The following is a 55831-nucleotide window of genomic DNA, read 5'->3' on the forward strand; positions in this document are numbered from 1 at the left end:
CGCACCCGCTACGACCGCGAACTCGCCGCGCAGGGCGTGGGCAACATGCTGTGCGGCTTCCTCGGCGCCTTGCCGATGACCGGGGTGATCGTGCGCAGCGCGGCCAACGTGCAGGCCGGCGCCGCCACCCGCGCCTCGACCATCCTGCACGGCGGCTGGCTGCTGGTGTTCGCGCTGCTGCTGCCGTGGCTGCTGCGGATGACCCCGGTGGCGTGCCTGGCCGGCATCCTGGTCCATACCGGGTTGAAGATGGTCAAGCTGGGGCAGGTGCGCGACCTGGCCGCCTACGGCCGCGGCACCGCGGCGATCTACCTGGCCACCACCTTCGCCATTGTCGCCACCGACCTGCTGACCGGCGTGCTGATCGGCTTTGCGCTGTCGCTGCTGCGGCTGGCGCTGCAGCAGTCGCGGCTGAAAGTGGGTGTGCATGCGCACGAGGACGCGGCCGGCGCCGCCGCGGCAGGGGCGGGCAAGCTGCGCCTGTCGCTGGAGGGGTCGGCCACCTTCCTGCGCGTGCCGACCATGGCGCGGACCCTGGAACGCTTGCCGCCCAACACCGAACTGCACCTGGACGTGGCGCGGCTGCATCATCTCGACCATGCCTGCCTGGAACTGCTGCGCGACTGGAGCCGCAACGCCGCCGCCCGCGGTTGCGCGCTGGTGGTGGATTGGAAGGAACTGGACCGGCGCGTGGAGGGGCAGCGCGCGGCGTAGGCTGGTCGCGTTGTCTGCAAGCGGCCACCCGGGCGTGTCCGCAGTCGCTGTGGGAGCGACTTCAGTCGCGACGAACGCAGCGGTGGGAATCCAGGCTTCGGAAGCTGTCGGGGCTGAAGTCCCTCCCACAGTGCAACCGGCCGGCGACCCGAATTTTTGTAGGAGTCAACTGTCATGCAGCAGCGATGGCGGGAGGCGTGTAAGGGCCCTGATCGCGGGCAATGGCGTTGAGCCAGCGCAGGTACTTGTGCATGCAGGCGACGATGGCGACCTTGGCCGGTTTGCCGGCCGCTTGCAGGCGCGCATAGGTTTGGGCCAAGGGGGATTTGGCGCGGATGCTGGCCCAGGTGGCCATGTACAGCGCGCGGCGCACGTCGCTGCGCCCGCCTTTGATGCGGCGCTGGCCTTGCCAGCGGCCGCTGTCGTGATTGAACGGTGCCAGCCTGACCAGGGCAGCCAGCTTGCGCGGCGGCAGCGTTCCCAGTTCCGGCAGACGTGCGGCCAGGGTGGCGCGCAGGATGGGCCCCAGCCCCGGCACTTTGGGCAGGGTCGAACATGCGTCGGCCCGCTGCTGGAGGTCTCGCTTCAGCGCATCGCTCTGCCGCTTCAGCAGGTCGATCGCTTCCTGGCAGTGGCGCCGCACCTCCGGGCTGGTGATGTGCTCCAAACGCCGCCGGAGGGCGTCGTGCTGGCCGACCAGGGCGTTGCGCAGATCCAGCAGTTCGCGCAGGTGCTGCAGGTGCTCGGGCAACACGTCCGTCGGGGTGGCCGCAATGGCTTGGGCGGCAACAGCCAACAGGCGCGCGTCCAGGGCATCGGTCTTGGCCTTGATGCCCAGCGCCTTGGCCAGCGCACGCGGGCGCTGCGCGCACATCCGCACCGCCGGCAAGTCGGCCTGGCGCAACGTCCGCAGCACCTCATGTTCGTAGCCACCGCTGGCTTCCAGCACGATCCGTTCGCACTCCAGCCTCGCCAGACGCTGGACCAGTTCACTCCGCCCTTGTGCCGTGTTGGGCTGGGTCCAGGCCAGTCCGTCCGGCAGCACATGAATGACCAGTTCGGCCTTGGCAACATCGATCCCGACAAAGCGCCGCATAGACGTTCTCCGCAGTAGACTTAGGGTCGAGAGCGCTCCTGCCAATGCCCAGGCTTGTGATGTTCGAGCTCCCGGCTCAGGCAACTGTTCGGGCTTGTCAGGCAGGAGAACCGGGGTGCGGCGGCGCTGACTCCTACTCGTGCTCGCTTGGCACTGCGGCTTAACGGCCTGCCGCACCCCGCTCTCACCTTCAACGATAGACCCTCTTTTGACACAAGCGGTTTCAACCGCGACGAGCGCAGCGGTGCAGTTTCCGACTTCGGACAGCGTCGCGGCTGAAGCCGCTCCTACAGTGCACCCGGCAGTCATCGCAGTGCCGTTGTGGGAGCGACTTCAGTCGCGACGAGCATCCAGGCTTCGGAAGCTGTCGAGGCTGAAGCCCATTCCACCGTGCATCCGGCCGCCAACCCGAATTTTTTGTAGGAGCGGTTTCAACCGCGACGAGCGCAGCTGTGGAGTTCCCGGCTTCGGACAGCGTCGCGGCTGAAGCCGCTCCTACAGTGCACCCGGCAGTCATCGCAGTGCCGTTGTGGGAGCGACTTCAGTCGCGACGAGCATCCAGGCTTCGGAAGCTGTCGAGGCTGAAGCCCATCCCACCGTGCATCCGGCTGGCGACCCGAATTTTTTGTAGGAGCGGTTTCAACCGCGACGAGCGCAGCGGTGTAGTTTCCGGCTTCGGACAGCGTCGCGGCTGAAGCCGCTCCTACAGTGCATTCGGTCGGCGATCCGATGACGCGCTTGGAGCGGTTTCAGCCTGGTGTCTTGTCCTTGTACCGGCACAGGTCGCGGATCGCGCACTGCGGGCAGTCGGGCTTGCGTGCCTTGCACACGTAGCGGCCGTGCAGGATCAGCCAGTGGTGCGCGTCGTGCAGGAACTGCGCGGGCACGCGCCTGAGCAAGGCGTCCTCGACCGCGCGCACGTCCTTGCCAGGCGCCAGCCCGGTCCGGTTGGCGACACGGAAGATGTGCGTGTCCACCGCCATGGTCGGCTCGCCGAAGGCGGTGTTGAGCACCACGTTGGCGGTCTTGCGGCCGACCCCGGGCAGCGCCTCCAGCGCTTCGCGCGCACGCGGCACCTCGCTGCCGTGCTGTTCGACCAGGATGCGGCAGGTGGCGATGACGTTCTTGGCCTTGGCGTTGAACAGGCCGATGGTGGAGATGTAGCGCTTCAGCCGGTCCTCGCCCAGCGCCAGGATCGCCGCCGGCGTGTTCGCCACCGGGTACAGACGGCGGGTCGCCTTGTTGACCCCGACGTCGGTGGCCTGCGCCGACAGGATCACCGCGATCAGCAGTTCGAACGGGGTGCTGTATTCGAGCTCGGTGGTCGGATGCGGATTGAGTTCGGACAGGCGCGCGAACAGTTCGTGGATCTCGGCCTTGCTCAGCGTGGGGCCGCGTCGCGGCGCCGTGGCGCGCGCGCTCATGGCGCGCCCCGCGCGGCGGCCTTGGCCTTGGCTCGCGCCAGGATCGCCGCCGCCGCGGGCGGCAACGCCGGTGTCGCGGTGGGCGCGTGCGCGGGCGGCGCGCGGCGCGCGCGCGCGGCGGCCCGGCGCGCCAGGCGCGCGGCGCGCGCGCGGTAGCGTTCGCGCGCGGCCCAGGCCGCGCGCAAGCGCTGCTGCGTGGCCAGCAACTGCGCGCGCAGGTGCGGATACACCGGATCCAGACGGTCGTCGTCGGCGCTGCCGACGTAGTCCATCAGGCCGCCGTCGATCGCCGCATCGAGGTCGTCGTCGAGTACCCAGCGCAGCAACTGCAACGGCGAGGCAGGGAGGGGCGGAACAGGCATCGGCGGCGGCGGCTCAGCGGTTGCGGAACTGCGGCGCGCGCCGCTCCAGGAAGGCGCGGGTGCCTTCGCGCATGTCCTCGCTGGAGAACAGCAGGCCGAACTGCGCGGTCTCGTACTCCAGGCCCTGTTCGATCGCCGATTCGCCGCCGACCTGGATTGCGTCCAGGATCCCGCGCAGCGCCAGGGGCGCGGCGCCGGCCAGTTGCCGCGCCAGTTGCAGCGTGGCCTCGCGCAGGTCGGCGGCCGCCACCACGCGCGTGACCAGGCCCAGTTGCAGCGCGCGCGCCGCGTCGATCGGTGCGCCGAGCAGGCACAGTTCCAGCGCCGCGGCGCGGCCGACCAGCCGTGGCAGGCGCTGCGTGCCGCCGAAACCGGGGAGCAGCCCCAGGTTGATTTCCGGCTGGCCGAAGCGGGCGCTGTCGGCGGCCACGCGCAGGTGGCAGGCCATCGCCAGTTCCAGCCCGCCGCCGAGGGCGAAGCCGTTGACCATCGCCAGCACCGGCTTGGGCATGCGCTCGATCCGGCGCATCAGCCGCTGCCCGAGCTGGGAGAAGTCGCGGCCCTGGACCGGTGCGAGTTCGTTCATCTCGGCGATGTCGGCCCCGGCCACGAAGGCTTTCTCGCCGGCGCCGGTCAGCACCACCACGCGGATCGCCGGGTCCGCCTCGGCCTCGGCGAAGGCCGCGTCCAGGTCCTGCAATACCTGCCGATTCAAGGCGTTGAGCTTGTCGGGGCGGTTCACGGTGACGATGCGGATCGCATCCTGGGTAGCGGTGACGACCTGCGCGGCGGACATGACCATTCCTGATTGTAAAAAAAGAGTGAAGGGAACTCCGGGCGCGCCGGCCGGTCAGACCTGCGTCCCGTCGGTAGCGGTCGGGCGCCGCGGCGGCTATCCTAACGCGTCATCTCAGGCGGCACAGGCCGTCCTGTGCCACCACCCTGGAGAATTGTTTGATGAAGTTGCGTTCTATTGCGGTCGCCGTCGCGGCCCTCGCCCTGAGCGGCAATGCGTTCGCCCAGGACACCACGTCCGAGAAGGGCAAGCTGAGCTATTACTTCGGTTACGACTACGGCAACAACCTCGCCGAACTGTCCGCCCGCGGCGAGCAGCTCGACATCAATGCGGTGGTGAAGGGCTTGCAGGACGCCTACGCCAAGAAGCAGCCGGCGGTCGCCGCCGACCAGCTGAAGCCGGCCGTCGAAGCGTTCCAGAAGCGCGAGCAGGGCCGTGCCCAGCAGGCCAAGGCCGAGTACGAGAAGGCCGCCGCCGAGAACAAGACCAAGAGCGACCAGTTCATCGCCCAGAACAAGGCCAAGGCCGGCGTGCAGACGCTGCCCAGCGGCGTGCAGTACCGCGTGATCGAAGCCGGCAAGGGCGCCAAGCCGACCCAGGCCAGCACCGTGCAGCTGGAAGTGGCCGGTCCGTATCCGTTCGGCCAGCGCCCGGCGCAGGCGCGTCCGGCGCAGCAGATTCCGGCGATCAAGGTCAGCGAAGTCGAGATGCAGGCCATGCGCGACACGCTGCTGCAGATGCCGGCCGGCTCCAAGTGGGAAGTGACCCTGCCGCCGGACAAGGCCTACGGCGCCGACCCGCGCACGCCGTTCCCGCCGAACGTGGCGGTGCAGTTCGAGATCAAGCTGGTCAGCGTCAAGTAGGCGCGCCGTCCAGTGCATGACGAATGCGCCGGTGGCAACGCCGGCGCATTTTTTTGTGGCGAAAAAAGTGCCGCCGCCGGCGATTCGCGCTAGGCTGGCGAGGTGTCGAATCCGATGGATCCCGTCCCCCATGCGTTGCTCACGCCCTGCATCGGCATCTGCGCGCTCGACGCGCGCGGCTACTGCGCGGGCTGCCTGCGCAGCGGCGACGAGATCGCGCGCTGGCGCGGCATGAGCGACGCCGAGCGCCAGCACTACATGCACGACGTGCTGCCGGCGCGCGGTTGGTCGCCGTCGCCGGGCCAGCGCCTGGTCGAGCGTGCACGGCTGTTGCGCGCGCTGCATCCGCTGCAGCGGCCGCCCGCCGGTCCGAGCTGGAACCATCACGAATTGCACGACCTGCTGCCCGACGGCGCGCTGGCCGAAGCGGCGGTGCTGGTCGGGCTGCTGCCGCGCGCCGACGGCACCGCCGTGCTGCTGACCCGGCGCACCGACGGCCTGCGCCACCACGGCGGCCAGGTCAGTTTTCCCGGTGGCCGCGTCGAGGCCGACGATGCCGACGCGGTGGCCGCCGCGCTGCGCGAGAGCGAAGAGGAAATCGCGCTGGCGGCGTCGCAGGCCGAGCCGCTGGGGTATCTGGATCCGTTCGTGACCATCAGCGGGTTCCGGGTGATGCCGGTGGTGGCGGCGATCGATCCGCGCTTCGTGCCGCAGCCGCATCCGGGCGAGGTGGCGGACGTATTCGAAGTGCCGCTGGCCTATCTGATGGCGCCGGACAACATGCGCAGCATCGAGACCGACTACCGCGGGCGGCGCCGCACGGTGCTGGAATACGGCTGGCCGGGGCAGCGGATCTGGGGCGCGACGGCGGCGATCCTGCTCAACCTGCGGCAACGATTGGAGCAAACGGCATGAGCGACAGCAGCGTTCTTCCCGATTGGCCGTGCCTGGTCGATGCGCCGACCCTGGCGGCCGCGTTGGACCACCCGGACCTGCGCCTCGTGGATGCGCGGTTCGCCGCCGCCGCGCTCGCCGATCCGCAGGCGGCGCAGGCCGCGCGCCAGGCCTATGCGCAATCGCACCTGCCCGGCGCGGTGTACGCCGACCTCAATGAGGATCTTTCCGACCTGAGCCGCCCCGGCCTGGGCCGGCATCCCTTGCCCGACGCCGACGCCTTCGCGCGCACGCTGGGGCGTTGGGGCATCGCGCCGCACACCCAGGTGGTGGTCTACGACGCCGGCGACGGCAGCATGGCCGCGGCGCGGCTGTGGTGGATGCTGGGCCTGCTGGGGCATCGCCGCGTCGCCGTGCTCGACGGTGGCCTGGCCGAGTGGCGCCGGCTCGGCTTGCCGGAAACCGATGCCGCGGCCACGCCGTCGCCGCAACCGCCGTACCCGGGCCGGTTCGACGCCGGCCGCATCGCCGCTGCCGAGGACGTCGCCGCGCGCCTGCACGAGGCGCCAGGCTGGCTGCTGGATGCGCGCGCCGGCGAGCGCTTCCGCGGCGAGGTCGAGCCGATCGATGCGGTGGCCGGGCACGTGCCCGGCGCGCTCAACCGGCCGCTGGGCCAGAACCTGCGCGATGGCCGCCTGCGTCCGCCGCAGGAACTGCGCGCGGAGCTGGAGCCGCTGCTGCACGGGCGCGATCCGCGCGAGGTGGTGCTGATGTGCGGGTCGGGCGTCACCGCCTGCCACCTGCTGTTGGCGATGGAGCACGCCGGGCTGCATGGCGCGCGGGTCTATGCCGGATCGTGGAGCGGCTGGATCGCCGATCCGTCGCGGCCGCGCGCCCGCGGCTAGGCCCATGCGGGGGACAGCAGGCGTGCCGGCGTGGCGCGCGCTTCCACGCAGCGTGGCGGGCATGGCGGTGGCGCCGCTGCGTCGGCGCGGGCTATGGGCGCTGGCGCTGGCGCTGGGCGTGGGGGGCTGCGGCGGGCGCCCGTCCGCGGCGGGCGCCGACGCCTCGCCGGCGTCGCAATCCGGCGCGCAGTACCGCGCGGCGGTGGAACAGCGGCGCGCGGAACGCGTGGCGCTGTTACGCGCCCCGACCGGCTGGCTCAGCTACACCGGCTCCGGCCGCTTGCGCAGCGGCGAGCACCGGGTCGGCAGCGCCGCTGACAACGATGTGCAACTGCCGGCCGGGCCGGCGCACCTGGGCAGCCTGCGCGTGGACCCGGCGGGCAACGTGTTCTTCGAGGCCGCCGCGGGCGTGGCGCTGCGCGCGCACGGACGGCCGTTCGGCGCCGGCCGCCTCGATACCGATACGGCGCATGGCGGCGAAACGCGGCTGGCGTTGGGCGAGCAGGAGTTCTACGTGGTGCGCACCGGCAACCTGTTCGGCTGGCGCTTCCGCGACCCGCACGCGCCGGCGCGCGGCGACTTCCGCGGCATCGATTACTTCCCGATCGACCCGCGCTGGCGCGTGGTGGCGCAGTGGCATCCGACGCCGATGCCGCGCAAGGTGGTGCTGCTCACCTCGATCGGCACGCCGCAACCGCTGGCACTGGCGGGCACCGCGGAGTTCACCCTGGATGGCCGCCGCTACCGCTTGCAGGCGATGTACGACGACGGCGGCAAGCGCCTGTTCTTCCCCTTCACCGATCGCACCAGCGGGCGCGAGAGCTATGGCGGCGCGCGCTACCTGTTCGTCGCGCCGACGCAGGGCGAGCGCATCGTGCTGGACTTCAATCTTGCGCAGAACCCGCCGTGCGCGTTCACCGCGCATGTGGTGTGCCCGTTGGCGCCGGTCGGCAACCGGCTGGAACTGGCGGTGACCGCGGGCGAGAAGAATTACATCGGTCCGCACTGAGCGCCGCACCGTCTCGCGCCGCGATCCGCGATGGCGTGGCGCAGGCATCCTGTAGGAGCGGCTTCAGCCGCGACCGGTCGACGAAACCACAGAATGGCTTGATGCCAGCAAAATGTCGCGGCTGAAGCCGCTCCTACAGGCGCGTACGTGCGATCGCCCTGGCGAGCGGACCGTCGTAGCGCCGGCGTCAGCCGTCAGCGCGTGCATCCGCCGGTGGCACATACGGCGCCAGCGGCACCGCCGCCAGCACCTGCGGCCACGGAAAGCGCGGGCCGGGATCGCGCTTGCGCTGCACCCGCAGCGCCGGATCGTCGCTGGCCGGTTCGTCACTGCGGTCCAGCGCGTCGTGGCCGGCGATGTGGCGCAACTGCGGCAACTGCGTCTGCAACTCCCGCAGCAGGCCGATCAGCGCCTGGATCTGCGCCGGTGGATAGGGTTCGTCCATCGCCTGGTGGCGCGAATCCAGCCAGTGCGGATAGCGCCCGCGGTTGACCAGCTCGATGCCCAGCGACTGCGGGTTGTAGCCGCGCACGTGGTGCGCCACCCGCTGCAGCGGCACGTAGCGGTGCACGCTGCCGTCGCGGTCGATGTAGAAGTGGCCGCTGTTGCCGGTGCCCGACGGATACAGCACGCGTTCGCCGTAGGCGCGCGCGCTGGCCAGGTCGGGCAGTTCGGTGCAGTGGATCACCGCCAGCGTGATCGCGTCCAGGGAACGCGGCTGCAGCCGTTCGACATAGGGCAGGGGTGCATCGTGGATCGGCAACGGCGGGGTCGGCGGCATGCGCGGATGCTAGCATTCACCGATGACGCTGAATCCCGAGAGTCCCCTGGCGACGCTGCTCGCCACCTTGCCGCGCGCCGGTCGCGTGGACTGGATCGGCCTGCGCCCGGCGCGCGACGTGGCGATGCTCGAGGTGGAGCAGGCCGTCGCGCATGCCGGCGGCGGCCTGTTCGGCGATCGCTATGCCGGCGGCAACGGCAAGCGCGGCGTGACCCTGATCCAGGCCGAACACCTGCCCGCGATCGCGGCGCTGGCCGGGCACGCGACGCTGGCGCCGGCGCTCCTGCGGCGCAACGTGGTCGTCTCCGGGATCCCGTTGGTCGCGCTGAAGGGGCGCCGCTTCCGCGTCGGCGAGGTCGAACTGGAAGGCCTCGCGCCCTGCGATCCATGCTCGCGCATGGAGGACGCGCTCGGCCCCGGCGGCTACAACGCGATGCGTGGCCATGGCGGCCTGTGCGCGCGCATCGTGCATGGCGGCACGCTGCGCCGCGGCGACGCGGTGGTGGCGCTGTGAGCCGCGGCCACTGCATCCTCGCCCACGGCTTCGAGAGCGGCCCGGACGCGATCAAGGTCGCGGCGCTGGCCGAGGTCGCCCAGCGCCTGGGCTGGAGCCACGAACGCCCGGATTTCACCGACCTGGACGCGCGCCGCGAGGTCAGCCAGCTCGGCGACGTGCCGGCGCGCCTGCAGCGTCTGCTGGCGTTGGCGCAGGACGCCGCGCAACGCGGGCCGGTGGTGCTGGCCGGTTCCAGCCTGGGCGCCTACATCGCCGCGCAGGTGTCGCTGCACGTGCCGGTGCGCGGCCTGTTCCTGATGGTGCCGCCGACGCGGATGGGCTGGATGCCGGCGCTGGACGCCGCGCCCGTGCCGATCTCGGTCGTGCACGCCTGGCACGACGAATTGATTCCCGCCGCGGAGGTCATCGCCTGGGCGCAGGCGCGTGCGGCGCGCTTGCTGCTGGTCGACGACACGCACCGGCTCGGCGCCCACGTCGAGACCTCGGCGCGGGCCTTCGCCGACTTGCTGGAGACGCTGTGAGGTGCACGCGCCGCGCGGCGGGGACACGCCGATGGCAATGAATCTGCGGGCCGAAACCGTGGCCGACCACGCCGCGATCGAAGCGCTGACCCTGGTCGCGTTCTTCCGCGTCGCGCACAGTCGCCACGACGAACAGCAGATCATCGAACGGCTGCGCGCGGACGGGGCGCTGACCCTGTCGCTGGTGATCGAGCACGACGGCTACGTGGTCGGCCACGTCGCGGTGTCGCCGGTGCGCCTGTCCGACGGCAGCCGCGGCTGGTATGGCCTGGGGCCGCTGTCGGTGGGCCCGGGCCACCAGCGCCAGGGCCTGGGCGCGCAACTGGTGCGCGAGGCGTTGGCGCAATTGCAGGCGCTGGGCGCGGCCGGCTGCGTGGTGCTGGGCGAACCGGCGTACTACGCGCGCTTCGGTTTCCGCCAGGAGCCGGGGCTGACCCTGCCGGGCGCGCCGACGGAAGCCTTCCAGGCGCTGACCTTCGGCGATCGCCTGCCGCCGATGGCCGAGGTGGAGTACCACCCGGCTTTCCTGTCCGCTCCCTGAGCCGCCGCCATGCGGCGCTGCGCGCCATGGGCTTGATGCGCTAGCATCCTTCCGCGTTCCCCTTCGAGGATTCCGCCGATGCGCCATTGATGCCGCCGTCTTCGCGACGGCCTTCGTCCTCCTGCCGAGCGATCGGCGGGCACGACCGGCATCCATGGAGGTTGTATGACGCATCCGCTGCTTGCACTGGAAGGCGCGTCCCTTGTCCTGCCCGATGGCAGGGTGTTGTGTTCCGAACTGCAGTTCGCGCTCGACGCGCGGCGCACCGGCCTGGTCGGCCGCAACGGCGTCGGCAAGAGCGTGCTCGCGCGCGTGCTCGCCGGCGAACTGGCGCCCAGCGCCGGTCGCTGCGTGCGCCACGGCCGCCTGCACTACGTGCCGCAGCAGATCGCGCCGGCGCCGCACGCGACGGTGGCCGACCTGGCCGGCGTGGGCGCGGCGCTGGCCGCACTGGCGCGGATCGAGGCGGGTAGCGTCGATCCGGCGGATTTCGATGCGCTCGGCGAGCGCTGGGACATCGCCCAGCGTCTGCAGGCGCAGTTGCACGCGCACGCTCTCGGCGCGCTGCAGCCGCAGCGGCTGGCGTCCACGCTGAGCGGTGGCGAGGCCATGCGGGTCGCGCTGATCGGCGCCTGGCTGGCCGAGGCCGATGCGCTGATCCTCGACGAGCCGACCCTGCATCTGGACGCGGCGCAGCGCCGGCATCTGCGCGAGATGCTGCGGTGCTGGTCGCGCGGCCTGCTGGTGATCAGCCACGATCCGGATCTGTTGCAGGAGATGCAGCGCATCGTGGAACTGTCGGCGAGCGGCCTGCGCGATTACGGCGGCGACTACGCGTTCTACACCGAGTGCCGCGCCCGCGAACGCGCCGCCGCGCAGGCCGAACTGGCGCAGCAGAAGCTGCAGCACGCGCGCGACGACACCGCCTGGCAGGCGCAGCAGGAGCGCCAGCAGCGGCGCAGTGCGCGCGGCCGGCAGCAGGCAGCGGTGGCCAACCAGGCGCCGATCCTGCTCGGCCGGCAGCGGCAGCGCAGCCAGGACAGCGCCGGCAAGCGCGTGCGCGAGCATCAGGCCGCGCAGGCGCGCAGCCTGGCGCGGATCGCCGAGGCCGCGCGTCAGGTGCAGCCGGAGGCGTCGGTGGCGCTGTTCGCGCCGCCGCGAACCGATGCGGCGACGCGGCGCCTGGCCGAGCTGCACGCGGTGCGGTTGCCGTTCGCGCCGGCGGCCAGGCGGCCGCTGGATCTGGTGGTGCGGGGCGATGCGCGAATCGGCGTGGTCGGCGCCAACGGCAGCGGCAAGTCGACCCTGCTGCGCCTGCTCGCCGGGCAGGTGGCCGCGGTGTCCGGCAACTGCCGCGTGCATGCCGCCAGCGCCTACCTGGACCAGTCGCTGGCGCTGCTGGATCCGGCGGCCACGGCGCTGGCGCAGGTGCAGGCGGCGGCGCCCGGCATCGCGCTCGCCGCATTGCGCACCAGGCTGGCCTTGCTCGGCCTGGACGCGCAACGCATCGGCGTGCCCTGCGCCCGGCTCAGCGGCGGCGAACGGCTGAAGACGGCGCTGGCCTGCGCGTTCTACCGCACGCCGCCGGCCGAACTGCTGTTGCTGGACGAGCCGGACAACCATCTGGACCTGGATGCGCGCGAGGCGCTGCGCGCGGTGCTGCTGCAGTATCCGGGCGCCCTGCTGGTGGTGTCGCACGACGCCGACTTCCTGGGCGCGCTGGACCTGCAGCAGCGGTTGCAGGCCGACGCCGATGCGTGGCGGCTGACGCCGTGGTGAGTGCCGCGAGTGTGGCGCTCGGCGGCGTGCGCAGCATCGTGGCGACCGTCGGCGCTCGGCGCGCCCCTTCTCGTGATCCATGGCATGCGAAGATAGAATCCCGGCGTGTGATGTTAGGCGGCGACCACTATGCGACGCGTTCCCCAGCGAGACTACGACAACGGCGACTGTGGCATCGCCTGTGTGGCCATGATTTCAGGCCAGCCCTACGAACGTGTGCATTCGGAAGCTTTGATGCTCGGACTTCGAAATGAAGACGGCGAATATTTCATGCGCCACGGTCAGATTCGAAACCTACTTTCTGTCTTCGGAATAGAAACCAATTTGCGAAAATTTGTTTCTATGCGTCAAGTTGAACCTATGAGCATCGTAGCCGTGAACCCAAAAGAGGGGGGCTATTATTGGCATTGGGTAGTGTTGTCACCTTCGCGCAGCAGTACGGTGTTGCTTGATCCAAAGCCTGGAAAACCTGCCCGGATCGAACGTTTCAGCGGCTACAGGGGTGTTGGCATGTACGTGCACGCCGTCTAACAATTTTTCCAAACCGACGTTGCGTCGCGGCGCCGCTTAACTCGAGTGTTCGACCGCGTCGCTGCGCAGGGAGTGAGCTGAATCCGATGCGCCCAAATCTCGAGGATCTCCAGGAGGAGATGCGCCAGGCTATCGCGCTCTGGGATGCGGCGCGCTTCTCCATCGCGCACTCGTACTTCGAAGACGAGTTCGCAAGGCGCTATCCGCTTCCCTCGATGGTGGATGCGGACGCTTCCTGGCTGCAGTCGGTGACCTACTCCCTGTGGACGCCGGTTTCCGGCCATTTCTCATTCCATCTGCCATTCTGCGGGACGCCGGTGTCCCTGCTGTCGCAGTTCGAGGAAACGCTGGTCTTTTTCCGGGCGTTCTGCGCGCATGCCGAACGTGTGCTCGCCTTGGCCGGAGCGCCGCCCGATCCGTTGCGGGCGTTCCCGTTCCTGATGCTGGTGCGCAAATGGAGCGGGGTGCTGCTGCTCAACGCCGGCGTGCTGAAGAAGATGGGGGCGCGCTACATGCTGGAGCCGGCAGGCGCCGCTGCCGATGCGCCAGCCGATGCCGCAGTGCGCGAGCGTGGCGTCATCGACAACGCATTCGTGCGCGCGCACCTGCCGGCGATTCCCATGCGCGGTTGCGAGGAGCCGCGCGAGGTACTCCGTGCCTTGCCCTCCAGCGCGCCATGGGTCTTCGTGTTGCCGCGACCGACCTGGTTGATGCGCGAGATGCTGGCCACCTACGACGCGTTCATACGCCATCTGGCGCAGGAGCCGCAGCTGCAGCGGCTCGCGTTCGAGAACCATCTGCAGCAGCGCTGGGTCGGCCGGGACGGCGCGTTGCTAAAGGAACGCGGGCGCGCGGCAACGGCTGGATGAGCGCCGCCGCGCGTCGCCTGGACGCGCGAGGGCGCCGCCGCGCGGGCAGGGGACGCCATGGCCCTGTGCTATTCTGCGCGCCGTTGCGGTGCCGCGCGTTCGCGTGCCGAGACGCGATCCGCTGCCGCGAGCGCGGCAATGCCGGACCCGGCGTTGTCGCCAGCCACGCGCGACGCGTGCGGCGTCCGCCGCGCCTCCCTTCCGTCCGTCCTGGTCCGCCTTCCGTGAAATTCTTCGTCTCCTGCGCCAAGGGCCTGGAATACCTGCTCGTCGACGAGCTGCTCGCGCTCGGCGCGGCCAAGGCGACGGCCACCGTGTCCGGGGTCAACGCCGAAGGCGAGTTGCGCGATGCGCAGCGCGCGGTGCTGTGGTCGCGCCTGGCCAGCCGCGTGCTGTGGCCGCTGGACGAATTCGATTGCCCCGACGAGACCGCGCTGTACGCCGGCGTCGCCGCGCTGCCGTGGCGCGAGCACCTGGCCCCGCAGCACACCTTGGCGGTGGACGCGCACGTGTCCGGGACCGCGATCACCCACGCGCGCTACGCCGCGCAGCGGGTCAAGGACGCGGTGGTGGACACGCTGCGCGGCGAGGGCCTGGAGCGGCCGTCGGTGGACGTGGAGGATCCGGACCTGCGCCTGAACCTGTCGCTGCGCAAGGGCCGCGTCACGCTGTCGGTGGACTTGGGCGGCGGCTCGCTGCACCGGCGCGGCTGGCGGCAGGCGCAGAACGAGGCGCCGCTGAAGGAAAATCTGGCCGCGGCGGTGCTGCTGCGCGGGCAGTGGCCGCAGCTGTATGCGCAGGGCGGCGGTCTGCTCGATCCGATGTGCGGCAGCGGCACGTTGCTGATCGAAGGCGCGCTGATGGCCGCCGATGTCGCCCCGGGCCTGTTGCGCGGCGATCTCGCCGCCGCGCGCCGCGGCGATGCCGGGGCGGTGGACGCCAGCGCGGCGCCGAGCCGCTGGCTGGGCTTCGACCAGGCGGCCTGGCGCGACCTGCTGGCCGAGGCGCGGCAGCGCGAAGCGGCCGGCCGCGCCGCGTTGCGGCCGGTGATCCACGGCGGCGACATCGATCCGCATGCGATCCGCGCCGCGCGCGAGAACGCGCAGGCGGCCGGGGTCGCCGCGGCGATCGGGTTCGAGGTGCGCGACGTCGCCGACCTGCGCGCGCCGGCGCCGGCGCCGGCGCTCGGCACGGTGGTGTGCAATCCGCCCTACGACGCGCGCCTGGCCGCCGATGCGGCGCTGTACCGGCGCCTGGGCGATGCGCTCAAGCGCGCGGTGCCGCAGTGGCGCGCCAGCCTGCTGTGCGGCAGCGACGAACTGGCCTATGCCACCGGCCTGCGCGCGGCCAAGAAGTACCAGATGTTCAACGGCGCGCTGGAGTGCCCGTTGATCGTCTGCGACCCGATCGCGGTCGCGCCGCGGGCCGGCGCCACCGAGGAACCGCGCGCGCTCAGCGACGGGGCGCAGATGGTGGCCAACCGCCTGCGCAAGAACCTGCGCAAGTTCAAGAACTGGCGCGCGCGCGAGCAGGTCACCTGCTTCCGCGCCTACGACGCCGACCTGCCCGAGTACGCCGCGGCGATCGACGTGTACCAGGAGGATGGCGGCCGCGCGCGCACCTGCCTGCACGTGCAGGAGTACGCCGCGCCGGAGGAGATTCCCGATGCCGACGTGCGCCGGCGCCGCAACGAGTTGCTGGCGGCCGCGCGCGAGGTGTTCGAGGTGCCGGCCGAGCAGCTGGCGCTGAAGTCGCGCGAGCGCGGCAAGGGCGGCAGCAAGTACGGCCGCTTCGAGCAGCGCGGCGAGTTCCTGGTGGTGCGCGAGCATGGTGCGCTGCTGCGGGTGAACCTGTTCGACTATCTGGACACCGGCCTGTTCCTGGACCACCGCCCGCTGCGCGGCGCGATGGCGCAGCAGGCGCGCGGCAAGCGCTTCCTCAACCTGTTCTGCTACACCGGCGTGGCCAGCGTGCAGGCCGCGGTGGCCGGCGCCGACTCGACCACCAGCGTGGACCTGTCCGGCACCTACCTGCAGTGGTGCGCCGACAACCTGGCGTTCAACGGCAAGGGCGGCGCCCAGCACCGATTGGTGCAGGCGGATGCGCTGAGCTGGCTGGAGGCGGAGAAGAACCGCTACGACGTGATCTTCTGCGACCCGCCGACCTTCTCCAACTCCGCGCGCGCCGAGGATTTCGACATCCAGCGCGAGCACGTGCGGCTGCTGCGCGCGGCGGTGGCGCGGCTGATGCCCGAGGGCGTGCTGTACTTCTCCAACAACTTCCGCCGCTTCCGGCTGGAGGAGAACGCGCTGGCCGAGTTCGCGCTGTGCGAGGAGATCACGCCGCAGACCATCGCGCCGGATTTCGAGCGCAATCCGCGGATTCACCGCGCCTGGCGTCTGCAGCGGCGCTGAACGCAACCGTCCGGGCCTCTGTAGGAGCGGCTTCAGCCGCGACAGGGACCTTCGGTGAGGTTCGGTCGCGGCTGAAGCCGCTCCTACAGGGTTGCTACCGAGCATGGCGCGCAATGCGCACGCATCCGCTCAAGGATCCCTGTGCCGCACCGTGTCGTGCGCGGCCGGGCGCGGTTGCAGGCCCTCGTCCGGCTCGCGTTCGCTCCAGTAGTCCTGGATCTGCAGGATCTGCGGCAGGATCGCGGTGAACAGCGAGACCAGGCGCGGTTCGAACTGCCGCCCGGCCTGCTGCTGGAACAGGTCGAGCACCTTCGCCAGCGGCCAGGCGTCCTTGTACGGGCGCTGCGTGGTCAGCGCGTCGAACACGTCGGCCAGGGCCACGATCCGCGCCGATTCGGGAATGCGCTCGCCGGCCAGGCCGGCCGGGTAGCCGCTGCTGTCCCAGTGCTCGTGGTGGTACAGCGCGATCTCGGCGGCGAGCCGGAACAGCGGCGCGCCGCTGCGGCTGAGGATGTCGTAGCCGATCTGCGGATGCCGCTTCATCACCTGCCACTCGTCCGTATCCAGCGGCCCGGGCTTCTTCAGGATCGCGTCGGGAATGCCGATCTTGCCGGTGTCGTGCATCGGCGCGGCCTGTTCGAGCAGGTTGGCGTCCTCGCTCGACCAGCCGGCCGCCAGCGCCAGTGCGCGCGCATAGGCGGCCATGCGCCAGATGTGGGTGCCGGTGTCCGAGTCGCTGTAGTGGCCGGCCATGCCCAGCATCTGGATCGCGTCGCGATGGCTGCTGGCCAGGCTGGCGGCGCTGACCAGCGACAGGTGGGTGCGCACGCGCGCGCGCAGGATGCTCGGCGAGTAGGGCTTGGTGATGTAGTCCACGCCGCCGGCCTCGAAGCCGATGCTCTCGTCGGCGTCCTTGTCCTTGCCGGTGACGAAGATGATCGGAATCCCCGCGGTGCGCGGATCCTGCTTCAGGGTGCGGGCGATGCTGTAGCCATCCAGGTCGGGCAGGTCGACGTCGAGCAGGATCAGCGCCGGGCGATGCTTGACCACCGCGCGCAAGGCCTCGGTGCCGTTCTTGGCGAAGGTCAGCGCGTAGTCCTCGCGCAGGATCTGCCGGATCAGCGCCAGGTTGCTGGCCTCGTCGTCTACGCACAGGATGGGAGGCTGGACCATCGTGGTTCCTTGTCGGGTGCGTGCGGCCACCGCCCGAGCGCTCGGGGGCGGCCACCGCTACGGTGTGGCATCGGCCTGCCAGCGCCTGACTTTAGCTTCGGCTTCGCGGAAGGAGAAGTTTTCGATCAGTTGCCGCAGTTCGGCCGCCAACGCCTCGGGAAGCGAGGGCAGCAGGGGGTGCATGGCCTGCTCCACGCGGTCCGGATCGTCGCTGTCCAGGGCGTCCAGCACCTGCTGCAACTGATGCTGCAATGCGGCGGGAGACGTGTCGCCGGAGGCGGGGGCCCGCGCCGCGCGCATGGCATCGGGCGCCGTCTCGTCTTCCGCCACGAAGCGCTTGATCGCGGCCGCGGTCGCGTGCATGGCGGCGGCCAGCGCCGCGATCGCCGCTTCGGCCTGCGCCGGCGTCTCGCCCAGCCGTTCCTCCAGCGCGGCGCTGGCCGCGGTCAGTGCCGGCAGTGCCAGCGATCCGGCCGAGCCGCGCAGCTTGTGCACGTAGGAGATCGCCGCCGCCGGCCCGTCCGTGTCCCATAGTGCCTGTACCGCCGCCGCCGGGTCCGGATGCTCCTGCAACAGCTTCAGCAGATAGCGTTGGTAGGGCACGCGCTCATTCCACAGCCGTTGTGCCTGCGCCGCATCGAGCAGGTCCGGGTCGACGTTGGGCCAGATCATCGATGCCGGCGTCGGCAACGGCTCCAGCGGCGGAGTGATCCGTAGCGGCAGGAACTGGCGAATCGCGGCGATCAGTTCCTCGACCTGGAAGGGCTTGGCGATGAAACCGTTCATGCCGCTGGACAGCGCCAGTTCCTGCTGCTGGCGGTACGCGCCGGCGGTCAGCGCGATCACCGGCACCGCGGCCAGGCGCGGATCCTCGCGCAGTTGCCGGGTCGCCTCGTAGCCGTCCATGGTCGGCATCTGCACGTCCATCAGCACCAGATGGAAGCGGCCCGGATCGCGGCGCAGCCGCTCCAGCGCCTGCTCGCCGTCGTTGGCCAGCTCCACCAGGGCGCCTTCGCCTTCGAGGATGCGTTGCGCGACCTCGCGGTTGATGTCGCTGTCGTCGACCACCAGCAGGTGGGCGCCGGCCAGGCGCGGCGTGCCATCGCCGCTGAGCAGCGGCGTGGGGCCGTCGCCGCGCGGGCGCGCCAGCAGCGTGGCGATGGTGCGGTAGAGCGCCGACGCGGTGATCGGCTTGGTCAGGACCGCGTCCACGTCGCCGGGCGCCTGCTGCTGCTCTTCCAGCAGGCGGCGTTCGTAGGCGGTGACCATGACGATGATCGGTTGCCGGCCCGGATTGCTCTGCGCGCGAATGCGGTGCGCCACGCTCAGCCCGTCCAGGTCGGGCATGCGCCAGTCGAGCAGGATCACGTCGAAGCCGTCGTGTTCCGGGCCGGCCGCGGCCAGCGCCGCGGTACCGCTGGCGACCGTCTCCACTTGCCAACCGAAGCCGCTGGCGATGCTGGCCAGGTTGCTGCGCACCAGGTCGTGGTCGTCGGCGATCAGCACGCGCCGCGCCTCCGACGGTTGCGGCTCGACGGCTGGGGCCGGCAATACCGGGAAGCTGATCGCGAAATAGAAGTCGCTACCGCGCCCGGGCGTGCTCTGCACTTCGAGCTGGCCGCCCATCAGTTCCACCAGGCGCCGGCTGATGGTCAGGCCCAGGCCGCTGCCGCCGTAGCGGCGGCTGGTGGAGGTGTCGGCCTGCAGGAACGGCGAGAAGATCACGCTCTGCTTTTCGCGCGGGATGCCGATCCCGGTGTCGCGCACCGAGAACAGCAACTTGAGCTTGCCGGGGTCGGCGCCGGGGAAGGCGCGGACCGACAGCGCGACCTCGCCTTGTTCCGTGAACTTGATGGCGTTGCCCACCAGGTTGATCAGCACCTGGTTCAGGCGCAGCGCATCGCCGCGCAGCCAGCGGCAGCCCGGCGGCAGCGGCTCGACGATCATCTCCACCGGCTTGGCGCTGATCGCCGAGGTCATCAGGCCGGCGATGTTCTCCAGCAACTGGCTGAGGTCGAACGGCTCCGACTCCAGGTCGATGCGCCCGGACTCGATCTTGGAGAAATCGAGGATGTCGTTGATGATCTCCAGCAACGAGCGCGCCGAGGCGTCGATCTTCTGGATCATCTCCTTGGCCGCCGGCGGCAGGTCGCTGTGCTGCAGCAGGTACAGCATGCCCAGGATCGCGTTCATCGGCGTGCGGATCTCGTGGCTCATGTTGGCCAGGAAATCGCTCTTGGACTGGTTGGCGTTTTCGGCGGCGTCGATCGCCAGGCGCAGTTCGCGCTCGTGGCGCTTCTGCTCGGTCAGATCGACCGCGATGCCGAGGTAGCCGATCACCTGGTCGTTGTCGTCGCGCAGCGTGCTCAGCGTCAGCAACACCGGGAACGGGTGGCCGTCCTTGCTGACGTAGGTCCACTCGCGTGTGTCGCTGCGTCCCAGCGTGGACAGCGCCGCCACCGACTCGAACGCCGGCGCCACGTTCATGCCCGATTGCGCGGCCATGCGTTCGGCGCGGCTGGCGAGTTGCTCCGGATCCAGGAACAGGCCGGTGGCCTTGCGCCCGATCATCTCGTGCGCGGCATAGCCGAGCAGGGTTTCGGCGGCGGGGTTGAACAGGGTGATAGTACCGTCCGGATCGGTGGCCACGATCGCGTAGCCGGCGTTGGCCAGGATCGCGCGCTGCAGCGCCGAGTAGGTGACCAGTTCGTTGGTACGCTGCGCCACCTGTTGTTCCAGGGTGGCGTTGAGTTCCATCACCCGGGCCTGCGCGCGGACCCGTTCGGACACGTCGTGCAGCAGGTGCGAGTGGCCGACCGTGTCGCCGTCGGTGTCCAGGATCGGCGAGACGCTGACCAGCGCGTTGACCGTGCGGCCTTCGCGGTGGCGCAGTTCGCGCACCTGCGCGTCACCGTTCTCGCTGGTGGGGTCGCGCACCTGCGTGCCTAGCAGGTCCTGCAGCGGCTGGCCGATGGCCTGCGCCGGGGTGTAGCCGAAGATGCGTTCGGCGGCCGGGTTCCAGTGGGTGATGCGGCCTTGCAGATCCTCGGCCACGATCGCTTCGCTGGTGCTGGCGACCAGCGCGGCCAACTGGCTCTGTTCGCGCAGGATGACGTCGCGGCGATGGCGGCCGGTCAGGTACAGGTACAGCAGCGCGGCCAACAGCAGCGAGAAGCCGCCGATCAAGCCGCCGGTGAACAGCGGCGAGGTCTGGTTGAGCGCGCGCACGAAGTCCGGCGTGGCCTGTGCGCCCAGCGTCCAGCGGCGGCCGTAGACCGCCAGGCTGCGCTCGGCCTGCAGCTCGTCGGGCATCGTGGCCGCGGCGTCGGCATCGCCGTCGCGGTAGAACGGCGCGGCGCCGTTGTCGGCGTCGGACAGCGTCAGCTGCAGTTCGTGCGCGTGGTTCGGCGAGGCCGCCAGGACCTCGGCGATGTTGAGCGGGGCGTAGGCCCAGCCGGTGGTGGCCTGCCAGCGCTGCTCGGCGGTCTGCAACGGCGCGCCTTCGTGGTACACCGGCAACAGCAGCAGGAATCCGCTGTTGCCGACGCCGGGGCTCTGCACCAGGCGAATCGGCGAGGTGATGGTCGGATTGCCGGAGCGCGCGGCGGCGATCGCCGCGGCGCGGCGCGCGGGTTCGGAGGCGATGTCGAAGCCCTGCGCGGGGTTGTTGCGTCGCAGCGGCTGGATATAGAGGATCACGAAACGGTCGCCGTCGTGCGGCGTCGCCTGGTGAATGTGCAACGATGGCGCGCCGTCGCTGCGCGCCTGTTGCAGGAACGCGGCCTCCTCGGCGGGCGCCACCCGGCGGATGTAGCCGAAACCGCGCACGCCGGGGAACTCGCGCTGGTAGTCGCGCGAGGCGCTGTAGCGGTCGAAGCGTTCGCGCGAGATGGCGTCGCCGCCGGCGGCGATCACCGCGCCGCGCGCGCCGCGCAGGCCGTGTTCGTAGACAGCCAGCCGCTGGCGCAATTCGCCGGCGACGTGCGTGGTCAGTTGCTGGAAGCGGTCGCGGGCCTGTTGCAGGTTGTGCTGGTGCACGCTGCGCGCGATCAGCGCCGCCGCCGCCAGCCCCAGCATCAGCACCGCCATGGCGGCGATCAACGCCAAACGCCCAGGGCCGGCGGCGGGTGTCCAGCGGTTCTTCGACATGAGCCCCTTTCCTTTGGCGAACGCCGCCGATGCGCGGGCATCGCCGAGGTTCCGGTCCGTACTGGATGGCCTTCACGGTGAAGCGACGGTCCTGCCCCGACCGCATGGACCACGCTAGCGCGATCGTTGCGGCCGCACCAGCCCTACGACGCGGTACAGGGACGACCGTCTACGACCTTCACGGAATCAGCGTGACGGCTGCGTGCAATGCCAGCCCGATGAGGCCGCCGACCAGCGTGCCGTTGAAGCGGATGTACTGCAGGTCGCGGCCGACGCTCAACTCCAGTTGCTCCACCAGGTGGCGCTCGTCCCAGCCTTTCACGGTCTGCGCGATGTGCTCGGTGACGCCGCTGCGCAGGCGCTGGGTCAGCTTCTCCGCGCCGCCGAGCAGGTGCTGGTTGAGCGCTTCGCGCAGCGCATCGTCCTGCGCCAGCGATTGCCCGAGCGCGCCCAGCGCGCGCTGCAGGTGCTGCACCAGCACGCCGTCGCCGCGCGACAGGTCCTCGCGCAGGCTGGCGTGGATCTGGTCCCACAGGCCCTGCACGTAGTCCTGCACGCCGGGATGCTCGATCAGGCGCTGCTTCATCGCCTGCAGTTTGGCGGCGGTGGCGGGGTCGCTGCGCAGGCGCTGCACGTAGCCGCCGAGCCAGCGTTCGTAGTCCTGGCGCAACGGATGCTGCGGTTGCGACAGGACGTCCTGCAGTTCCTCGAGCAGCGCGTGCGCCAGGCGTTCGGCCAGGGTGTCGGCGATGCCTTCCACCGGCTTGACCCATTCCACCGTGCCGACCAGCTTGGGCCATTCGCGGCGCGCGTACTTGACGATCATCGCCGAGACGCGCTGCTTCACCGCCGCATCGTCCAGGTGCCGGCCGAGCCGGGTCAGCGCTTCGTCGAGCAGCGCCTGATGGCGGCCGTCGGCGGTCAGCAGGCCGAGGATCTCGCCGGCGGTCGCGGCCGCGTTCCATTCATGCAGGCGCGCGACCACGAAGCCGTGGATGCGGCGCCGCACCGCCGCTTCGTCGAGCAGGTCCAGCGCCTGCAGCGCCCAGCCGCGCGCCAGTTCGGCCAGCTTGCCGGCCTGCGCCGGCTCGGCCAGCCACTGCCCCAGCCGCGCGGCCGGATCGAAGGCGCGCAGCTTGGACAGCAGCGCCGCCGGTTCCAGGAAATGGTCGCGCACGAACACCGCCAGGCTGTCGGCGATGCGCGCCTTGCCTTGCGGGATGATCGCGGTATGCGGGATCGGCAGGCCCAGCGGATGGCGGAACAGCGCCACCACCGCGAACCAGTCGGCCAGCGCGCCGACCGTGGCCGCCTCGCAGAAGGCGCCGATCCAGGCCCAGGCGCCGTGCATGCCCATGGCGTGGCTGAGCAGGAAGCCGGCCAGCATCGCCAGCAGCAGCGCCACGGCCAGCAGTTTCATGCGCCGCAGCTGCGCGCGGCGCGGATCGGGCGGCATGGTGGGGGCGGGGGACGCGCTCATGTGGAGGAGTTTACGCAGCGTGCGGTCAGGACGATTTCATCGCTCGCCGCCCGCGTGCCGCGCGCGCCAACCGGCCGGGCGCTGGGAGCGTCGGAGGACGTCGTCGCGGGGCCGTTGTCCGCTACTGTACGGCGTGCTAGCTTGCCGCCGGGCCATCTGCCGAACGCGCGCCATGCTCGCCGATCACACGCCTGTCGGTTTCATCGCCGTCGACGACATCGACCGCGCGCGCGCCTTCTACGAAGGTATCCTGGGTCTGCGTTGCCAAGGCTTCGACGGCTTCGCCCTGAAGTTCAAGGCCGGTCCGATCAACCTGCGCATCGTCAAGCCGCCGCGGCGGGTCGTCGCCGACTACACCGTGTTTGGTTGGGAAAGCGCCGATATCCGCGCCGATGTGGCCGCGCTTGCGGCCAGGGGCGTTGCTTTTCTCCGCTACCCGTTCTTCGCCGACAGCCAGGACGCGCACGCCATCTGGACGGCGCCGAACGGCGGCCAGGTGGCCTGGTTCCGCGATCCGGACGGCAACACGCTGTCGCTTGCACAGCACGTCTAAGGCCTGGCGCCGCCGCGGCCCGCGCCCCGGGCCGGAGCGCGCCGGGCGCGGTATCCGGATCAGTCCTGCAACCGCGCGCGCAGCGCCGCCACTTCCTCGCGCAGCGCCTGATTCTCTGCGTCCAGTTCGGCCACGCGCAGGCGCAGCGCGGCCAGTTCCGCGTCGTCCGCCGCGGCGTCGCCAGCGCCGTCCTCGGCGGCCGGCGTCTGCCGCGGTTTGCGTTTGGATTCGCGCGCGCGCTTGGCCGCCTGCTTGAGTTCGTCCTTGCCGGCCATGGCCGCGGCGCGCTGTTCGTCTTCCGGCAGGCTGGCCACCGCGGCGGCGGCGTTGATCGAGATCGCGCCGGACTTCACCGCCTCCACCACTTCGGCGGCGGCCTGCTTCTGGATCTTCTCGATCTGCACCACCTGGCTGTTGCTGAGCCGCGCGGCGCGGGCCAGGTCGGCGCGGCTCAATGGCGCCGGCATCGCCTGCGTGTGCGCCTCGGCGGCTTCCGCGGGCGCGTCGCCCCAGGGCGCGGCATCGTCGGCACTGGCGGCGGTCGCCTCGTCGCCATCGGTTGGCGCCGGCGCCGCGGCGGCGCGGCTGCGCCGCTCGGCCAGGATCTCGCGTTTGCGCAGCGCCAGCACGCCGCGCTGGAAGTCGGACACGCTGCGCCGCCCCAGGTGCTGGTCGATCATCCACAGGTGCACGTCCTGCAGCGACTGGAAGCGGGTGTTCTGCACGGTCTGGAACGGCAGCCCGTGCTTCTGGCAAATGCCGTAGCGGTTGTGCCCGTCGACCAGGATGTCGCCCCACAGCACCAGCGCGTCGCGGCAGCCTTCGGCGAGCAGGCTGCGCTCCAGCGCGGCGTATTCGTCCGCGGTCAGTGGGTCGATGTAGGCCTTGAGGTCTTCGTTGACGACGATGTGCATCGGGCAGGGGCGGGCGTTGCGGCGGGGGCGGCATTGTAGAGACTTGCGCGCGCCGCGTCCGCGCCGTTGACGCTGTGGCGGCCGCGGCACAGAATCCGCACGGCTTGGCGATCGGGGATCGCGGCCCGGCCGCTGGGGAGGCGACGATGATCTTGTGGGGCTGGGGCGAACGCGACGTCGCCTGTGGCGTGGAAGACCGCCAGTTCTGCGCGCGCTGCGCGCAGGAGCGCGCATTCGAGATGCGCCTGCGCTATTCCTACGGCCACTTCTACCATCTGTTCGGATGGGTGCGCGAACGGCAGTACCTGCTGATCTGCCCCGAGTGCCACCACGGATGGCTGCTGAACCGGGCCAGCGCCGAAGCCCTGTTGCCGTCCCTGCCGATTCCGTTCCATCAGCGCTGGGGCTGGTTGGTGATGCTGGTGCTGGCGGTGCTCATCGCGGCGGCGGCGCTGCTGCACGGCGCCAACAGCTAGGAACGTCGCACAAGCGAGGATGCTCGCCCCAGCACGGATGCTCGCCCCGATGTGTGGACGCCTCGCTGCGCCGGTGTGGCCGCGCAGTGCATCAGCTAAGGCGCCGCGACACATGCTGCGCGCAGCCGGTCTTCCTCTGCGATTCCCTAGCGGCAACTCCACCGCTTCACGACCGGCTCGGAGAAAGCGGGGTCGTAGGCGACGGTGCACGCGCTGACCTCCGGTGGCAGCGCCCGGCTGGCGATGGCCGACGTGCCGCCGTATTCGCAGGCAACCCAATAGGCTTGTTCGCGGCGCTCTAGCGTCCAGGTCGCGGTGGCGAGCTTGCCTTTCCGGCTTTCGCTGGTCGGGACCAACTGCGCCCTCTGCTCTGGAGGTCCGGCAAAAAACGACACCGTCACCAGGGGATGGCTCTGCTCGGAGCCGCCTACGTGCCAGCCGGCGTCGGAGACCGGTTGCGGCGTCTGCTTGACCTGCAGGCGTGCGGGACAGTGCATTTCCACCGACGCCGTCTGCGCTGCGGCGGCGTGCGCAGGGATGGCCGACAGGGCGATGGGCGCCGCCGCCAGCAGCAGCGGCCGGGCGCGCGAACACAGAAATTGCAGCAAAGCGGGCGTGCCTGCCATGGTCGCTCCATGCGGGAAGAGGGTGGCCATTGTCGCGCGGTGCCGCTGCAAGCTCCATCGCGCTACCTGCCCGGCAAAAGACGGATTGCGATTGCGGCCCTCTCGAGCCTGTAGCGCGTGCCGGCCGGTCTTCGCGGCACCGCGCCGGTCTGCTGTAATGCGCGGCCCGTCCATGCCGCTGCCCCTGGCCATGCCCGTTTCCGCAACCGCACGCCGCCGCCTGTGCCTGCTCGCCGCCATCGTGGCGACCATCGCCGCCGGGTTGGCGTCGCGCCAATTCCCGTGGCTGTTGCCGCCGTGGCTGGGCAAGTCGCCAGGCGACGCGCTGTGGGCGGCGATGATCTATTTCGGCCTGGCGCTGCTGGCGCCGCGCGCGCGGTCGTCGCGCGTGGCGGTGGTGGCGCTGCTCCTGTGCTGGCTGGTGGAAGCCTCGCAGCTGTATCGCGCGCCCTGGCTCGACGCCGTGCGCGCCACCACGCTCGGGCACCTGGCCCTGGGCTCCACGTTCGTGTGGTCGGACCTGCTCGCCTATGCGCTGGGCGTGGCCGCCGCCGCGTGGCTCGACCGGTACGCGCGCCGCTGACGCGCGTCCATCGCGCGGCGGCCGGCCAGGCTCAGTCGACCACGACCTCGCTGATCTGCATCACCGGGGTCAGGTCGGTGTAGTTCTTGATGTCGCCGAGGATCTCGTCGGCATGCGGGCCGAAGCCGGCCTGGAATGCCTCCACCGAGTCGCTGAAGATGTGGCACATGCCGACGTAGGTCGGATCGCTGCCGGGCGCGCCGCCGGACAGGCCCTTGTCCACGGTGTAACGCCTGCAGGCCTCGCCCATGCGCGCCTGCAGCAGCGGCATGTGCGTGTCGCGGTAGTAGGCGTGGTCGAACCGCGCGCCGGGGGTGTACGGGTACATCACGCTGACCTTGATCATGGGCGGCTCCTGGATGCAGCGAGGATGGAGAGGGGTGGCGGGGAACCGCGCAAAGGCTACACCCGCGCGGCGCCCGTCCCATGTTGCGGTGCGGGAGGCCGGGAATGAGGACTAGGGAATGGCAACAGCAACAGCAACAACGGCGTTCTGCGGCTGCAGCGTCTCTCATGCGCGCGCTGCGGCGCTTTTCCGATTCCCCATTCCCGATTCCCCAATCCCGGCTCTAACGCATCGTCGGCATGGTGAACTCGGCAGCGCGCGCGGCCGCCGGCCAGCGCGCGGTGACGGTCTTGAGCCGGGTGTAGAAGCGCACGCCGTCCGGGCCGTGCACGTGCAGCGGGCCGAACAGCGAGCGCTTCCAGCCGCCGAAGCTGTGGAACGCCATCGGCACCGGAATCGGCACGTTGATCCCGACCATGCCGGCCTGCACGCGCCGGGCGAAGGCACGCGCGGCCCCGCCGTCGCGGGTGAACACCACCGCGCCGTTGCCGTAGTCGTGCGCGTCGATCAGTTGCAGCGCGGCGTCCGCGTCGGCCACGCGCACCACGCACAGCACCGGGCCGAAGATCTCGTCGCGGTAGATGCGCATGTCGGGGCGGACATGGTCGAACAGGCTGCCGCCGAGGAAGAAGCCGCCCGCGTGCGCCTGCGGCTGCGCGTCGCGGCCATCCACCACCAGCGTGGCGCCCTCGGCCACGCCGCTGTCGATGTAGCCACGCACGCGTTCGCGGTGCGCGGCGCTGATCAGCGGCCCCATGTCCGCCGCATCGGCGCCTGCGCCCAGGGTCAGCGCGGCCACGCGCGGCGCCAGTCTGGCGACCAATGCGTCGGCGACCGCGTCGCCCACGCACACCGCCACCGAGATCGCCATGCAGCGTTCGCCGGCCGAGCCATAGCCGGCGCCGAGCAGGGCCGCGGCGACGTCGTCCAGGTCGGCGTCGGGCAGCACCACCAGGTGGTTCTTGGCCCCGCCCAGCGCCTGCACGCGCTTGCCCAGCGCGCTGCCCCGCGCGTACAGGTCGGCGGCGACCGGGGTGGAGCCGACGAAGCTCAGCGCCTGCACCTGCGGATGCGCGAGCAGCGCGTCCACCGCCGGTTTGGCCCCGTGCACCACGTTGAACACGCCTTCCGGCAGGCCGGCTTCGTGCAGCCAGTCGGCCAGCAGCAGCGACGCCGATGGATCGCGCTCGGACGGCTTGAGCACGAAGCTGTTGCCGCAGGCCAGCGCCACCGGCAGCATCCACAACGGCACCATCGCCGGGAAGTTGAACGGGGTGACGCCGGCGACCACGCCCAGCGGCGCGTACTCGCTCCAGGAATCCACGCCACGGCCGACCTCGACCGAATGCTCGCCCTTGAGCAGGTGCGGGATGCCGCAGGCGAATTCCACCACCTCGATGCCGCGCGCCACTTCGCCGCGCGCATCGGATACCACCTTGCCGTGCTCGGCGCTGATGCAGCGCGCCAGGGTGTCGGCATGGCGTTCGAGCAGTTCGCGGAAGCGGAACATCACGCGCGCGCGCTGCAGCGGAGGCGTCGCCGCCCAGGCCGGGAACGCCTGCGCGGCGGTGGTCACCGCCATGTCGACCGCATGCGCGGCGCCCAGCGGCACGCGCCGTGCCACCGCGCCGCTGGCCGGATCGAACACCTCGGCGTAGGCGTCGCCGCGAAAATCGACGCGGCGGCCGCCGATGTAGTGGGACAGGATCTCGCTCATGTTCGGCACTCCTCGCAGTTCAGCCCAGCGCATCCAGCGGCCGCACGAATTCCTGCCCCAGCGCCTGCGCCACCGCGCGGTGGGTGAGCTTGCCGGCATGCACGTTGAGGCCGTTGCGCAGGTCCTGGTCGTCGCGCAGCGCCTGCAGGCCGTGCTCGGCCAGCAGCAGCACGAACGGCAAGGTCGCGTTGGTCAGGGCGAAGGTGGAGGTGCGGGCCACGCCGCCGGGCATGTTGGCCACGCAGTAGTGGACGATGCCGTCGACCTCGTAGGTCGGCTGCTGATGGGTGGTGGCGCGGCTGGTCTCGAAGCAGCCGCCCTGGTCGATCGCCACGTCCACCAGCACCGAGCCGGGGCGCAGCAGCGCCAACTGCGCGCGCGACACCAGCTTGGGCGCGGCGGCGCCGGGGATCAGCACCGCGCCGATCACCAGGTCGGTGCGCGGCAGGCATTGCTCGATCGCGTCGCGGGTGGAATACAACGTGGTCAACTGCTGGCCGTACAGTTCGTCGAGATACTTGAGCCGTTCCAGCGAGCGGTCCAGCACCGTCACCCGCGCGTGCAGGCCCATCGCCATGCGCGCGGCGTTGATGCCGACCACGCCGCCGCCGATCACCAGCACCTCGGCCGGCTTGACCCCGGGCACGCCGCCGAGCAGCACACCGGAGCCGCCCTGCGCCTTCTCCAGCGCATGCGCGCCGGCCTGGATCGTCATGCGCCCGGCGACCTCGCTCATCGGCGCCAGCAGCGGCAACCCGCCGTGGCCGTCGGTGACGGTCTCGTAGGCGATCGCGGTGCAGCCGGAGCGCTGCAGGGCGGCGGCCTGCTGCGGATCCGGCGCCAGGTGCAGATAGGTGAACAGCAGTTGCCCGGGGCGCAGCAGCGCGCATTCCTCCGGCTGCGGCTCCTTGACCTTGACGATCATCTCGGCCTGCGCGAACACGCTCGCCGCGTCCTCGGCGAGGCGCGCGCCGGCGCGCTCGTAGTCCGCGTCGCTGAGGCCGATGGCCTGGCCGCCGCCGCGCTGCACCAGCACCTGGTGGCCGTGCAGCACCAGTTCGCGCACCCCGGCCGGGGTCAATCCGATCCGGTATTCGTGGTTCTTGATCTCTTTCGGGACGCCGACCAGCATGAGCGGTTCTCCAGGCATGCGGCGCGCGTGGGCAGCGCCAGCGGGTTGGGATGGGGCGGGGGAGTCAGGGGGTGTCGCGGATCATGTCGGCCAGCACCGCGAAGATCCGGTCGATGTGCGCGCGCTCCACGATCAGCGGCGGCGACAGCGCGATGGTGTCGCCGGTGACGCGGATCAGCAGGTCGCCCTCGTGGAAGCAGCGCTCGAAGATCTCGTAGGCGCGCGCACCCGGCGCGCCATCGCGCGGCGCCAGCTCGATCGCGCCGATCAGGCCGAAATTGCGGATGTCGAGGACGTTCGGCAAGCCCTTCAGCGCATGGATCGCCTGCTGCCAGTAGTCGCCCAGTTCGATCGCCCTGTCGAACAGGTTCTCCTCGGCGTAGGTGTCCAGCGTCGCCAGCGCCGCCGCGCAGGCCAGCGGGTGGCCGGAATAGGTGTAGCCGTGGAACAGGTCGATGGCGCCGGCCGGGCCGTGCGCGAAGGCGTCGTGGATGGCGTGCGAAACGAACACCGCGCCCATCGGCACGCAGCCGTTGGTCAGGCCCTTGGCGGTGGTCATCAGGTCCGGGGTGACGCCGAAGCGCTGCGCGGCGAAGGCCTTGCCGACACGGCCGAACCCGGTGATGACCTCGTCTAAGATCAGCACGATGCCATGCGTGTCGCACAGCGCACGGATGCGCTGCAGATAGCCCTGCGGCGGCAGCACCACGCCGGCCGAGCCGGAGATCGGTTCGATGATCACCGCGGCGATGGTGGAGGCGTCGTGCAGCGCGATCAGCCGCTCCAGATCGTCGGCCAGCTCCGCGCCGTACTCGGGCAGCCCCTGCGAGAACGCGTTGCGCGCGATGTCCAGGGTATGCCGCAGATGGTCCACGCCAGGCAGCAGTGGGCCGAACCACTTTCGGTTGTTGGGCAGCCCGCCGACCGAGACGCCGCCGAAGCCGACCCCGTGGTAGCCCTTCTCGCGGCCGATGAAGCGGGTGCGCTGGCCTTCGCCGCGGGCGCGGTGATAGGCCAGCGCGATCTTCATCGCGGTGTCCACCGACTCGGAGCCGGAGTTGGTGTAGAACACGTGGTCCAGGCCCGGCGGGGCCAGCTCCACCAGCCGCTCGGCGAGCACGAACGGCAGCGGCGAGCCCATCTGGAAGGTCGGCGCGAAATCCAGCGTGGCGATCTGCCGCGCCACCGCCTCGACGATGCGCGGTCGCGCGTGCCCGGCGTTGCAGCACCACAGCCCGGCGGTGCCGTCGAGAATGCTGCGTCCGTCCACGCTGCGGTAGTGCATGCCCTCGGCCGAGGCCAGCAGCCGCGGCCGCGCCTTGAACTGGCGGTTGGCGGTGAACGGCATCCAGAACGCCTCCATGCCGTCCGGCGCCTGCGTGGCCTGCGCGGCGTAGTGGTCGGCCAGCGCCTGGGCAGAGGGAGGCGGCTCGGTGCGCATCACAGGCTCCACGTCGAGAAGTGTTGAAAAAACTTTACACCAACCGCGGCGGCGATGGCGGTCGCGTCGGCGCGCCGCCGGGCCCGCGCCGCTGCTCGCGGCGCGAGCGGGCGCCGCAAGGACCTGGCGCGCCGCCGCGAAGCGTGCCACGTCCCGCAATGCGCCCGGCCGCACCGCGCGACACGCGGCAAATTGACCCTCGGGGCGGGCTGTGTAAAGTATCGGCAACACCCCTCAGGCCTTCCTCCCGCGATGGACATCGGCGCCCGCCTGCATCGGGTTCGCACCGCCCACGGCCTCAGCCAGCGCGAGCTGGCCAAGCGGGTGGGGGTGACCAACAGCACGATCTCGTTGATCGAGCAGAACAAGGTCAGTCCCTCGGTGAGTTCGCTGAAGAAGGTGCTGGACGGCATCCCGATCTCGCTGGCGGAGTTCTTCACCCAGGACCTGGACCTCGGCGTGGCCGACGCGCCGTTCTACCGCGCCGACGAACTGCCCGACGTCGGCAGCGACGGCATCCACTACTACCTGGTCGGCCAGCACCGCCCGCAGCGGCAGATGTGCATCCTGCGCGAAGTGATGCCGCCGGGCAGCGACACCGGCAGCACGATGCTGGTGCACGAGGGCGAGGAAGGCGGGGTGGTGGTGGCCGGCGAGGTGGAAATCACCGTCGGCGCGCAGGTGCGCGTGCTGCGCGCCGGCGAGGGCTACTATTTCGAGAGCCGGGTGCCGCACCGGTTCCGCAACGTCGGCAGCGAGACCGCGGTGCTGGTCAGCGCCAACACGCCGGCCACGTTCTGAGCGGCGCGCCGGCGGCGACCGCGCCACGCGCCATCCATCCCTTTCTCCCGATCCGGAGCGTCCGATGACCGCACCCCGCACCCGTGAAGCCTGGCAGGCGCTGGCCGACACGCTGCAGCTACGCACCCAGGCCTTCATCGACGGCCGCTACGTCGATGCCGCCAGCGGCAAGACCTTCGACTGCATCAGCCCGATCGACGGGCGTGTGCTCGGCCGGGTCGCCGAGGGCGGCGCCGAGGACATCGAACGCGCGGTCGCCGCCGCGCGGCGCAGCTTCGACGCCGGGCAGTGGTCGCGGGCCAAGCCGGCGCAGCGCAAGAAGACCCTGCTCAAGCTCGCGCACCTGGTCGAACAGCATGCCGACGAACTGGCGCTGCTGGAAGCGCTGGACATGGGCAAGCCGGTGCGCGACGCGCGCACTGTGGACGTGGCGGCCACCGTGCGCTGCCTGGCGTGGACCGCCGAGGCGGTGGACAAGCTGTATGGCGAAGTGGCGCCGACCGGGCACGACGAACTGGGCCTGATCACCCGCGAACCGCTGGGCGTGATCGGTGCGATCGTGCCGTGGAATTTCCCGCTGTTGATGGCGGCGTGGAAGATCGCCCCGGCGCTGGCCGCGGGCAACTCGGTGGTGCTCAAGCCCTCGGAGAAATCGCCGCTGAGCGCGCTGCGCCTGGCCGAGCTGGTCGCCGAGGCCGGCATTCCCGACGGCGTGTTCAACGTGGTGCCGGGCTTCGGCAAGAGTGCCGGCGAGCCGCTGGCGCTGCACATGGACGTGGACGGGCTGGTGTTCACCGGCTCCACCGCGGTCGGCAAGCGCCTGCTGCAATGCGCCGGGCTGTCGAACATGAAACGCGCCTACATGGAGTGCGGCGGCAAGAGCCCGAACCTGGTGTTCGCCGACGCGCCGGACCTGGAGCAGGCGGCGCAGGCCGCGGCCGGCGCGATCTTCTACAACCAGGGCGAGGTCTGCACCGCGGCCTCGCGCCTGCTGGTGGAGCGTTCGATCAAGGACGCCTTCGTCGCCCGCGTGGTCGCCGCCGGCCGTGCGCTGCAGCCGCGGCATCCGTTAGACGCCGACGCGGCGATGGGCGCGCTGGTGGACGAGACCCAGACCCACCGCGTGCTCGACTACATCGCCCGCGGCAGCGAGGAAGGCGCGCGGCTGCTGCTCGGCGGCAAGCGCGTGGAGGTGGTGCCCGGCGGCTGCTACGTGGAGCCGACCATCTTCGACGAGGTCGGCCACGAGCACACCATCGCCCGCGAGGAGATCTTCGGCCCGGTGCTGTCGGTGATCGCCTTCGACGACGAGGCGCATGCGCTGCGCATGGCCAACGACAGCGAGTACGGCCTGGCGGCAGGCGTGTGGACCCGCGACATCGGCCGCGCGCATCGCGTGGCGCGCGCGCTGCGCGCCGGCAGCGTGTGGGTCAACTACTGGGATGGCGGCGACATGACCGCGCCGTTCGGCGGCTACAAGCAGTCGGGCAATGGCCGCGACAAGTCCTTGCATGCATTCGACAAGTACAGCGAGATGAAGGCGACGTGGATCAATCTGGCGGTTTAGCTGGGAATGGGGAATGGGGATTCGGGATTGGTAAAAGCGGATTCCGGGGCTGGCGATATGGCTGTGAACCAGCCCATCACGGGATCAGCCCGAGTTGCGGCCTCGGCCGTCGTGCGTACGGATGCGCAGTGGCAGCTTGGTGACCTGTGCGGCGTGAGGGCAAATCTTTAGTGCCCTGCTTGCGCCACAATGAGCCGGATCAAGCCCGATGCAGCTTGCCCTGTAGTAGCGGCTTCAGCCGCGACAGGCGTACTGGAACGTCTCGTCGCGTTTGGAACCGCTCATACAGCACATGAGCCGTAGTTGTTAGAAGTGCCCTTGAATCGCATCGGCCCGTGCGCGATTGCCTAGGAGCGACGGCGGGATCGCGACCAGGCCGCGGGCTTCGACGGTCTACGCCGCTGCAGTGTGGATACTGAAACGGCGGCGTGTTGCGGCGTCGATAGCCTCTGGCACCGGGGGCGATCAGGCCTCTCCTGCACAGTTTCTCGTCCGACTGCGCGCAGGTACCGGCGCGTTGCGCGCCGCGCACGTCAGCCCGCGTTGCCCAGCAGCGGTTGCAGCGTCGGTTCCAGTTCGCGCCGGCGCCAGCCGGCCAGCGGCTGCGGCCATTGGCCGCTTTCCAGCAGCGCTTCCAGGTGCTTGCGCGAGGCGAGCAGGCCGTCGGCCAGGCCGAGTTCGGCGCTGCGCGCGGATACCGCGTCCTGCAGGCGCTTCAATGCGGCCTTGTTGTCGTCGCTGGCGGCCAGCGCCAGCGGCGCCTCGTCCTCGTCCGGCAAGGGCGTGGTCAGCGCCTGCCACAACGCGTCGCCGAGCTTGCGCGGCGCCTTGGGATGCTTGTCGAGCACGCCCTGCAGCGCCTGGCGGTCGGCCGGCGGCACGCGCGCCAGGGTGGCGGCCAGTTCGTTGTCCAGGATCCAGCTGCGCGGCTTGTCGCTGTGCCGGGCCTGCGCGTCGCGCCAGCGCAGCAGGCGCAGCAGGCGCCGCTGCGACGGCCGATCCATGAATTGCGCCGCGCGCATGCCCAGGTGCGGCCAGCGCTCGCCCTCGTCGTGCTCGACGGTGCCGAGCAGGCGCTCGCCGTCCTCGTGCAGCCAGGCGTCGCGGCCCAGCGCCTGCAAGCGCTGCTGCAAGGCGTCGTGGATCGCGAACAGATGGCGCACGTCGTCGGCGGCGTACTCCAGTTGCGCCGGCGACAGCGGGCGGCGCAGCCAGTCCGAGCGCGTCTCGCCCTTGGCCAGGTGCACGCCGGTGATCTCCAGCACCAGTTTCTGGTAGCCCATGCCGGCGCCGAGGCCGGCCAGGCCGGCGCCGATCTGGGTGTCGAACAGCGGCCGCGGCAGCGTGCCGCAGGCGCACTTGAACGCCACCAGGTCTTCGCTGGCGCTGTGCATGACCTTGAGGATGGCCGGGTCCGCCAGCCACGGCGCCAGCGCCTGCGGCATGCCGGGGATCAGCGGATCGATCAGCAGGATCTCGTCGGCCACCGCCATCTGCACCAGCGCCAGTTGCGGCCAGTAGGTGCGTTCGCGGACGAATTCGGTATCCAGGCCGATCCGGGCGGGGCGCTGCGCCAGTCGCTCGGCCAGCTCGGCGGGTTGCTTGATCCAATAGGGCACGTGGTTTCCGTCGAATGCAGGGTTTGCTCAGGCAGGCGAGAATAGCCTAACGTCGGCCCGCCGGCCGCACGGACGGGATGGCGCGAGCGCTATCGAAAGGCAATGTCGTTGGGAGGAAGCGTGCGCACGAGCGGCCCTGTGATCGTCTGGACCCTGCTGGCCGCGCTGCTCGGCGGCTGTACGGGGCAGGCGCCCGCGCCCGCGCCCGCGCCGTCGGCGCCCGCCAAGCCAGCCGCCGCGCCCGCGGCCGCGGCCAAGCCGGTGCAGGCGCCCAGCGTCACCATCGGTGGCGAGGACGCGGCCGAGACGGTGGCGCGCTGGCAGCCGCCGCTGCCCACGCTGGCGCGCGGCGGCCTGGCCCAGGCCCGCCGCGACGCCGCGCGCGCGCTGGCCGAGGACCGCCTGTTCGAGGACGCGCACGCGGCGATCCCGCTGTACCTGGCGATCCGCGCGCTGGCGCCGCAGGACCCGGCCGCGCGCGCCGGGCTGCGCAAGGCGCGGCTGCGGCTGCTGCAGCGCGGCGATGCGCTGTTGCAGACGCAGGAGCAGCAGGCGCAGGCGCTGGAGCAGGCCGGCCGCATCGCGATGGTGGCGATGACGCTGGACGCCGACGATCCGGCGGTGCGGCGCCTGCAGCAACGGGTGGAACTGGCGCAGCGGGTGCTGGCCTACAACCGCGCCGGCGAGGAGGACCTGCGCGCCGGTCGCCTGGGCGAGGACGGCAATGGCGCGCTGGCCAATTTCCACGAAGCGCTGCAACTCGATGGCAGCGACGCGCGCGCGCGGCAAGGCGTGGCGGCGGTGGAGAGTGCGCTGATCCGCCGCGCCGAAGCGGCCGCGGCGGGGGCCGATTTCGCCGCCGCCGGCAGTTGGTTGGCGCGCGCGGCGCGCATCCGCGACGACGCCGCCACCGTGCGCGATGCGCGCCTGCGGGTGGAGGCCGTGCGCAACGCGCGCATCGCCGGCCTGCGCGATGCCGGCCTGCGCGACCTGGCCACGCCGGCCGGGTTGAAGGCCGCGCGCGAGAAACTGGGCGAGGTGCTGCGCATCGCCGACCCGGGCGATCCGGTCGCGGCGATGCTGCGCGAGCGCATCGACCTGGCCACCCACTACGGCAGTTTCCGTCCGGGCCAGGTGTTCACCGACGGCATGAGCAGCGGCGAGCGCGGGCCGCAGATGATCGTGGTGCCGCACGGCGGTTTCCGCATGGGGGCCGGCGCCAGCGAGCCGGGCGCGGCACCGGCGGAGCAGCCGCAGCACTACGTGCGCTTCGAGCGCGGCTTCGCGATGTCGATCACCGAGGTCACGGTGGCCGAGTTCCGCCGTTTCGTCGAGGCCAGCGGCGCGCGGCCGCGCGCGACCCGGCGCGGGCATTCGATCGTCTACGACGAGCGCAGCGGCAACTTCGTGCGCCGCAGCGGCGTGGATTGGCAGTCGGACTACAACGGCGCGCGCGCCGCGCCGAACAGCCCGGTGATGCACGTCAGCGTGCGCGATGCCGAAGCCTACGCGGCCTGGTTGTCGGCGCAGACCGGGCGCCACTACCGGCTGCCCAGCGAGGCCGAGTTCGAGTATGCGTTGCGCGCCGGCAACCGCGGCCGCTATCCGTGGGGCAATGCCGGCATCCCGCCGCGCGGCGCCGGCAACTTCACCGGCAGCGGCGACGTCTCGCCCAGCGGCCGCCACTGGAACAACGCCTTCGTCGGTTACGCCGACGGCTTCTGGGGGCCGGCGCCGGTGGCCAGCTTCAAGGCCAATGCCTGGGGCCTGCACGACATGGGCGGCAACCTCAGTGAGTGGGTCGCCGATTGCTGGCATTCCAGCTACCGCCGCGCGCCCGCCGACGGCAACGCCTGGTTCAACCCCGGATGCCGCTCGCGGGTGGTGCGCGGCGGCAACTGGGCCAATGCGCCGGAGCAGACCCGGGCCGCCTGGCGGCTGATGCAGGACTCCGACACCACCAGCGCCCGGGTCGGTTTCCGCCTGGTGCGCGGAATTTGACGCGGCCGCGCGCGCGGCGTGGGTACAGTGCCTTCACCGGCCGGCATCCTCGCCGCCGACCAGCCAGCAAGGGGATGGGACATGAGCAACGTCTTCGGCCGCCAGGGCGGGGAACAGGGCGGTAGCCGGCGCGGGCCGCTGGGCGGCATCCGCTGGCTGGTGCTGCTCGGTTTCGCGGTGTATGCCGGGTTCTACTGGTTCTCCAACCGCAGCGAGGATCCGTACACCGGCGAGAAGGTGCTGATCGACAATTCGCTCGGCGTCGAGGACGAGAAGGCGCTGGGCCTGCAGGCCTACCGGGAAATCCTGGCGCAGGAGCGTCCGGTCGATCCGCAATCGCAGGTGGCGCAGCAGGTGCGCGCGATCGCGCAGCGGCTGATCGCCAAGGTCGATGTGGTCGAGGACGCGCTGGCCGCCGAGCACGGCATGCAGGCCAAGCACTACGCGCGCGGCTTCGACTGGGACGTCAACGTGATCGAATCCGAGCAGGCCAATGCGTTCTGCCTGCCCGGCGGCAAGATGGCGGTCTACACCGGCCTGCTGCCTGTGGCCAAGAACGCCGATGCGATGGCGGTGGTGATGGGCCACGAGATCGCGCATGCGCTGCTGCGCCACGGTGCGCAGCGGATGGCGCAGCAGAAGCTGACCCAGATCGGACAGATGGCCGGCGCGGCCAGCGGCATGGATCCGCAACAACAGCAGATGGCGATGGCGGCGATGGGTTACGGCTACCTGCTGCCGTACGCGCGCGGCCACGAGACCCAGGCCGACGAGGTCGGACTGATGCTGGCCGCGGCAGCCTGCTTCGACCCGCAGGAAGCGGTGCCGCTGTGGCAGCGGATGAGTGCCAGCAGCGGTGGCCAGGCGCCGCCGGAGTTCGCGTCCACCCATCCCAATCCGGGGACGCGGATCCAGAACCTGCAGGCGATGATGCCCAAGGCGATGGAGTACCGGCAGCGCTTTTGCGAATCGGCGCAGACAGCGCAGCGTTGAGGAGGGTGGAAGGTGCCGCGGGCGACTGTAGATGAGCCCCAGTAACGTCGAAAGCGTCCTGTAGGAGCGGCTTCAGCCGCGACGGGCTCTACCAGGAACGCCTCGTCGCGGGTGAATTCTCCCTCAAGGCAAACTGCCTCCGGCTTGATTGCGGCGAAAGCGGGCTATCAGAGGTGCCCTGTAGGCGTCTTCGCCGGGCGGCGCACGCCAGCGTGCGCCGCCGCCCGTGCATGCCGGGCTCAGCGCGTATGCGCCGGCATCGCCGCGGCCGCGGCGTCCACGGCCGCATCCGCTGCGGCGGCGGCCGCATCGGCTGCGGTCTGCGCGTCCGCCGCTCGCGGCGTGGCCAGGCGCTCCCCGAGTCCCAGCAGTTCGACGAACTCGCGCCGGCTGCCGTTGCGATCCTCGCCGATCGCCGCGCGCGCCGCGGCGGTCACTCCCGCCCAATCCCAGCCATCGATGTGGCTGCCGCCGCGCAACAGGTCGGCATAGGCGGCGACCGCGGCGGCGAAACGCAGGTCCATGCTCGGCCGCGCCGTCGGCGTCGCCGCGATCGTGCTCTGCAGCAGGCGGCTGCGCTGCTGCCCGGGCAGCTTGTAGCGCAGCCGCAACTGCCCCAGTTCGCCGGCATGCAGCGCCGTCTTCGCAGGTGCCTGGTCGGCATAGCGTAGCGCCGGCAGCCGCTGCGCGGTGCTGCCCACCGGGGTGATCTCGTACAGCGCGGTGACGCTGTGCCCGGCGCCGATGTCGCCGGCATCGACCTTGTCGTTGGCGAAGTCCTCGCGCGCCAGCATCCGGTTCTCGTAGCCGATCAGGCGGTACTCGGCGACCTGCGCGGGATTGAACTCGACCTGGATCTTGACGTCGCGGGCGATGGTCAGCAGCGTGGCCTGCATCTGCTGCACCAGCACCTTGTGCGCCTCGCGCGCCGAATCGATGTAGGCATGGGCGCCATCGCCGACATCGGCCAGGCGCTCGGCCATCGCGTCGTTGTAGTTGCCGCTGCCGAAGCCGAGCGTGCTCAGCGCCACGCCGCTGCGGCGCTGGTCGGCGACCAGGGTCTCCAGCGCGCCGCGATCGATCGTGCCGACGTTGAAGTCGCCGTCGGTGGCCAGGATCACCCGGTTGCTGCCGCCGGGGATGAAGCTCTGGCGCGCGGTGGCATAGGCCAGGCGGATGCCGTCGCCGCCGTTGGTGCTGCCGCCGGCCTGCAACCGCTCCAGCGCCGCCAGGATCTCGGCATGGCGGTCGCCGGGCGTCGGCGGCAGCACCAGTCCGGCCGAGCCGGCGTAGACCACGATCGACACCCGGTCTTGCGCGCGTAGCTGCGGCACCAGCATGGCGAAGGCCTGCTTGAGCAGCGGCAGCTTGTCCGCGGACTCCATCGAGCCGGAGGTGTCGATCAGGAACACCAGGTTCGACGGCGGCAGCGCCTTGCGCGGGACGTCATAGCCCTTGATGCCGATCATCAGCAGTTGCCGCTGCGGGTTCCAGGGCGCGGCGGCCAGTTCGGTGGTGACGCGGAACGGCGTGTCGGTGCCGAGCGGCGCCGGGTGCGCGTAGTCGAAGTAGTTGATGAATTCCTCCGCGCGCACCGCATCGGCGGGCGGGCGCTGGCCGTCGCGCAGCATGCGTCGCACGTTGGTGTAGCTGCCGGTGTCCACGTCGATGGAGAAGGTGGACAGCGGCTGCTCGCGCGCGCTGTGCACCGGATTGTCCGTCGGGTGTTCGTAGTGTTCGCGGTCGAGCGGCGGCTGCGCCGTCGCCGCCATGGGCAGGCGCACATCGCTTTGCGCACTGTTGGCCGACAAACGTACCAGCATGTGCGCGGATGGCGCGGAAGGCGCCGGAGGCGCCGGAGGCGCGGGCGAGCTCACCATACGTGGTTGTGTGGGTTCGGGCAGGCGCGCCGCGTCCGCAGGGGCGGCGGGCGCTGCGGTGGTGGCGATTGGCGTGGTTGCCGGTGCCGATGCCGTCGTCGAGGCCGGGGCGCGTGTGGCGCCGCGCTCGTCGCTGGCGGTGGTGCTGCAGCCTGCCAATAGCGCGACGAGGATCAGGGCAGGCAGGGGGGAACGGGATGGGCGTGGCGACATGATGGGCACTCGGTGTGGGTCCGAGGCAACAAACGCGCGAATGCCGGCATCGGGGTTGAGCCTCGGCGCGGCGGACGCGCGGCGTCGCTGGCCGATGCCGCCCAGGACCTGAATGTGGTGCGGGGGCGGGCCTCGGACCCGGCCCGCGGCGGGTGCATCATGTGCCGACCGTACCGGGAGCCCTCGCCATGCCACGCCTCTTGCTGTCACTGCTCGCACTGGCCGCGCTGGCCGGCTGCGCGACCAACCGGCTCAGCGACGACGAGCGCCTAGCGCTGTACCGCGCCCACGCGGCCGCGCCGGTGCGCGATTTCCAATACTTCAACCGGCTCAGCGGCTGGACCGCGCTCGGCGACAGCGCGCTGGCGGTGTGGACGCGCCCGAACCAGGCCTATCTGCTGGAGCTGACCGGGCGCTGCGTGGACCTGGATTTCGCGCCCACGATCGCCATCACCCACTTCGGCAACCGGGTCTCGGCGCGGTTGGACGACGTGCTGGTCTTCGGCGGCGCATCGCCCACCATTCGCCTGCCGTGCCGTATCCAGAGCATCCGCCCGCTGGACGTGAAGGCGCTGCGTATCTCGGAAAAGGAGTTGCGCGAGGCCAAGGTGCAGGAGCGGGCGGAGCAGGCGCAGGAGCAGAAGGCCGGCGATGCGACGGCGACGGGCGAATAGGGCACTGGAGGTCGCTGGGTGAGGGGCGTTGGGCCTTCACCTGGATCCTGCGGGCAAGGCGCTGCTGGCGGATGCGAGGCCTTTTGTCAGCGCTGGCGCAGCGCGCTGCGAACCATGGGAGGTGTGGTTCTGCGCCGCTGCACCGTCGGCGGATGCGAAGTTGCGCTGTGGTGTGACGCGATGGCGGGTCCGATTTGTTCTCTATGAAAACGACTTTCGCGATGGGCGATAGTGCCTGTCGCGGCTGAAGCCGCTCCTACAGCGGCATGCAACGCGCGGCCATCCCAACGCCCGCATCCAGCCTCCAATCCCCATTCCCGATTCCCCAATCCCGGCTCTGTGCGATAGTGCCTGTCGCGGCTGAAGCCGCTCCTACAGCGGCATGTGACGCGCGGCGATCCCAACGTCTGCATCCAGCCCCCAATCCCCATTCCCGATTCCCCAATCCCGGCTCTCTGCGATGGCGCCTGTCGCGGCTGAAGCCGCTCCTACAGGACTCCGCTGCTTTCTGTAGGAGCGGCTTCAGCCGCGACCGCCTGCACTCGCATCAGCCTCTGAACGTAAGTCCACGACCCAAGCAGCGGCCAATCAAGCGACGCCGCGCTCGGCCTATTCGTCCAGCCGCAACGTCAGGCACTTCGCCGCGCCGCCGGCCTTGAGGAATTCGTCCAGCGGGGTCTGCACCACGCGGTAGCCGATGGCCGCCAAGGCGGCGCACAGGTCGGGCGAGGCGCGATTGAGCAGCAGGGTATCGTCCAGGTCCACCGCGTTGCAGGCGAAGGCGAGGGCGTCGGCCTCGCCGACGGCGATGCGTCGCGACGCCGGGATGTGCTGGACGATCGCCTGCTGCGCGTCGGCGTCGAATGCGGCCGGGTAGTACAGCAGGTAGCCGTCGCGCAGTGGGCAGAAGCAGGTGTCCAGGTGATAGAAGCGCGCGTCGACCAAGCGCAGCGGTACCACCTCGATGTCCAGCAGGTCGGTCAGTTCGTGCGCGGCGGCCAGGTCGCTGCGGTGGCCGTGGCCCATCCACAGCCGGCGCGTGCCGCGGTCCAGCAGCGCGTCGCCGGCGCCTTCGAAGTACACCTGCTCGGGCAGTTCGAGAATGCGCAGGCCGGCCTGGCGGCACCAGGCGGTGAACAGCGCTTCCTCGCCACGGCGTTCGGCGTGGCGGAAGCGGCTGGGGACGAAGCGGTCGCCGAGCACCAGCCCGGCGTTGGCGCTGAACACCATGTCCGGCAGGCCCGGGGCGGCGGGGATGCACTCGACCCGGGCGCCAGCGTCCTCGGCCGCGGCCACCAGCGCGTTCCACTGCGCTTGCGCGCGCTCGCGGCTGGCCGCATGGACGTTGCCTTCCATCCATGGGTTGATCACGTAGTCCACCGCGAAGTGCCGCGGCGCGCACATCAGCAGGCGATGGCCGCCCTGCGCGCCGGACTGCGGCGACAGCTCGGCGAGCGCCGTGTCCGCATCGTGTTCGACCATGCTCCCCGCGCCGAATTTCTCGATCATGCCGGCTTCGCTCCGTGCTGGTGATGCGCGAACGCTAGCGCGGGCGTGTTGCGGGCGCGTGTCTGTGGAGAGCCGGGATTGGGGATGGGGGATTCGGGATGGGGAGGCGGGCGACGTCGTGGTGCGTCGCCCGCGCTTGCGCTTACGGCAGGGCCGGTTGCAGGCCCACGCCGAGGCGGTTCCAGGCATTGATCAGGGCGATCGCCATGGTCAGCGCGCTGATGCCCTGCGCGTCGAAATGCGCGGCCAATGCGTCGTAGCAGGCATCCGACGGCGCGCCGGCGGGCAGGGTGGTCAGCGCTTCGGCCCAGGCCAGCGCGGCGCGTTCGCGGGCGTCGAAGAAGCGGCTCTCGCGCCAGCCGGCGACCGTGTCGAGCTTGCGCGGCTCCAGGCCGGCCTTGCGCAGGGCCGTGGCATGCATGTCGATGCAGTAGCTGCAGCCGTTGAGTTGGGAAACGCGCAGGAACACCAGTTCGGCCAGGTCGTGGCCGAGCACGCCGTCGTGCACCTGCTGGCTGGCGCTGAGCAGGGCGCGGAAGGCGGTGGGTTCGTGGCGGGTGTAGTCGATGCGATGGAAATGCATGGTGCGGGTCCATGACGGCCGCAATGGCCGCCTTCGCCACCAGGACGTGCGGCGGCGCGTCGGCGTGACAGGGCTGGCGAGAACGCCCAATACCATTGTCCGGGCGCGGGCCGACGATCAGGTCCGCGCAACCGGCGGATGTTGCGTCGGGTGGGGTCGACGGCACCGGCCGCGGCCTGCGCCTGCCACGGCGATCGCTCAGGTCCGCGCCGTCAGCGGCGGCAGCTTGTCCGGATTCATCAGCGTCAGCACTTCGACGATGCGCTCGCCGTCGATCACCACCAGCACCGCAGAATGCAGGCGCGCGCCGGCGAAGCGCAGGATCGCCGGTTCGCCGTTGACCGTGCCGAGCCGCGTGCGCAGGCCCAGGCCACGTCGCGCCACCGCCCAGTACAGGCGGGCGATGCGCTCGGCGCCGAGCAGCGGCCGCAGCGTGGCGGTGACCTTGCCGCCGCCGTCCGAGCGCATCCGCGCATTGGCGTCCAGCAGCGCCACGATCGCGTCGCGATCGCCCTGCTGCGAGGCGTGCATGAAGCGCTCCAGCAACTGCCGGTAGCGCTGCGGCGGCACCGCGAAGCGCGGCCGCGCGGCCTTCAGTCGTTCGCGCGCGCGATGCACCAGTTGCCGGCAGTTGGCTTCGGTATGGCCGAGCAACTGGCCGATCTGCGCGTAGTCGTAGTCGAACGCCTCCTTCAGCAGGAACGCGGCGCGCTCATGCGGGCTCAGTTGCTCCAGCAGCGCCAGGAACGCCACCGATACCTGCTCGGCGCGGTCATGGCGCTCGGCCGGGTCGGTGTCCTCGGCGATCTCCAGCGGCTCGGGCAGCCACGGGCCGGTGTAGTGGACGCGGGCGCTGCGCGCCGCGCGCAGGCGGTCCAGTCCGAGCCGGGTGGTGGTGGTCACCAGCCAGGCTTCAGGGTCGCGGATCGCGGCGCGGTCGCTGGACTGCCAGCGCAGCCAGGCGTCCTGCAGCACGTCCTCGGCGTCGTGGCGACTGCCGAGCAGGCGGTAGGCCAGGCCGAACAGCCTGGGGCGTTGGGTTTCGAAGGTCGGATCGGGGCGCATGACGACCAGGACGGAACAGGGCGTGCCGGCGTGACAGCGGGCGGGGCCGCCACTTTGCCCTAAAATGGACGGGTTTCCCCCGCCAGCCGCAGAGCCAGCCGTGACCTCGATCAAGCAGGAAGACCTCATCCAGTCCGTCGCCGACGCGCTGCAGTACATCAGCTACTACCACCCGGTCGACTACATCAAGAACCTGTCGGCGGCCTACGAGCGCGAGCAGTCGCCGGCGGCCAAGGACGCCATCGCGCAGATCCTGATCAATTCGCGCATGTGCGCCGAGGGCCACCGGCCGATCTGCCAGGACACCGGCATCGTCACCGTGTTCCTCGAGATCGGCATGAACGTGCGCTGGGACGACGCCACCATGGGCGTGGAGGACATGGTCAACGAGGGCGTTCGCCGCGCCTACAACCATCCGGACAACAAGCTGCGCGCCTCGGTGCTGGCCGACCCGGCCGGCAAGCGCCAGAACACCAAGGACAACACCCCGGCGGTGGTCAACGTGAAGGTCGTCCCCGGCGACACCGTCGACGTCATCGTCGCGGCCAAGGGCGGCGGCTCGGAGGCCAAGAGCAAGTTCGCGATGCTCAACCCGTCCGATTCCATCGTCGACTGGGTGCTCAAGACCGTGCCGACCATGGGCGCCGGCTGGTGCCCGCCGGGCATGCTCGGCATCGGCATCGGCGGTACCGCCGAGAAGGCGATGCTGCTGGCCAAGGAAGCGCTGATGGAGCCGATCGACATCGTCGACCTGCAGGCCCGCGGTGCGTCAAACCGTGCCGAGGAACTGCGCCTGGAGCTGTACGAGAAGGTCAACGCGCTGGGCATCGGCGCGCAGGGCCTGGGCGGCCTGACCACGGTGCTGGACATCAAGGTCAAGGACTACCCGACCCACGCCGCCAACCTGCCGGTGGCGCTGATCCCCAACTGCGCGGCCACCCGCCATGCGCACTTCACCCTGGATGGCAGCGGCGCGGTGATGCTGGATCCGCCGTCGCTGGAGGACTGGCCCACGCTGACCTACAACCCGACCAACGCGCGCCGGGTGAACCTGGACACCATCACCCGCGAGGAGGTGGCCAGCTTCAAGCCGGGCGAGACGATCCTGCTCAACGGCAAGCTGCTGACCGGCCGCGACGCCGCGCACAAGCGCATGATCGACATGCTCAACCGCGGCGAGACGCTGCCGGTGGACTTCACCAACCGCTTCATCTACTACGTCGGCCCGGTCGATCCGGTGCGCGACGAAGTGGTCGGCCCGGCCGGCCCCACTACCGCCACGCGCATGGACAAGTTCACCCGGCAGATGCTGGAGCAGACCGGCCTGCTGGGCATGGTCGGCAAATCCGAGCGCGGCGACGCGGCGATCGCCGCGATCCGCGACAACAAGGCGGTGTACCTGATGGCGGTCGGCGGCTCGGCCTACCTGGTGTCCAAGGCGATCAAGGCCAGCAAGGTGCTGGCGTTCGAGGACCTGGGCATGGAGGCGATCTACGAGTTCGAGGTCAAGGACATGCCGGTGACCGTGGCGGTCGACGCCAGCGGCGAGTCGGTGCACAAGACCGGCCCGCGCGAGTGGCAGGCGCGCATCGGCAAGATTCCGGTGGTGGTCGAGGCCTGATCGTGCATACCGCGAACGCCGGCGAGGACGCCGGCGTTCCGCGTGGCGCTGGCGGCGCGCCGGCGTCGCGGCAATAATCGGCGTTGGTTCCGCCTCCGGGGAAACGTCGTGTCCATCGTGCTTTACGGCTCGCCCAGCACCGCCTCGTTCGTCGTGCACTGGTTGCTGATCGAACTGCAGGTCGATTTCGAACTGCGGATGCTCGATTTCGAGCGCCAGGAGCAGAAAAGCCCCGACTACCTGGCGATCAACCCGCAGGGGCGGGTGCCGACCCTGGTGCTGGACGGGCAGGTGCTGACCGAATCGGTCGCCATCGCCCTGCACCTGGCCGACCTGTATCCGCACGCCGGCCTGGCGCCGCCGCCGGGCACCCCCGAGCGTGCCGCCTACTACCGCTGGATGTTGTTCTGCGCCTACACCCTGATGCCGGCCTATCGCGACTGGTTCTACCCCGACGAACCGGCCGGCGCCGACAACGCCGAGCGCGTGCGCGCCAGCGCCCGCGCGTTCCTGGAAAAGGCCTGGGACGAGGTCGCGGCGCATCTGCAGCAGCAAGGGCCGTACCTGCTCGGCGAACACTGCAGTGCCGCCGATTTCGTGCTGGTCATGCTGATGCGCTGGTCGCGCAACATGCCGAGGCCGACCGATACCTGGCCGGCGCTGAAGGAACTGGCCGAGCGGATGAAGGCGCGCCCGGCATTCCACGAGACGTACCGCCGGGAAGGCATCGTCGATTGGACATGAGTGGCGCGCCTACGCTGAGCGAAATGCCAATCGGTGCCGCGTTCGTCTAATCGGTAACGCGCGCGGTCGGACATGGCAGTGGACAGTAGTAACGCGCGCAGGCGTCGCGTCCGCACGGTTGGCAAGGGCGGCGTCTGCTCAGGGAAGCCGCTGCGGTGTGAGCAGATAGAGCGTGCATATCCCGGCGGCCAACGCGAAGGCGCACAGAAAGGCCCACGGTGCGGGTCTCCAGCCCGCGGTGCGCCGCACCAGGGCGGCATTGCGCCAGCGGAGTGCAAGCGCGGGGTAGGTCAGCGCGCTGCAGGCCAGCCACAGCATGCACAGCGCCCCGAACCGCGCCCAGCCGACCTGCAGCCTTGCGCCGGAAACGACCACGGTGAAGAACCCCACATACGCCCATGCCGCCAGTGCAGCGATGGCGCCCAGTCCGTGGCGTGCGCGCTCCGAGGCGCGCGACAGCAGGCGTCCGAGCAGGAGCCATTCGCAGACGATCAACGGCGGGACGAACAGGAGGGTGAACGCCGCGGAGAACTCGCCGAGCATGCCGATCGCGATGTAGGACAGCGGCGTGAGCAGCAATCCCGTGACGAGTGCGGCCAGGCCGTAGGTGCCTGCGTGCCGAAGCGCTCGGGCGGAAAGGGTGTGCTTCATTGGGGAGTTTCGCGAGTGCCACGTACGACGACATGGCTGGCATGGTGCGGATTTCGTGGTGGAGGGGCGAGGCGAAGCGGAAACGTGGTCGCCCGGTGGAATGGCTCCCGAATCCGGACATAGAGCCGGAACGGACATGCCATCGACATGCAGTCCGGGGATGTCCTCCTCGTATGATGCACCGCTGCTGCTGGCCCTGGCCATCCTGGGAGCGGTGACCTTCCTTGGCCTGGGCACCTCCTGGGCGAAGCATTCCCTGTTTTCCCTGTTCTCCCTGGTCGGCGCGCAGGGCGCCACCGCAGTGCGCTTTGGGTTCTCCGCGGTGCCGCGGCTGCTGTGGCACCCCTGACGCTGGCCGCTGTCGCGTCGCGACGCGGGACGGCTGGCGGCCTAAGGGGCCGCCCTGGGCGCCGTGCACCTCCGCTTCTGTCTGTCGCTGCGGACTCTTCCGTTCGGCGTGCCGGTGGCGAGCGAGTACTGCGGCCGCTGCCGGTGGCGCTGCTGTCGTCCCGCCGCCCGCTGGACGTCGCCTGGAGGGGCTGGCGGCCGCGGCCCTGTGCCGTGGCGACAGGGCCTGGGCATGCCCGATCCGCGCGGCGTGCGCTACCGACCCCTTCGCGTCGGTACTTGCACCCTGCGTCGGCTGGCACGCTGCGGGCCGGGACTTGTCAACCGTCGCCGATTCCAGACCACGTACCTTGGGCACGCCTGGAACGCAGGCGCAAACTCCCCAGATGGGGACAAGGACGAGTCATGGAAATGAAGAAGACGGGCGTGCTGGCACGGATCGCGCTGGCTGGTGTGTTGCTGGCCGGCGCCGGCGCGGCGCAGGCATGCTGCCCGGATGGCGGCCACGGAGCGCCCGCGGCGGGCGCGGGTCTGGGCGAAAGCCTGCCGAAGGCGCGCAACCTGGCGTTGGATCCTGCCTGGCGCATCTACGAGTTCCAGCGCGACGGCGTGACCTACCTGCAGATCAATGACGTGGCGGGGAAGGTGCGGGCGGCCGTGGGCAGGATCAACGACACGCTGTGGGTGCTGCCCATGGGGGCGGACGTGGCGCGCGTGAGCCTGCCGGCGACGACGGCCGGCAGCGCCGGGACGGTGGTGTACCAGACGTCGGGGTTCGTCGTGCGCGTGGTGCCGGGTAGCGCCGGCAACGCCTGGGACATCAGGGCCGCGGACTGATCCCCGCGGCGCGCGATTCGGATACCAGGAAACTCAGGCTGTACGCATGGCGGCGCCGGCAGGTGCCGCCATGCACCTTGAGCCGCATCGCCAGTTCCCAGTCGGCATCCCGTGCCGGCGGACGCTGGCGCTCCAGCGGGGAGGCGTCGGCGAGCACGCAGACCGCGATGCCCTGGCGGGCTCCGGCGTGCCACACCCTGGCCCTGACGAGGTGGCGCCTGGCCGGCGGCAGCGCTTCCACGACGTCGCGCACGCAGCGGTAGGCGGCCAACTGCAAGCCGAGCGACAGGCGCATCGGGTCGCCGCGCAGCCGGCACTGGAACTCGGTCTCGCACAGATTGCCCATGGCCACCGAGCGCAGCGTCGCGTACAGCCCGTGCGTCTCGATGCCCAGTGGATACAGCGCGGTAACGTACTCGTCCAGCAGCCGCGTCTGGATCACCCCGCTGCGTGTCATCTCCATCGCCGCCGCGTGCTGTCCGCGCGCGCGCAGGTGCGCCACGATGTCCTTGCGCAGCCGGTTCATGTGCACGGCGAGATCGCTGTACTCCACCACGCGGCGCCGCAGCGTGCGTTCGGCCTGCAGGTAGCTGGCTTGCGCGAACTGCAAGGCCTGCTGGTGTTCGTGCCGGAAGCGGCGGGCACGCTCGAACGCGATCGACAGGCGCGAACCCACCACGAACAGGACCGTGGCCGCGGCCGCCAGCGCGACCTGGGCCTGGAATGCCTCCGCGTGATAGGCCGCCAGCGTCATCGTGTCCGGCAACATGATGCCGATGGCGACGTTGGCCAGCACGATGCCGACCGCCGCGCCCCGCCAGCCGTGCAGCAGGGTCAGCACGATCGACGGAACCACCATCATCGCCATCAGCATCTGTTGCGCGAGGCGATCGTGCGTCGCGCCTGCGACCAGGAACAGGGCCACCACCGCCGCGGCGCTCAGAAGCACGTTCCTGTGCAGTTCCGGTCGAGCGTCCCCCGGTTCCTTCCGGCGCAGCCACAACAGCGCCGGGAGGATGAACATCAGCATGCCCAGGTAATCGCCGAGCCAGTAGCGCGTCAGGGCCTCCAGCGGCGCCAGCGCCGTGTATCCCTTGAAGAGAGCATTCAACGCCAGGTTGCACAGCGTGCTCCACAGCGCCAGCGACAAGGCCAGAGGCAGCAGCAGGTATTCCTGATGCAGCAGCCGTGGCAGGTGGCGTCGCGCGGCGTGCACCGCCAGGGCGACGCATGGCATCAGCAGGAAGGGACTTACCCAGACCCACAACGGATTGGCGCCGCGCTCCAGCATCGGCACGCGGATCGCCAGCAGGGCGGCCGCGTCGCCGATCAGCAGGCAGGGCCACAGGCGATAGGGCAGGAACAGCAACGCCGCCACACGCAACCCCGCCGGCAAATACCATTGGTCCATGGACGAGCGCCACGCCAGCAGGAAACAGGCGCAGTAGGCCGTGCTCAGCAAAGCGCCTTTGGCGATGTCTCTCCTTGCGGCCATCCAAACCATCCGTGGCGTGTCGACACCACTGTACAAGTCGGATGCGGCGCTAGGGTAGACAGCTGTGTCTGCACCGATGCGCCCGCGTGGCATGTGCATTGTCCCCGCGCCGATGCGCATGCGCGACGACGCGATCCGATCGATCCTGCGCGTGCGCGGCTGGTAGGAAACGGTGCGACGCCGCGCTCACGCGAAGGCAGCGCCGATGTACTCGACCGACCTTACGGCGAGCGTCCCGGCGTGGCCGGACCGGTTGCGCCGATGTCGGCGACCCGGTGCAATCGCCGAACCGAGCCGCAACGCGTCGCTGCAGGGCAACGGTCGACAGTTCCGTGAGGTTGGACGGGCGCCTCGCCGACATGCGCCGCGGTCGGTGCGCGGGAGCCGTGGTGGCGCACCGCCGGTGCGCAGCGCGCCTGATCGAGCGCCACCGCTGCCGCGCCCGCGGCTAGGCCGTGCCGGCAGCGGTGGGCGAACGCGCGTGGCGGCGGGCGCCCGCGCGTCTCAGGAAGGGCGCGGGCTCAGTACCACTCCAGCAGCGACACGCCCAGGCCCACGTAGGTGGCGCGGTGGTTGTAGTCGATCATGCTCTCGCCATAGCCGTCGAACACCTGCACGTGGCCGCGCAGCAGGTTGCTGATCGGGAAGCCCCAGTCCAACTGCACCGCGCCATGCGAGCGGTCGCCGCTGCGCAGCGAGTGCCGCGCCATCAGCGAGACCTCGTGGCCGTTGCGGTTGTAGGTCAGGGTCGCATCGCCGCGGCCCATGTAGTCCTCGATGTCCGGGTTGTTGTCCTGGCGGTCGCTCTCCGGGATCCGGTACCACGGGCGCAGCACCAGCGCCCAGTTCTCGCGGTCCAGGCCGATGTTGAGGATCGCCCGGTTCCAGCTGCGCGAGAACGGATCGCTGCGGCCGTTGGATTGGTGGGTGAGCTGGATCCCGGTCATCCGGCCCTTCCAGCCGAACAGGCTGTAGTTGTTGCGGAACACCAGCGCCAGTTCCGGCTCGTAGTTGGTCTCGCGGAACGGCCGCGATTGCTCGCTGTTGTAGACCTGCCAGCGCGAACTCTGGGTATAGGCGCCCCACAGGTCGCCGTTGTCGCCGAAGAGGTTCTCGGCGATCTTGGTCTTGAAGCTGAGCTGGAACTTGGTCTCGATGCTGTCCAGCGGCTCGGCGGTGGTCACCGTGTTGTTCGGGTTCGGCGAGGACGGCAGCTCGTTCTTCTTGCTGGTCCAGAACGCCGGCAGCAGGTACACCGGCTTGTAGGCGCGCAACTGGAACACGCCGAGCTTGGAATCCTTGGCCAGCTCCCAGCGGCTGTCCAGCAACGAGCCCTTGCCGGCATTGGCGATGGTGGCGTCGTAGCGGTCCTCCTTGAACAGCGAGGCGGCGCGCTGGCGGGTGCGCTGGGCCAGGCCGGCGTCGGCTGGCAGGGTGGCATCCAGTTGCTGCTTCTGCCGCTCGGCGGCCGCCTGCGCCGCCGCATCGGCGGCCTGCGGGTCGACCCGTCGCGACAGCGCCTGGTCGTAGCAGGACAGGCGCGCGGCGTCGCTGGAAATGGCGACGCAGGCCTCGGGCGACGCCGGGGTGGGCAGCACCTCCTGGGCATGGGCCAGCGGGATCGCCGCGAAGGACAGCAGCAGGAGGGGACGGGCCGGGCGGTGGATCATGCGGGTTCTCTCGGAAGCGGGCGGCGTCGGCGGGTGTGCGCTGCCTGGATGAATGGCCGGCTGCGAAAATACAGCAGCTTCCGCAACGGGGTCATCACGCGTTCATCTCGCCGCGTGGACCCGGCCGCTCAGAGCAGCCACACCGCGGCGAACAGCCCGACCATCGCCACCGCCAGGCCCAGCTTGGCGGCGGTGCCCAGGACGATGCCCAGCCAGGTGCCGAGGCCGACCTTGGTCGCCTGCCGCAACTCCCGGCCATGCCAGTACTCGCCGGCCAACGCGCCGACGAAGGGGCCCACGAACAAGCCGATCGGCAGGAAGAACAGGCCCAAGATGCTGCCCAGCACCGAGCCCCACAACGCCTTGCGGCTGGCGCCGACCCGCTTGGCGCCGAACAGCGTGGCCAGGAAATCGACCAGGAACGAGAGCAGGGTCAGCACGCCCAGCACCAGCAGCGTCACCCAGCCCACACGCTGGAAGCCGTCGGCCCAGGCGGCCAGCAGCAGGCCGGCGAACAGCAGCGGCATGCCCGGCAGCGCCGGCAGCACCACGCCGGCGATTCCCACCACGACCAGCAGCGCGGCGATCGTGTAGTAGATGAACGTAGGATCCACGCCGCGGCCTCCGGGGGTCGTTTGGGGGTTGACAGAAGGGCGTTCTTGCGGATTGCAATTTCATTTTGGCCGGGGTAAGTTTTCAGCCGCTGCGTTTGCAAAGGTCACCGTGAATCGTGGCCCGATGCGGTAGATCCAACGATCCGCTACAGCGTTATACCTCGCTTCCTCCTTGCAACCAGCCGCCGAACCCCCGGCGTACCCACCCCTGAGAAACCGTGTTCCAAGGAGAAAGTCCATCATGAGCAGTCGCGAAAACGGCACCGTGAAGTGGTTCAACGATGCCAAGGGTTTCGGCTTCATCAGCCGCGAGAATGGCGAGGACGTGTTCGTGCACTTCCGCGCGATCCAGACCCAGGGTTTCAAGAGCCTGAAGGAAGGGCAGAAGGTCAGCTTCACCGTGGTGCAGGGCCAGAAGGGCCTGCAGGCCGACGCGGTGCAGCCGATCTGAGCGCCGACGCGCGTCGGCGCGCCGCCGATGCGCCCTCGCGCGCAGCAAAAAGGCCCGCCGTGCGGGCCTTTTTGCATTGCGGCAGCGCGCGGGTCGCCGCTTAGCGCGGCACCACGCGTCCGTTCACCACCCGCACGTAGGTGTTTTCGCGGACCCCGGCCAGGTCGCGCTGATTGACCACGATCACGCGGCCATCGTCCATCTGCACATGCACGTCGTAGGTGTCGCTGGTGACGTTTTTCTGGATCTGGTTGCCGGCCAGGGCGCCGGCGGCGGCGCCGGCGACCGCCGACACGTTCTGGTTGCCCTTGCTGCCGCCGGTATGGTCGGAAATCTCATGGCCGGCGACCGCGCCGACGATGCCGCCCAGGATCGCGCCGGTGGCGCTGGGCGCGGTACGGCCCGAGGGCACGGTGTCGATGCGGGTGACGATGCCGCAGTCGGCGCAGCGGTTGTCCGAGTAGCCGCGCGAAGGCTGGCTGTAGCCGCCGCCATAGCCGGGGGACGTGGCGCAGCCGGCCAGTGCCAGGGCGGCGATGGCGCCGGTGGCCAGTAGTTGGATCTTCATGCGTGCTCTCCTCGACAGACGTGAAATGAATGCGGCATCGCCGCGTTCGCAGGCATCCTGTCCGCCACCGCGTGAATGCAACGCCAATCCAGGCCGGATCGCGGCACGCGGGGCCGTGCGGCGTCAGCCGCAATTCAGCGGCGGACCGCGCTTGCGGGCCAGCGAGGGCTCCGCCGAATCGCGGCTGCGGTCGCGCCGACAGACGGGCTGGCGGTCAGCGGAAATCGCGGTGGCAGGCGTCGCAGGCGTCGTCGATGCGTTGCCGCAACTGGTCCAGCGCGGCGCAGCTGTCCGGCGCATTGCTGGGCGCGGTCTGCAGGGTGGAGCGCAGCGCCAGCAGGTGCTCGCGAAAGCGCGCATCGTCGGCGAGCGCCGGAAAGGCGGTGTCCACCTGCTCGCCGAGCAGGCGCAGCGTCTGCAGGTGCGGCTGCGCGTCCGCCGCGCCGCAGCGGCCCTGCGCGCGGCTGCGCTCGAGCAGCGCCAGTTGTTTGCCCATCACCTGCATCAGGCTGGACGGGAACGGATCCTGCCGCGCCTGCAGCGCGCGCAGCGTCATTACCGCGGCGACCAGGCCGATCAACAGCCCTGCGACCAGCACGAACAGATAGCGCGATGCGGCGGAAGCGGGCGGGGAAGGGCTGGCTATGGGCGTGCGGGAGGAAAGGGAACGCCGATGGTACGCCGCTGCCGCCGCATCGGCCGCAGGTGGATGCGCGGCGGGCGCTGGTGCCGCCCGCGATGAAATAAACTGCGCGCATGAACGAACAATTGCGTGAGCGCTTCGCCGGCATCGACCGGCTGTACGGGCGCGGGACCGTCGAGCGCCTGGCGCAGTGCCGGGTGGCCGTGGTGGGCATGGGCGGGGTCGGCTCGTGGGTGGTGGAAGCGCTGGCGCGCTCGGCGGTCGGGCACCTGACCCTGATCGACGCCGACGACATCTGCGTCTCCAACACCAATCGCCAACTGCCGGCGCTGCAGGGGCAGTACGGACGCAACAAGGCGCGGGCGATGGCCGAGCGCTGCGTGGCGATCAATCCGGCGATCGAGGCGGTCGCCGTCGAAGCCTTCCTGACCCCGACCAACATCGCCGAGTTGCTCGGCGGCGGCTTCGATCTGGTGATCGACGCCTGCGACAGCTTCCGGGTCAAGGTCGAGACCATCGCCTGGTGCCGCCGGCGCAAGCTGCCGCTGCTGACCGTGGGTTCGGCCGGCGGGCGCACCGACCCGACCCTGGTGCGCATCCGCGACGTGTCGCGCACCGAGCACGACGCGATGCTGGCGCTGATCCGCAAGAAGCTGCGCGGCGAGTTCAATTTTCCCAAGAATCCGCAGCGCTACTTCGGCGTGCCGGCGGTGTACTCGCTGGAGAACGTGCGCTATCCGCAGGCCGACGGCAGCGTGTGCGGGCTGCGGCCGCAACTGGGGCCGGACGCGGCGCTGAACCTGGATTGCGGCGCCGGGCTGGGCGCCGCCACGCATATCACCGGCGCGTTCGCCTTCGCTGCGGCGGGCAAGGCGCTGGAGCTGCTGTTGAAACCGTCGGCGCGGCGCGGCGCTGCCGCCGAGACGGTCAGCGGGCGCGAGGCGGCGCTGCCGGATCCGCAGCCGCAGCCCGCATCGGAGGCGGCTGGCGGGTGATCAGCCGCTCCAGGTCCTGCACCGGCTGCGGCCGGCCGAACAGGAAGCCCTGGAAGTGCAGGCAGCCCATCGCCGCGAGCATCTCGCGCTGCTGCGCGTCCTCGACCCCTTCGGCCAGCGCGACCATGCCCATGATCGCGGAGATCTCGACGATCTTGGCCAGCAACTGGCGCGCCGAGTCGTCGGCCCTGGCGTCGTTGACGAACTGCCGGTCGATCTTGAGCTTGGTGACCGGCAGGGTGCGCAGCATCGCCAGCGACGAGAAGCCGGTGCCGAAATCGTCCAGCGCCCAGCCGATGCCCAGGGCCTTGAGTTCGTGCATCCTGCCGCGCATCGCGCCGGTATCCACGTACAGCGCCGATTCGGTCAATTCGAATTCCAACAGCGAGGGCGACACCTCCGCCTCGGCGATCACCTGCCTGACCGAAGCCACGAAACCGGCATCGAGCAACTGCACCGGGCTGACGTTCACCGCCACCACCAGCCTGGACAATGCCGGGTCCTGCGACCAGCGCCGCAGCGTCGCGCAGGCCTGACGCAGCACCTCCAGGCCGACCTCCCGGATCAGTTGGCTCTCTTCGGCCAGGGGAATGAACTTGTCCGGGGTCAGCAGTTTGCCGTTGGGATGCCGCCAGCGCACCAGCGCCTCGGCGCCGAGCATGGCGCCGGTCGCGTCGACCTGGGGCTGGTACAGCACTTCGATCTCGCGGTTTCCGACCGCGCGCGCCAGTTCGCGTTCCAGCGAGATGCGCGCGTTCACGTCGCTGCGATAGATGTGCACCACGCCGGCGAGCAGCGCCGAGGCCAGCACCAGATTCGAGGCCGCCCCGACCATCCGCACATGCAGCGGCGGCGACACCGGCGCGATGACGTCCAGCAGGCCGGTCCCGAAGACCACGAACATCGCCAGGCAGGCCAGCGGAAACACGACGGCGCGGTAGCGGCGGCGCCGATCGAACACGAACTGCGCCCCGGCCGCCAGCGGCAGGAAGAACGTATGCACGGTGCGCGGGACATTGCCGATCGGCGCGTCGATCAGCGAGATCACCAGCACCACGAGGAAGATCCCATGCGCGACCAGCGAGAGCGATGCCTCGTCGCCGTGCTTGCCGCCGCACAGCGCCAGCACGCCGACCGCGATGAGGCAGACGAAGGCGAACGCCAGTTCGGGCCTGCCGTTGAGCAGGTAGCAGATGGTCCACACCGCGCCGACCGCGGTACAGGAGATCCCGGCCAGTTTGCGGATGGTACGGATCTTGTGGCTGCGGTTGCCGTCGCGGAACTTGAGGCTGACCCAGTCTTCGCCGTTGGACGGTGTCCGTTCCGACCCTGCCTTGCTCTTCATCGTCCATCGCCCCGCGTGCGCGTCGGCCACCGCGCTGTGCTGGCGGCGGGGCGCGTGCAGGGCGCTGACGCCCATCGCCTGCGCACGGGGAGCGCGAATTCGCCTTCGGTCATGCCGATGGCCGTGACGCGGCGGTCCGATCCGGCCCAGGCCGTTGGCTCCATGCCCTCGCTTTTGCGTTGCCGAGCGCGGGTGGGGCGCCTGCCGGCACGCGCACAGGGAGCCGACGCCACGCCACGCCGGTCACGCCAGGAACGGCCGGCCCGCCGGCGCGCAAGCAAGCGGGGTAGGGGCGGCGTGTCGTGTTGGTGAGTGCCGCTTTGCCACGTCGGAGCCTG

52 protein-coding genes (1 of these 52 cut by a window edge) are annotated in these 55831 nt (G+C 70.5%); 26 read left to right on the forward strand and 26 right to left on the reverse strand.

Annotated features, from left to right (window positions below):
• Window positions 1–714, forward strand: partial view of a SulP family inorganic anion transporter gene (locus AB3X07_RS08885; RefSeq protein ID WP_369944109.1) — the 3' end only. The gene continues 858 nt to the left of window position 1, outside the view; only the last 714 of its 1572 coding nucleotides appear in the window; its start codon lies beyond the left edge, outside the window; its stop codon occupies window positions 712–714.
• A 172-nt stretch (window positions 715–886) separates the two neighbouring features.
• On the opposite strand, the gene AB3X07_RS08890 is transcribed toward AB3X07_RS08885, so the two are convergent.
• The 4 genes from AB3X07_RS08890 to AB3X07_RS08905 all read right to left on the reverse strand — a co-directional run bounded on the left by AB3X07_RS08890 (window position 887) and on the right by AB3X07_RS08905 (window position 4392).
• Window positions 887–1855: an IS110 family transposase gene (locus AB3X07_RS08890; RefSeq protein WP_369944110.1), complete on the reverse strand. Its 969-nt coding sequence runs from the start codon at window positions 1853–1855 to the stop codon at window positions 887–889.
• A 704-nt stretch (window positions 1856–2559) separates the two neighbouring features.
• Complete coding sequence (gene nth / locus AB3X07_RS08895; RefSeq protein ID WP_369944112.1) at window positions 2560–3234, reverse strand: endonuclease III; 675 nt, start codon at window positions 3232–3234, stop codon at window positions 2560–2562.
• Entirely contained in the window at window positions 3231–3596 is a 366-nt protein-coding gene (locus AB3X07_RS08900; protein WP_369944114.1) for a hypothetical protein, read from the reverse strand. Before AB3X07_RS08900 ends, nth begins: the two co-directional genes overlap by 4 nt.
• A 13-nt stretch (window positions 3597–3609) precedes the next feature.
• The gene (locus AB3X07_RS08905) at window positions 3610–4392 is read right to left on the reverse strand and encodes an enoyl-CoA hydratase-related protein (protein WP_369944115.1); all 783 of its coding nucleotides are present in this window, start codon (window positions 4390–4392) and stop codon (window positions 3610–3612) included.
• A gap of 161 nt (window positions 4393–4553) precedes the next feature.
• Here AB3X07_RS08905 and AB3X07_RS08910 point away from each other — a divergent pair, with 161 nt between their 5' ends.
• The 4 genes from AB3X07_RS08910 (at window position 4554) to AB3X07_RS08925 (ending at window position 8063) form a co-directional block, all read left to right on the forward strand.
• Window positions 4554–5255: an FKBP-type peptidyl-prolyl cis-trans isomerase N-terminal domain-containing protein gene (locus AB3X07_RS08910; protein ID WP_369944117.1), complete on the forward strand. Its 702-nt coding sequence runs from the start codon at window positions 4554–4556 to the stop codon at window positions 5253–5255.
• Between the two features lie 114 nt (window positions 5256–5369).
• On the forward strand, window positions 5370–6170 hold the full coding sequence (locus AB3X07_RS08915) for an NUDIX hydrolase (protein WP_369944119.1): 801 nt from the start codon (window positions 5370–5372) through the stop codon (window positions 6168–6170).
• Window positions 6167–7054, forward strand: a complete 888-nt coding sequence (locus tag AB3X07_RS08920) for a sulfurtransferase (protein WP_369944121.1) — start codon at window positions 6167–6169, stop codon at window positions 7052–7054. Before AB3X07_RS08915 ends, AB3X07_RS08920 begins: the two co-directional genes overlap by 4 nt.
• A 61-nt stretch (window positions 7055–7115) precedes the next feature.
• Window positions 7116–8063, forward strand: a complete 948-nt coding sequence (locus tag AB3X07_RS08925) for a DUF1684 domain-containing protein (RefSeq protein WP_369944699.1) — start codon at window positions 7116–7118, stop codon at window positions 8061–8063.
• Between the two features lie 187 nt (window positions 8064–8250).
• Here AB3X07_RS08925 and AB3X07_RS08930 read toward each other — a convergent pair whose 3' ends face one another.
• The gene (locus tag AB3X07_RS08930; RefSeq protein ID WP_369944123.1) at window positions 8251–8844 is read right to left on the reverse strand and encodes an N-acetylmuramoyl-L-alanine amidase; all 594 of its coding nucleotides are present in this window, start codon (window positions 8842–8844) and stop codon (window positions 8251–8253) included.
• 22 nt (window positions 8845–8866) lie between these two features.
• On the opposite strand from AB3X07_RS08930, the gene AB3X07_RS08935 reads away from it, so the two are divergent.
• The 7 genes from AB3X07_RS08935 to rlmKL all read left to right on the forward strand — a co-directional run bounded on the left by AB3X07_RS08935 (window position 8867) and on the right by rlmKL (window position 16016).
• Complete coding sequence (locus AB3X07_RS08935; RefSeq protein ID WP_369944124.1) at window positions 8867–9358, forward strand: MOSC domain-containing protein; 492 nt, start codon at window positions 8867–8869, stop codon at window positions 9356–9358.
• Window positions 9355–9882: an alpha/beta fold hydrolase gene (locus AB3X07_RS08940; protein ID WP_369944125.1), complete on the forward strand. Its 528-nt coding sequence runs from the start codon at window positions 9355–9357 to the stop codon at window positions 9880–9882. The genes AB3X07_RS08935 and AB3X07_RS08940 overlap by 4 nt, the downstream gene beginning before the upstream one ends.
• 31 nt (window positions 9883–9913) lie before the next feature.
• A complete protein-coding gene (locus AB3X07_RS08945; RefSeq protein WP_369944127.1) occupies window positions 9914–10423 on the forward strand; it encodes a GNAT family N-acetyltransferase in 510 nt (169 codons plus the stop codon).
• Window positions 10424–10588: 165 nt separating this feature from the next.
• Window positions 10589–12202, forward strand: a complete 1614-nt coding sequence (locus AB3X07_RS08950; protein ID WP_369944128.1) for an ATP-binding cassette domain-containing protein — start codon at window positions 10589–10591, stop codon at window positions 12200–12202.
• 129 nt (window positions 12203–12331) lie between these two features.
• On the forward strand, window positions 12332–12733 hold the full coding sequence (locus AB3X07_RS08955; protein WP_369944130.1) for a cysteine peptidase family C39 domain-containing protein: 402 nt from the start codon (window positions 12332–12334) through the stop codon (window positions 12731–12733).
• Window positions 12734–12852: 119 nt separating this feature from the next.
• Window positions 12853–13602: a hypothetical protein gene (locus tag AB3X07_RS08960; protein WP_369944131.1), complete on the forward strand. Its 750-nt coding sequence runs from the start codon at window positions 12853–12855 to the stop codon at window positions 13600–13602.
• A gap of 224 nt (window positions 13603–13826) precedes the next feature.
• Entirely contained in the window at window positions 13827–16016 is a 2190-nt protein-coding gene (gene rlmKL, locus AB3X07_RS08965; protein ID WP_369944133.1) for a bifunctional 23S rRNA (guanine(2069)-N(7))-methyltransferase RlmK/23S rRNA (guanine(2445)-N(2))-methyltransferase RlmL, read from the forward strand.
• 129 nt (window positions 16017–16145) lie between these two features.
• Here the strand turns inward: rlmKL and AB3X07_RS08970 are convergent, their stop codons facing one another.
• The 3 genes from AB3X07_RS08970 to AB3X07_RS08980 all read right to left on the reverse strand — a co-directional run bounded on the left by AB3X07_RS08970 (window position 16146) and on the right by AB3X07_RS08980 (window position 22758).
• Window positions 16146–17189 carry an HD domain-containing phosphohydrolase gene (locus AB3X07_RS08970; RefSeq protein ID WP_369944134.1) on the reverse strand — a complete coding sequence of 348 codons (1044 nt, stop codon included), beginning with the start codon at window positions 17187–17189 and terminating at the stop codon, window positions 16146–16148.
• A 57-nt stretch (window positions 17190–17246) separates the two neighbouring features.
• Complete coding sequence (locus AB3X07_RS08975) at window positions 17247–21338, reverse strand: CHASE domain-containing protein (RefSeq protein ID WP_369944135.1); 4092 nt, start codon at window positions 21336–21338, stop codon at window positions 17247–17249.
• Window positions 21339–21516: 178 nt separating this feature from the next.
• Entirely contained in the window at window positions 21517–22758 is a 1242-nt protein-coding gene (locus AB3X07_RS08980; RefSeq protein ID WP_369944137.1) for a DUF445 domain-containing protein, read from the reverse strand.
• 232 nt (window positions 22759–22990) lie between these two features.
• On the opposite strand from AB3X07_RS08980, the gene AB3X07_RS08985 reads away from it, so the two are divergent.
• Window positions 22991–23371: a VOC family protein gene (locus AB3X07_RS08985; RefSeq protein WP_369944138.1), complete on the forward strand. Its 381-nt coding sequence runs from the start codon at window positions 22991–22993 to the stop codon at window positions 23369–23371.
• Between the two features lie 59 nt (window positions 23372–23430).
• On the opposite strand, the gene AB3X07_RS08990 is transcribed toward AB3X07_RS08985, so the two are convergent.
• Entirely contained in the window at window positions 23431–24285 is an 855-nt protein-coding gene (locus AB3X07_RS08990) for a plasmid replication/partition related protein (RefSeq protein WP_369944140.1), read from the reverse strand.
• Between the two features lie 146 nt (window positions 24286–24431).
• On the opposite strand from AB3X07_RS08990, the gene AB3X07_RS08995 reads away from it, so the two are divergent.
• The gene (locus tag AB3X07_RS08995; protein WP_369944141.1) at window positions 24432–24761 is read left to right on the forward strand and encodes a hypothetical protein; all 330 of its coding nucleotides are present in this window, start codon (window positions 24432–24434) and stop codon (window positions 24759–24761) included.
• A 146-nt stretch (window positions 24762–24907) separates the two neighbouring features.
• Here AB3X07_RS08995 and AB3X07_RS09000 read toward each other — a convergent pair whose 3' ends face one another.
• A complete protein-coding gene (locus AB3X07_RS09000) occupies window positions 24908–25387 on the reverse strand; it encodes an STY0301 family protein (RefSeq protein WP_369944142.1) in 480 nt (159 codons plus the stop codon).
• A 190-nt stretch (window positions 25388–25577) separates the two neighbouring features.
• Here AB3X07_RS09000 and AB3X07_RS09005 point away from each other — a divergent pair, with 190 nt between their 5' ends.
• A complete protein-coding gene (locus AB3X07_RS09005; RefSeq protein ID WP_369944144.1) occupies window positions 25578–25970 on the forward strand; it encodes a DUF2809 domain-containing protein in 393 nt (130 codons plus the stop codon).
• Between the two features lie 31 nt (window positions 25971–26001).
• On the opposite strand, the gene AB3X07_RS09010 is transcribed toward AB3X07_RS09005, so the two are convergent.
• The 4 genes from AB3X07_RS09010 to AB3X07_RS09025 all read right to left on the reverse strand — a co-directional run bounded on the left by AB3X07_RS09010 (window position 26002) and on the right by AB3X07_RS09025 (window position 30606).
• A complete protein-coding gene (locus AB3X07_RS09010) occupies window positions 26002–26316 on the reverse strand; it encodes an EthD family reductase (protein ID WP_369944145.1) in 315 nt (104 codons plus the stop codon).
• A gap of 223 nt (window positions 26317–26539) precedes the next feature.
• The gene (locus AB3X07_RS09015) at window positions 26540–28033 is read right to left on the reverse strand and encodes a CoA-acylating methylmalonate-semialdehyde dehydrogenase (protein ID WP_369944146.1); all 1494 of its coding nucleotides are present in this window, start codon (window positions 28031–28033) and stop codon (window positions 26540–26542) included.
• A 19-nt stretch (window positions 28034–28052) separates the two neighbouring features.
• Window positions 28053–29165, reverse strand: a complete 1113-nt coding sequence (gene ald / locus AB3X07_RS09020; protein ID WP_369944147.1) for an alanine dehydrogenase — start codon at window positions 29163–29165, stop codon at window positions 28053–28055.
• 64 nt (window positions 29166–29229) lie between these two features.
• Window positions 29230–30606 (reverse strand): aspartate aminotransferase family protein, encoded by a 1377-nt coding sequence (locus AB3X07_RS09025; protein ID WP_369944148.1) that lies wholly within the window; start codon window positions 30604–30606, stop codon window positions 29230–29232.
• A 252-nt stretch (window positions 30607–30858) separates the two neighbouring features.
• On the opposite strand from AB3X07_RS09025, the gene AB3X07_RS09030 reads away from it, so the two are divergent.
• Window positions 30859–31407 carry a cupin domain-containing protein gene (locus AB3X07_RS09030; RefSeq protein WP_369944149.1) on the forward strand — a complete coding sequence of 183 codons (549 nt, stop codon included), beginning with the start codon at window positions 30859–30861 and terminating at the stop codon, window positions 31405–31407.
• A 64-nt stretch (window positions 31408–31471) separates the two neighbouring features.
• A complete protein-coding gene (locus AB3X07_RS09035) occupies window positions 31472–32974 on the forward strand; it encodes an aldehyde dehydrogenase (RefSeq protein WP_369944150.1) in 1503 nt (500 codons plus the stop codon).
• Between the two features lie 533 nt (window positions 32975–33507).
• Here AB3X07_RS09035 and rnd read toward each other — a convergent pair.
• Entirely contained in the window at window positions 33508–34593 is a 1086-nt protein-coding gene (gene rnd / locus AB3X07_RS09040) for a ribonuclease D (protein ID WP_369944152.1), read from the reverse strand.
• A 102-nt stretch (window positions 34594–34695) separates the two neighbouring features.
• Between rnd and AB3X07_RS09045 the strand changes: the two genes are divergently transcribed.
• Complete coding sequence (locus AB3X07_RS09045; protein ID WP_369944153.1) at window positions 34696–36594, forward strand: formylglycine-generating enzyme family protein; 1899 nt, start codon at window positions 34696–34698, stop codon at window positions 36592–36594.
• A gap of 81 nt (window positions 36595–36675) precedes the next feature.
• The gene (locus tag AB3X07_RS09050; protein WP_369944154.1) at window positions 36676–37587 is read left to right on the forward strand and encodes a M48 family metallopeptidase; all 912 of its coding nucleotides are present in this window, start codon (window positions 36676–36678) and stop codon (window positions 37585–37587) included.
• 239 nt (window positions 37588–37826) lie between these two features.
• On the opposite strand, the gene AB3X07_RS09055 is transcribed toward AB3X07_RS09050, so the two are convergent.
• A complete protein-coding gene (locus tag AB3X07_RS09055; protein WP_369944155.1) occupies window positions 37827–39410 on the reverse strand; it encodes a vWA domain-containing protein in 1584 nt (527 codons plus the stop codon).
• Window positions 39411–39868: 458 nt separating this feature from the next.
• Here AB3X07_RS09055 and AB3X07_RS09060 point away from each other — a divergent pair, with 458 nt between their 5' ends.
• Window positions 39869–40354, forward strand: a complete 486-nt coding sequence (locus AB3X07_RS09060) for a DUF6491 family protein (RefSeq protein WP_369944157.1) — start codon at window positions 39869–39871, stop codon at window positions 40352–40354.
• 609 nt (window positions 40355–40963) lie between these two features.
• Here AB3X07_RS09060 and AB3X07_RS09065 read toward each other — a convergent pair.
• The 3 genes from AB3X07_RS09065 to AB3X07_RS09075 all read right to left on the reverse strand — a co-directional run bounded on the left by AB3X07_RS09065 (window position 40964) and on the right by AB3X07_RS09075 (window position 43511).
• Window positions 40964–41863, reverse strand: a complete 900-nt coding sequence (locus AB3X07_RS09065) for a dimethylarginine dimethylaminohydrolase family protein (protein ID WP_369944158.1) — start codon at window positions 41861–41863, stop codon at window positions 40964–40966.
• Window positions 41864–42005: 142 nt separating this feature from the next.
• Window positions 42006–42446, reverse strand: a complete 441-nt coding sequence (locus AB3X07_RS09070) for a carboxymuconolactone decarboxylase family protein (protein ID WP_369944159.1) — start codon at window positions 42444–42446, stop codon at window positions 42006–42008.
• 198 nt (window positions 42447–42644) lie between these two features.
• Window positions 42645–43511 carry an RNA polymerase sigma-70 factor gene (locus AB3X07_RS09075; protein ID WP_369944161.1) on the reverse strand — a complete coding sequence of 289 codons (867 nt, stop codon included), beginning with the start codon at window positions 43509–43511 and terminating at the stop codon, window positions 42645–42647.
• A 100-nt stretch (window positions 43512–43611) separates the two neighbouring features.
• Between AB3X07_RS09075 and AB3X07_RS09080 the strand changes: the two genes are divergently transcribed.
• Both AB3X07_RS09080 and AB3X07_RS09085 read left to right on the forward strand, forming a co-directional pair.
• Complete coding sequence (locus AB3X07_RS09080) at window positions 43612–45132, forward strand: fumarate hydratase (protein ID WP_019799126.1); 1521 nt, start codon at window positions 43612–43614, stop codon at window positions 45130–45132.
• Window positions 45133–45240: 108 nt separating this feature from the next.
• Window positions 45241–45876: a glutathione S-transferase family protein gene (locus tag AB3X07_RS09085; RefSeq protein WP_369944162.1), complete on the forward strand. Its 636-nt coding sequence runs from the start codon at window positions 45241–45243 to the stop codon at window positions 45874–45876.
• 138 nt (window positions 45877–46014) lie between these two features.
• On the opposite strand, the gene AB3X07_RS09090 is transcribed toward AB3X07_RS09085, so the two are convergent.
• On the reverse strand, window positions 46015–46527 hold the full coding sequence (locus AB3X07_RS09090) for a hypothetical protein (protein ID WP_369944163.1): 513 nt from the start codon (window positions 46525–46527) through the stop codon (window positions 46015–46017).
• 160 nt (window positions 46528–46687) lie between these two features.
• On the opposite strand from AB3X07_RS09090, the gene AB3X07_RS09095 reads away from it, so the two are divergent.
• Both AB3X07_RS09095 and AB3X07_RS09100 read left to right on the forward strand, forming a co-directional pair.
• Window positions 46688–46876: a hypothetical protein gene (locus AB3X07_RS09095; RefSeq protein ID WP_369944164.1), complete on the forward strand. Its 189-nt coding sequence runs from the start codon at window positions 46688–46690 to the stop codon at window positions 46874–46876.
• Window positions 46877–47280: 404 nt separating this feature from the next.
• A complete protein-coding gene (locus AB3X07_RS09100; RefSeq protein WP_369944166.1) occupies window positions 47281–47712 on the forward strand; it encodes a hypothetical protein in 432 nt (143 codons plus the stop codon).
• Here AB3X07_RS09100 and AB3X07_RS09105 read toward each other — a convergent pair.
• The 3 genes from AB3X07_RS09105 to AB3X07_RS09115 all read right to left on the reverse strand — a co-directional run bounded on the left by AB3X07_RS09105 (window position 47696) and on the right by AB3X07_RS09115 (window position 51491).
• Entirely contained in the window at window positions 47696–49207 is a 1512-nt protein-coding gene (locus AB3X07_RS09105) for an MASE1 domain-containing protein (RefSeq protein WP_369944700.1), read from the reverse strand. The two genes, AB3X07_RS09100 and AB3X07_RS09105, sit on opposite strands and share 17 nt — an antisense overlap.
• Window positions 49208–49728: 521 nt before the next feature.
• A complete protein-coding gene (locus tag AB3X07_RS09110) occupies window positions 49729–50877 on the reverse strand; it encodes a phospholipase A (protein ID WP_369944167.1) in 1149 nt (382 codons plus the stop codon).
• Between the two features lie 128 nt (window positions 50878–51005).
• Window positions 51006–51491: a DUF456 domain-containing protein gene (locus AB3X07_RS09115; protein WP_369944168.1), complete on the reverse strand. Its 486-nt coding sequence runs from the start codon at window positions 51489–51491 to the stop codon at window positions 51006–51008.
• A gap of 241 nt (window positions 51492–51732) precedes the next feature.
• On the opposite strand from AB3X07_RS09115, the gene AB3X07_RS09120 reads away from it, so the two are divergent.
• Window positions 51733–51942: a cold-shock protein gene (locus AB3X07_RS09120; RefSeq protein ID WP_369944169.1), complete on the forward strand. Its 210-nt coding sequence runs from the start codon at window positions 51733–51735 to the stop codon at window positions 51940–51942.
• Window positions 51943–52042: 100 nt separating this feature from the next.
• Here the strand turns inward: AB3X07_RS09120 and AB3X07_RS09125 are convergent, their stop codons facing one another.
• A complete protein-coding gene (locus AB3X07_RS09125) occupies window positions 52043–52510 on the reverse strand; it encodes a glycine zipper 2TM domain-containing protein (protein ID WP_369944171.1) in 468 nt (155 codons plus the stop codon).
• A 214-nt stretch (window positions 52511–52724) separates the two neighbouring features.
• Window positions 52725–53156 (reverse strand): hypothetical protein, encoded by a 432-nt coding sequence (locus tag AB3X07_RS09130; protein WP_369944701.1) that lies wholly within the window; start codon window positions 53154–53156, stop codon window positions 52725–52727.
• 110 nt (window positions 53157–53266) lie between these two features.
• Between AB3X07_RS09130 and AB3X07_RS09135 the strand changes: the two genes are divergently transcribed.
• The gene (locus AB3X07_RS09135) at window positions 53267–54148 is read left to right on the forward strand and encodes a tRNA threonylcarbamoyladenosine dehydratase (protein WP_369944172.1); all 882 of its coding nucleotides are present in this window, start codon (window positions 53267–53269) and stop codon (window positions 54146–54148) included.
• Here AB3X07_RS09135 and AB3X07_RS09140 read toward each other — a convergent pair.
• On the reverse strand, window positions 54081–55493 hold the full coding sequence (locus tag AB3X07_RS09140; RefSeq protein WP_369944173.1) for a putative bifunctional diguanylate cyclase/phosphodiesterase: 1413 nt from the start codon (window positions 55491–55493) through the stop codon (window positions 54081–54083). The genes AB3X07_RS09135 and AB3X07_RS09140 overlap by 68 nt on opposite strands.
• Window positions 55494–55831: the final 338 nt, after the last annotated feature.

This window comes from Xanthomonas sp. DAR 35659 (assembly GCF_041242975.1).
GTDB lineage: Bacteria > Pseudomonadota > Gammaproteobacteria > Xanthomonadales > Xanthomonadaceae > Xanthomonas_A > Xanthomonas_A medicagonis.

Coding starts and splice junctions, on each gene's coding strand:
- AB3X07_RS08920 (WP_369944121.1), top strand. CDS start 6,167: ATGAGCGACAGCAGCGTTCTTCCCGATTGGCCGTGCCTGGTCGATGCG.
- AB3X07_RS09015 (WP_369944146.1), bottom strand. CDS start 28,033: ATGAGCGAGATCCTGTCCCACTACATCGGCGGCCGCCGCGTCGATTTT.
- ald (WP_369944147.1), bottom strand. CDS start 29,165: ATGCTGGTCGGCGTCCCGAAAGAGATCAAGAACCACGAATACCGGATC.
- AB3X07_RS08980 (WP_369944137.1), bottom strand. CDS start 22,758: ATGAAACTGCTGGCCGTGGCGCTGCTGCTGGCGATGCTGGCCGGCTTC.
- AB3X07_RS08970 (WP_369944134.1), bottom strand. CDS start 17,189: ATGGTCCAGCCTCCCATCCTGTGCGTAGACGACGAGGCCAGCAACCTG.
- AB3X07_RS08930 (WP_369944123.1), bottom strand. CDS start 8,844: ATGCCGCCGACCCCGCCGTTGCCGATCCACGATGCACCCCTGCCCTAT.
- AB3X07_RS09125 (WP_369944171.1), bottom strand. CDS start 52,510: ATGAAGATCCAACTACTGGCCACCGGCGCCATCGCCGCCCTGGCACTG.
- AB3X07_RS08960 (WP_369944131.1), top strand. CDS start 12,853: ATGCGCCAGGCTATCGCGCTCTGGGATGCGGCGCGCTTCTCCATCGCG.
- AB3X07_RS09120 (WP_369944169.1), top strand. CDS start 51,733: ATGAGCAGTCGCGAAAACGGCACCGTGAAGTGGTTCAACGATGCCAAG.
- AB3X07_RS09025 (WP_369944148.1), bottom strand. CDS start 30,606: ATGCGCACCGAGCCGCCTCCCTCTGCCCAGGCGCTGGCCGACCACTAC.
- AB3X07_RS09055 (WP_369944155.1), bottom strand. CDS start 39,410: ATGCTGGTACGTTTGTCGGCCAACAGTGCGCAAAGCGATGTGCGCCTG.
- AB3X07_RS09110 (WP_369944167.1), bottom strand. CDS start 50,877: ATGATCCACCGCCCGGCCCGTCCCCTCCTGCTGCTGTCCTTCGCGGCG.
- AB3X07_RS09075 (WP_369944161.1), bottom strand. CDS start 43,511: ATGCGCCCCGATCCGACCTTCGAAACCCAACGCCCCAGGCTGTTCGGC.
- AB3X07_RS08990 (WP_369944140.1), bottom strand. CDS start 24,285: ATGCACATCGTCGTCAACGAAGACCTCAAGGCCTACATCGACCCACTG.
- AB3X07_RS09050 (WP_369944154.1), top strand. CDS start 36,676: ATGAGCAACGTCTTCGGCCGCCAGGGCGGGGAACAGGGCGGTAGCCGG.
- AB3X07_RS08910 (WP_369944117.1), top strand. CDS start 4,554: ATGAAGTTGCGTTCTATTGCGGTCGCCGTCGCGGCCCTCGCCCTGAGC.
- AB3X07_RS08985 (WP_369944138.1), top strand. CDS start 22,991: ATGCTCGCCGATCACACGCCTGTCGGTTTCATCGCCGTCGACGACATC.
- AB3X07_RS08935 (WP_369944124.1), top strand. CDS start 8,867: ATGACGCTGAATCCCGAGAGTCCCCTGGCGACGCTGCTCGCCACCTTG.
- AB3X07_RS09065 (WP_369944158.1), bottom strand. CDS start 41,863: ATGATCGAGAAATTCGGCGCGGGGAGCATGGTCGAACACGATGCGGAC.
- AB3X07_RS08945 (WP_369944127.1), top strand. CDS start 9,914: ATGGCAATGAATCTGCGGGCCGAAACCGTGGCCGACCACGCCGCGATC.
- AB3X07_RS08950 (WP_369944128.1), top strand. CDS start 10,589: ATGACGCATCCGCTGCTTGCACTGGAAGGCGCGTCCCTTGTCCTGCCC.
- AB3X07_RS08995 (WP_369944141.1), top strand. CDS start 24,432: ATGATCTTGTGGGGCTGGGGCGAACGCGACGTCGCCTGTGGCGTGGAA.
- AB3X07_RS09060 (WP_369944157.1), top strand. CDS start 39,869: ATGCCACGCCTCTTGCTGTCACTGCTCGCACTGGCCGCGCTGGCCGGC.
- nth (WP_369944112.1), bottom strand. CDS start 3,234: ATGAGCGCGCGCGCCACGGCGCCGCGACGCGGCCCCACGCTGAGCAAG.
- AB3X07_RS08915 (WP_369944119.1), top strand. CDS start 5,370: ATGGATCCCGTCCCCCATGCGTTGCTCACGCCCTGCATCGGCATCTGC.
- AB3X07_RS09000 (WP_369944142.1), bottom strand. CDS start 25,387: ATGGCAGGCACGCCCGCTTTGCTGCAATTTCTGTGTTCGCGCGCCCGG.
- AB3X07_RS08975 (WP_369944135.1), bottom strand. CDS start 21,338: ATGTCGAAGAACCGCTGGACACCCGCCGCCGGCCCTGGGCGTTTGGCG.
- AB3X07_RS09100 (WP_369944166.1), top strand. CDS start 47,281: ATGGAAATGAAGAAGACGGGCGTGCTGGCACGGATCGCGCTGGCTGGT.
- AB3X07_RS09140 (WP_369944173.1), bottom strand. CDS start 55,493: ATGAAGAGCAAGGCAGGGTCGGAACGGACACCGTCCAACGGCGAAGAC.
- AB3X07_RS09070 (WP_369944159.1), bottom strand. CDS start 42,446: ATGCATTTCCATCGCATCGACTACACCCGCCACGAACCCACCGCCTTC.
- AB3X07_RS08900 (WP_369944114.1), bottom strand. CDS start 3,596: ATGCCTGTTCCGCCCCTCCCTGCCTCGCCGTTGCAGTTGCTGCGCTGG.
- AB3X07_RS08955 (WP_369944130.1), top strand. CDS start 12,332: ATGCGACGCGTTCCCCAGCGAGACTACGACAACGGCGACTGTGGCATC.
- AB3X07_RS09030 (WP_369944149.1), top strand. CDS start 30,859: ATGGACATCGGCGCCCGCCTGCATCGGGTTCGCACCGCCCACGGCCTC.
- AB3X07_RS09095 (WP_369944164.1), top strand. CDS start 46,688: ATGTCCTCCTCGTATGATGCACCGCTGCTGCTGGCCCTGGCCATCCTG.
- AB3X07_RS09035 (WP_369944150.1), top strand. CDS start 31,472: ATGACCGCACCCCGCACCCGTGAAGCCTGGCAGGCGCTGGCCGACACG.
- AB3X07_RS09005 (WP_369944144.1), top strand. CDS start 25,578: ATGCCCGTTTCCGCAACCGCACGCCGCCGCCTGTGCCTGCTCGCCGCC.
- AB3X07_RS08925 (WP_369944699.1), top strand. CDS start 7,116: ATGGCGGTGGCGCCGCTGCGTCGGCGCGGGCTATGGGCGCTGGCGCTG.
- AB3X07_RS09045 (WP_369944153.1), top strand. CDS start 34,696: ATGTCGTTGGGAGGAAGCGTGCGCACGAGCGGCCCTGTGATCGTCTGG.
- AB3X07_RS08905 (WP_369944115.1), bottom strand. CDS start 4,392: ATGTCCGCCGCGCAGGTCGTCACCGCTACCCAGGATGCGATCCGCATC.
- AB3X07_RS09010 (WP_369944145.1), bottom strand. CDS start 26,316: ATGATCAAGGTCAGCGTGATGTACCCGTACACCCCCGGCGCGCGGTTC.
- AB3X07_RS09105 (WP_369944700.1), bottom strand. CDS start 49,207: ATGGCCGCAAGGAGAGACATCGCCAAAGGCGCTTTGCTGAGCACGGCC.
- AB3X07_RS09135 (WP_369944172.1), top strand. CDS start 53,267: ATGAACGAACAATTGCGTGAGCGCTTCGCCGGCATCGACCGGCTGTAC.
- AB3X07_RS09090 (WP_369944163.1), bottom strand. CDS start 46,527: ATGAAGCACACCCTTTCCGCCCGAGCGCTTCGGCACGCAGGCACCTAC.